Annotated in this window: 63 protein-coding genes and 1 riboswitch (2 of these 64 only partly in view); of the genes, 36 read left to right on the forward strand and 27 right to left on the reverse strand. The window is 44.1% G+C overall.

The window, feature by feature from the left end; translation table 11 throughout:
• Positions 1-178, reverse strand: partial view of an RNA recognition motif domain-containing protein gene (locus ACOSVQ_RS05580; protein WP_165311472.1) — the 5' portion only. The gene continues 59 nt to the left of window position 1, outside the view; the window shows 178 of its 237 coding nt (coding positions 1-178); it begins with the start codon at positions 176-178; the stop codon falls past the left edge of the window.
• Positions 179-327: 149 nt separating this feature from the next.
• Between ACOSVQ_RS05580 and fos the strand changes: the two genes are divergently transcribed.
• The 7 genes from fos to ACOSVQ_RS05615 all read left to right on the forward strand — a co-directional run bounded on the left by fos (position 328) and on the right by ACOSVQ_RS05615 (position 5,345).
• Positions 328-726 (forward strand): FosG/FosC2-related fosfomycin resistance glutathione transferase, encoded by a 399-nt coding sequence (fos, locus tag ACOSVQ_RS05585; RefSeq protein WP_491981570.1) that lies wholly within the window; start codon positions 328-330, stop codon positions 724-726.
• A gap of 119 nt (positions 727-845) precedes the next feature.
• Positions 846-1,343 carry a DUF2867 domain-containing protein gene (locus tag ACOSVQ_RS05590; protein WP_491981571.1) on the forward strand — a complete coding sequence of 166 codons (498 nt, stop codon included), beginning with the start codon at positions 846-848 and terminating at the stop codon, positions 1,341-1,343.
• A gap of 58 nt (positions 1,344-1,401) precedes the next feature.
• Positions 1,402-1,782 carry a nuclear transport factor 2 family protein gene (locus tag ACOSVQ_RS05595; protein WP_491981572.1) on the forward strand — a complete coding sequence of 127 codons (381 nt, stop codon included), beginning with the start codon at positions 1,402-1,404 and terminating at the stop codon, positions 1,780-1,782.
• Between the two features lie 24 nt (positions 1,783-1,806).
• Entirely contained in the window at positions 1,807-2,214 is a 408-nt protein-coding gene (locus tag ACOSVQ_RS05600) for a GFA family protein (protein WP_491981573.1), read from the forward strand.
• A 102-nt stretch (positions 2,215-2,316) separates the two neighbouring features.
• Positions 2,317-2,832, forward strand: a complete 516-nt coding sequence (locus ACOSVQ_RS05605; protein WP_491981574.1) for a lipocalin family protein — start codon at positions 2,317-2,319, stop codon at positions 2,830-2,832.
• 306 nt (positions 2,833-3,138) lie between these two features.
• Positions 3,139-4,749 (forward strand): methyl-accepting chemotaxis protein, encoded by a 1,611-nt coding sequence (locus tag ACOSVQ_RS05610; RefSeq protein WP_491981575.1) that lies wholly within the window; start codon positions 3,139-3,141, stop codon positions 4,747-4,749.
• 137 nt (positions 4,750-4,886) lie between these two features.
• Positions 4,887-5,345 carry an exoribonuclease R gene (locus tag ACOSVQ_RS05615; RefSeq protein WP_165311471.1) on the forward strand — a complete coding sequence of 153 codons (459 nt, stop codon included), beginning with the start codon at positions 4,887-4,889 and terminating at the stop codon, positions 5,343-5,345.
• A gap of 85 nt (positions 5,346-5,430) precedes the next feature.
• Here the strand turns inward: ACOSVQ_RS05615 and ACOSVQ_RS05620 are convergent, their stop codons facing one another.
• Positions 5,431-5,562 carry a hypothetical protein gene (locus ACOSVQ_RS05620; RefSeq protein WP_491981576.1) on the reverse strand — a complete coding sequence of 44 codons (132 nt, stop codon included), beginning with the start codon at positions 5,560-5,562 and terminating at the stop codon, positions 5,431-5,433.
• A 389-nt stretch (positions 5,563-5,951) separates the two neighbouring features.
• Here ACOSVQ_RS05620 and ACOSVQ_RS05625 point away from each other — a divergent pair, with 389 nt between their 5' ends.
• On the forward strand, positions 5,952-6,767 hold the full coding sequence (locus ACOSVQ_RS05625; RefSeq protein ID WP_491981577.1) for a PhzF family phenazine biosynthesis protein: 816 nt from the start codon (positions 5,952-5,954) through the stop codon (positions 6,765-6,767).
• A 50-nt stretch (positions 6,768-6,817) separates the two neighbouring features.
• Here the strand turns inward: ACOSVQ_RS05625 and ACOSVQ_RS05630 are convergent, their stop codons facing one another.
• From ACOSVQ_RS05630 to pduA, 24 genes are all read right to left on the reverse strand, one after another.
• Positions 6,818-7,267, reverse strand: a complete 450-nt coding sequence (locus tag ACOSVQ_RS05630) for a hypothetical protein (RefSeq protein ID WP_491981578.1) — start codon at positions 7,265-7,267, stop codon at positions 6,818-6,820.
• A gap of 10 nt (positions 7,268-7,277) precedes the next feature.
• Positions 7,278-9,233, reverse strand: coding sequence for an alkyl/aryl-sulfatase (locus ACOSVQ_RS05635; RefSeq protein WP_491981579.1), 1,956 nt, complete (start codon positions 9,231-9,233; stop codon positions 7,278-7,280).
• 413 nt (positions 9,234-9,646) lie between these two features.
• Positions 9,647-10,510: a GHMP family kinase ATP-binding protein gene (locus ACOSVQ_RS05640; protein ID WP_102941945.1), complete on the reverse strand. Its 864-nt coding sequence runs from the start codon at positions 10,508-10,510 to the stop codon at positions 9,647-9,649.
• Positions 10,503-11,582 carry a threonine-phosphate decarboxylase CobD gene (gene cobD / locus ACOSVQ_RS05645; RefSeq protein WP_491981580.1) on the reverse strand — a complete coding sequence of 360 codons (1,080 nt, stop codon included), beginning with the start codon at positions 11,580-11,582 and terminating at the stop codon, positions 10,503-10,505. The genes ACOSVQ_RS05640 and cobD overlap by 8 nt, the downstream gene beginning before the upstream one ends.
• An 11-nt stretch (positions 11,583-11,593) precedes the next feature.
• Positions 11,594-12,379, reverse strand: coding sequence for a uroporphyrinogen-III C-methyltransferase (gene cobA / locus ACOSVQ_RS05650; RefSeq protein WP_102941947.1), 786 nt, complete (start codon positions 12,377-12,379; stop codon positions 11,594-11,596).
• Positions 12,376-13,572: an acetate/propionate family kinase gene (locus tag ACOSVQ_RS05655; protein WP_491981581.1), complete on the reverse strand. Its 1,197-nt coding sequence runs from the start codon at positions 13,570-13,572 to the stop codon at positions 12,376-12,378. The genes cobA and ACOSVQ_RS05655 overlap by 4 nt, the downstream gene beginning before the upstream one ends.
• Positions 13,573-13,577: 5 nt before the next feature.
• Complete coding sequence (locus ACOSVQ_RS05660; RefSeq protein WP_102942056.1) at positions 13,578-14,045, reverse strand: EutP/PduV family microcompartment system protein; 468 nt, start codon at positions 14,043-14,045, stop codon at positions 13,578-13,580.
• Between the two features lie 3 nt (positions 14,046-14,048).
• Positions 14,049-14,402, reverse strand: a complete 354-nt coding sequence (gene eutS, locus ACOSVQ_RS05665; protein WP_102941949.1) for an ethanolamine utilization microcompartment protein EutS — start codon at positions 14,400-14,402, stop codon at positions 14,049-14,051.
• A gap of 10 nt (positions 14,403-14,412) precedes the next feature.
• Complete coding sequence (locus tag ACOSVQ_RS05670) at positions 14,413-14,961, reverse strand: BMC domain-containing protein (protein ID WP_165311464.1); 549 nt, start codon at positions 14,959-14,961, stop codon at positions 14,413-14,415.
• A 3-nt stretch (positions 14,962-14,964) separates the two neighbouring features.
• Positions 14,965-16,347 carry an RnfC family protein gene (locus ACOSVQ_RS05675; protein ID WP_491981582.1) on the reverse strand — a complete coding sequence of 461 codons (1,383 nt, stop codon included), beginning with the start codon at positions 16,345-16,347 and terminating at the stop codon, positions 14,965-14,967.
• Positions 16,344-17,456 (reverse strand): 1-propanol dehydrogenase PduQ, encoded by a 1,113-nt coding sequence (locus ACOSVQ_RS05680; protein WP_392480613.1) that lies wholly within the window; start codon positions 17,454-17,456, stop codon positions 16,344-16,346. Before ACOSVQ_RS05680 ends, ACOSVQ_RS05675 begins: the two co-directional genes overlap by 4 nt.
• Before the next feature lie 17 nt (positions 17,457-17,473).
• Positions 17,474-18,880 (reverse strand): aldehyde dehydrogenase family protein, encoded by a 1,407-nt coding sequence (locus ACOSVQ_RS05685; protein WP_491981583.1) that lies wholly within the window; start codon positions 18,878-18,880, stop codon positions 17,474-17,476.
• 9 nt (positions 18,881-18,889) lie between these two features.
• Positions 18,890-19,882 (reverse strand): cob(I)yrinic acid a,c-diamide adenosyltransferase, encoded by a 993-nt coding sequence (locus tag ACOSVQ_RS05690; RefSeq protein ID WP_491981584.1) that lies wholly within the window; start codon positions 19,880-19,882, stop codon positions 18,890-18,892.
• 11 nt (positions 19,883-19,893) lie between these two features.
• Positions 19,894-20,178: a EutN/CcmL family microcompartment protein gene (locus ACOSVQ_RS05695; protein WP_102941954.1), complete on the reverse strand. Its 285-nt coding sequence runs from the start codon at positions 20,176-20,178 to the stop codon at positions 19,894-19,896.
• Positions 20,169-20,684: a PduM family microcompartment protein gene (gene pduM, locus ACOSVQ_RS05700; RefSeq protein ID WP_491981585.1), complete on the reverse strand. Its 516-nt coding sequence runs from the start codon at positions 20,682-20,684 to the stop codon at positions 20,169-20,171. Before pduM ends, ACOSVQ_RS05695 begins: the two co-directional genes overlap by 10 nt.
• On the reverse strand, positions 20,681-21,316 hold the full coding sequence (locus ACOSVQ_RS05705; protein ID WP_392480606.1) for a phosphate propanoyltransferase: 636 nt from the start codon (positions 21,314-21,316) through the stop codon (positions 20,681-20,683). Before ACOSVQ_RS05705 ends, pduM begins: the two co-directional genes overlap by 4 nt.
• 1 nt (position 21,317) lies before the next feature.
• A complete protein-coding gene (locus ACOSVQ_RS05710; protein WP_392480604.1) occupies positions 21,318-21,899 on the reverse strand; it encodes a BMC domain-containing protein in 582 nt (193 codons plus the stop codon).
• A 113-nt stretch (positions 21,900-22,012) separates the two neighbouring features.
• The gene (locus ACOSVQ_RS05715; RefSeq protein WP_491981586.1) at positions 22,013-22,393 is read right to left on the reverse strand and encodes a glycerol dehydratase reactivase beta/small subunit family protein; all 381 of its coding nucleotides are present in this window, start codon (positions 22,391-22,393) and stop codon (positions 22,013-22,015) included.
• Complete coding sequence (locus tag ACOSVQ_RS05720) at positions 22,386-24,218, reverse strand: diol dehydratase reactivase subunit alpha (RefSeq protein WP_491981587.1); 1,833 nt, start codon at positions 24,216-24,218, stop codon at positions 22,386-22,388. Before ACOSVQ_RS05720 ends, ACOSVQ_RS05715 begins: the two co-directional genes overlap by 8 nt.
• A 41-nt stretch (positions 24,219-24,259) precedes the next feature.
• On the reverse strand, positions 24,260-24,775 hold the full coding sequence (pduE, locus tag ACOSVQ_RS05725) for a propanediol dehydratase small subunit PduE (protein WP_102941959.1): 516 nt from the start codon (positions 24,773-24,775) through the stop codon (positions 24,260-24,262).
• 14 nt (positions 24,776-24,789) lie between these two features.
• Positions 24,790-25,446 carry a propanediol/glycerol family dehydratase medium subunit gene (locus ACOSVQ_RS05730; RefSeq protein WP_102941960.1) on the reverse strand — a complete coding sequence of 219 codons (657 nt, stop codon included), beginning with the start codon at positions 25,444-25,446 and terminating at the stop codon, positions 24,790-24,792.
• A gap of 12 nt (positions 25,447-25,458) precedes the next feature.
• Entirely contained in the window at positions 25,459-27,123 is a 1,665-nt protein-coding gene (gene pduC, locus ACOSVQ_RS05735) for a propanediol dehydratase large subunit PduC (RefSeq protein WP_112404360.1), read from the reverse strand.
• Between the two features lie 21 nt (positions 27,124-27,144).
• On the reverse strand, positions 27,145-27,951 hold the full coding sequence (pduB, locus tag ACOSVQ_RS05740; RefSeq protein ID WP_102941962.1) for a propanediol utilization microcompartment protein PduB: 807 nt from the start codon (positions 27,949-27,951) through the stop codon (positions 27,145-27,147).
• A complete protein-coding gene (gene pduA / locus ACOSVQ_RS05745) occupies positions 27,948-28,232 on the reverse strand; it encodes a propanediol utilization microcompartment protein PduA (RefSeq protein WP_102941963.1) in 285 nt (94 codons plus the stop codon). The genes pduB and pduA overlap by 4 nt, the downstream gene beginning before the upstream one ends.
• Before the next feature lie 585 nt (positions 28,233-28,817).
• Between pduA and ACOSVQ_RS05750 the strand changes: the two genes are divergently transcribed.
• The 23 genes from ACOSVQ_RS05750 to ACOSVQ_RS05860 all read left to right on the forward strand — a co-directional run bounded on the left by ACOSVQ_RS05750 (position 28,818) and on the right by ACOSVQ_RS05860 (position 49,985).
• Positions 28,818-29,636, forward strand: coding sequence for an MIP/aquaporin family protein (locus tag ACOSVQ_RS05750; RefSeq protein WP_102941964.1), 819 nt, complete (start codon positions 28,818-28,820; stop codon positions 29,634-29,636).
• A 192-nt stretch (positions 29,637-29,828) separates the two neighbouring features.
• On the forward strand, positions 29,829-30,911 hold the full coding sequence (locus tag ACOSVQ_RS05755; protein ID WP_491981588.1) for a glycerol dehydrogenase: 1,083 nt from the start codon (positions 29,829-29,831) through the stop codon (positions 30,909-30,911).
• A 317-nt stretch (positions 30,912-31,228) separates the two neighbouring features.
• Positions 31,229-32,134, forward strand: a complete 906-nt coding sequence (pocR, locus tag ACOSVQ_RS05760) for a transcriptional regulator PocR (protein ID WP_102941966.1) — start codon at positions 31,229-31,231, stop codon at positions 32,132-32,134.
• Positions 32,135-32,420: 286 nt separating this feature from the next.
• Positions 32,421-32,620: riboswitch (cobalamin riboswitch) on the forward strand.
• Positions 32,621-32,722: 102 nt separating this feature from the next.
• Positions 32,723-34,090: a cobyrinic acid a,c-diamide synthase CobB gene (locus ACOSVQ_RS05765; RefSeq protein WP_491981589.1), complete on the forward strand. Its 1,368-nt coding sequence runs from the start codon at positions 32,723-32,725 to the stop codon at positions 34,088-34,090.
• Complete coding sequence (cbiB, locus tag ACOSVQ_RS05770; RefSeq protein WP_207621568.1) at positions 34,087-35,040, forward strand: adenosylcobinamide-phosphate synthase CbiB; 954 nt, start codon at positions 34,087-34,089, stop codon at positions 35,038-35,040. The genes ACOSVQ_RS05765 and cbiB overlap by 4 nt, the downstream gene beginning before the upstream one ends.
• A 10-nt stretch (positions 35,041-35,050) precedes the next feature.
• Complete coding sequence (locus tag ACOSVQ_RS05775) at positions 35,051-35,686, forward strand: cobalt-precorrin-8 methylmutase (protein ID WP_491981590.1); 636 nt, start codon at positions 35,051-35,053, stop codon at positions 35,684-35,686.
• Positions 35,683-36,819, forward strand: coding sequence for a cobalt-precorrin-5B (C(1))-methyltransferase CbiD (cbiD, locus tag ACOSVQ_RS05780; RefSeq protein ID WP_491981591.1), 1,137 nt, complete (start codon positions 35,683-35,685; stop codon positions 36,817-36,819). Before ACOSVQ_RS05775 ends, cbiD begins: the two co-directional genes overlap by 4 nt.
• A complete protein-coding gene (locus tag ACOSVQ_RS05785) occupies positions 36,816-37,421 on the forward strand; it encodes a cobalt-precorrin-7 (C(5))-methyltransferase (RefSeq protein WP_491981592.1) in 606 nt (201 codons plus the stop codon). Before cbiD ends, ACOSVQ_RS05785 begins: the two co-directional genes overlap by 4 nt.
• Complete coding sequence (locus ACOSVQ_RS05790) at positions 37,408-37,980, forward strand: decarboxylating cobalt-precorrin-6B (C(15))-methyltransferase (RefSeq protein ID WP_491981593.1); 573 nt, start codon at positions 37,408-37,410, stop codon at positions 37,978-37,980. The genes ACOSVQ_RS05785 and ACOSVQ_RS05790 overlap by 14 nt, the downstream gene beginning before the upstream one ends.
• Entirely contained in the window at positions 37,973-38,737 is a 765-nt protein-coding gene (locus ACOSVQ_RS05795; protein WP_491981594.1) for a cobalt-precorrin-4 methyltransferase, read from the forward strand. Before ACOSVQ_RS05790 ends, ACOSVQ_RS05795 begins: the two co-directional genes overlap by 8 nt.
• A complete protein-coding gene (locus tag ACOSVQ_RS05800) occupies positions 38,724-39,794 on the forward strand; it encodes a cobalt-precorrin 5A hydrolase (RefSeq protein ID WP_171137980.1) in 1,071 nt (356 codons plus the stop codon). The genes ACOSVQ_RS05795 and ACOSVQ_RS05800 overlap by 14 nt, the downstream gene beginning before the upstream one ends.
• Complete coding sequence (locus ACOSVQ_RS05805; protein ID WP_102941974.1) at positions 39,794-40,519, forward strand: precorrin-3B C(17)-methyltransferase; 726 nt, start codon at positions 39,794-39,796, stop codon at positions 40,517-40,519. Before ACOSVQ_RS05800 ends, ACOSVQ_RS05805 begins: the two co-directional genes overlap by 1 nt.
• Positions 40,516-41,397 (forward strand): precorrin-6A reductase, encoded by an 882-nt coding sequence (gene cobK / locus ACOSVQ_RS05810; protein WP_491981595.1) that lies wholly within the window; start codon positions 40,516-40,518, stop codon positions 41,395-41,397. The genes ACOSVQ_RS05805 and cobK overlap by 4 nt, the downstream gene beginning before the upstream one ends.
• Positions 41,394-42,200 carry a sirohydrochlorin cobaltochelatase gene (gene cbiK, locus ACOSVQ_RS05815; protein ID WP_491981596.1) on the forward strand — a complete coding sequence of 269 codons (807 nt, stop codon included), beginning with the start codon at positions 41,394-41,396 and terminating at the stop codon, positions 42,198-42,200. The genes cobK and cbiK overlap by 4 nt, the downstream gene beginning before the upstream one ends.
• The gene (locus ACOSVQ_RS05820) at positions 42,197-42,910 is read left to right on the forward strand and encodes a cobalt-factor II C(20)-methyltransferase (RefSeq protein WP_491981597.1); all 714 of its coding nucleotides are present in this window, start codon (positions 42,197-42,199) and stop codon (positions 42,908-42,910) included. The genes cbiK and ACOSVQ_RS05820 overlap by 4 nt, the downstream gene beginning before the upstream one ends.
• A 13-nt stretch (positions 42,911-42,923) precedes the next feature.
• Positions 42,924-43,664, forward strand: coding sequence for an energy-coupling factor ABC transporter permease (locus ACOSVQ_RS05825; protein ID WP_491981598.1), 741 nt, complete (start codon positions 42,924-42,926; stop codon positions 43,662-43,664).
• The gene (locus tag ACOSVQ_RS05830; RefSeq protein ID WP_102941979.1) at positions 43,661-43,945 is read left to right on the forward strand and encodes an energy-coupling factor ABC transporter substrate-binding protein; all 285 of its coding nucleotides are present in this window, start codon (positions 43,661-43,663) and stop codon (positions 43,943-43,945) included. Before ACOSVQ_RS05825 ends, ACOSVQ_RS05830 begins: the two co-directional genes overlap by 4 nt.
• Complete coding sequence (gene cbiQ, locus ACOSVQ_RS05835) at positions 43,929-44,606, forward strand: cobalt ECF transporter T component CbiQ (RefSeq protein ID WP_491981599.1); 678 nt, start codon at positions 43,929-43,931, stop codon at positions 44,604-44,606. The genes ACOSVQ_RS05830 and cbiQ overlap by 17 nt, the downstream gene beginning before the upstream one ends.
• The gene (locus ACOSVQ_RS05840) at positions 44,603-45,418 is read left to right on the forward strand and encodes an ATP-binding cassette domain-containing protein (RefSeq protein ID WP_491981600.1); all 816 of its coding nucleotides are present in this window, start codon (positions 44,603-44,605) and stop codon (positions 45,416-45,418) included. Before cbiQ ends, ACOSVQ_RS05840 begins: the two co-directional genes overlap by 4 nt.
• Positions 45,415-46,989 (forward strand): cobyric acid synthase, encoded by a 1,575-nt coding sequence (locus tag ACOSVQ_RS05845; RefSeq protein ID WP_491981601.1) that lies wholly within the window; start codon positions 45,415-45,417, stop codon positions 46,987-46,989. Before ACOSVQ_RS05840 ends, ACOSVQ_RS05845 begins: the two co-directional genes overlap by 4 nt.
• On the forward strand, positions 46,986-47,753 hold the full coding sequence (gene cobS, locus ACOSVQ_RS05850) for an adenosylcobinamide-GDP ribazoletransferase (protein ID WP_491981602.1): 768 nt from the start codon (positions 46,986-46,988) through the stop codon (positions 47,751-47,753). Before ACOSVQ_RS05845 ends, cobS begins: the two co-directional genes overlap by 4 nt.
• 84 nt (positions 47,754-47,837) lie before the next feature.
• Positions 47,838-48,899, forward strand: coding sequence for a nicotinate-nucleotide--dimethylbenzimidazole phosphoribosyltransferase (gene cobT, locus ACOSVQ_RS05855; RefSeq protein WP_491981603.1), 1,062 nt, complete (start codon positions 47,838-47,840; stop codon positions 48,897-48,899).
• Positions 48,900-49,067: 168 nt separating this feature from the next.
• Positions 49,068-49,985, forward strand: a complete 918-nt coding sequence (locus ACOSVQ_RS05860) for a homocysteine S-methyltransferase family protein (RefSeq protein WP_491981604.1) — start codon at positions 49,068-49,070, stop codon at positions 49,983-49,985.
• A gap of 150 nt (positions 49,986-50,135) precedes the next feature.
• Here ACOSVQ_RS05860 and ACOSVQ_RS05865 read toward each other — a convergent pair whose 3' ends face one another.
• On the reverse strand, positions 50,136-50,333 hold the full coding sequence (locus ACOSVQ_RS05865; protein WP_491981605.1) for a hypothetical protein: 198 nt from the start codon (positions 50,331-50,333) through the stop codon (positions 50,136-50,138).
• Positions 50,334-50,883: 550 nt separating this feature from the next.
• Here ACOSVQ_RS05865 and ACOSVQ_RS05870 point away from each other — a divergent pair.
• From ACOSVQ_RS05870 to prpF, 5 genes are all read left to right on the forward strand, one after another.
• Positions 50,884-51,588 carry a GntR family transcriptional regulator gene (locus ACOSVQ_RS05870; RefSeq protein ID WP_491981606.1) on the forward strand — a complete coding sequence of 235 codons (705 nt, stop codon included), beginning with the start codon at positions 50,884-50,886 and terminating at the stop codon, positions 51,586-51,588.
• Positions 51,589-51,598: 10 nt separating this feature from the next.
• On the forward strand, positions 51,599-52,486 hold the full coding sequence (gene prpB, locus ACOSVQ_RS05875) for a methylisocitrate lyase (protein WP_491981607.1): 888 nt from the start codon (positions 51,599-51,601) through the stop codon (positions 52,484-52,486).
• 252 nt (positions 52,487-52,738) lie between these two features.
• Positions 52,739-53,878 (forward strand): bifunctional 2-methylcitrate synthase/citrate synthase, encoded by a 1,140-nt coding sequence (gene prpC, locus ACOSVQ_RS05880; RefSeq protein ID WP_491981608.1) that lies wholly within the window; start codon positions 52,739-52,741, stop codon positions 53,876-53,878.
• A gap of 193 nt (positions 53,879-54,071) precedes the next feature.
• On the forward strand, positions 54,072-56,651 hold the full coding sequence (acnD, locus tag ACOSVQ_RS05885; RefSeq protein ID WP_491981609.1) for a Fe/S-dependent 2-methylisocitrate dehydratase AcnD: 2,580 nt from the start codon (positions 54,072-54,074) through the stop codon (positions 56,649-56,651).
• Between the two features lie 10 nt (positions 56,652-56,661).
• On the forward strand, positions 56,662-56,713 hold the 5' end (the start) of the coding sequence (gene prpF, locus ACOSVQ_RS05890) for a 2-methylaconitate cis-trans isomerase PrpF (protein ID WP_491981610.1). The gene runs 1,133 nt beyond the window's last position; only the first 52 of its 1,185 coding nucleotides appear in the window; the start codon lies at positions 56,662-56,664; its stop codon lies off the right edge, out of view.

Below are 56,713 nucleotides of genomic sequence, written 5' to 3' on the forward strand. Positions count from 1 at the left end.
CAATCGCCGACTTCGCTTCTGATACGTCAGGCATTTCGACGAAAGCAAAACCTTTCGATAAGCCAGTTTCTTTATCTAACACCAGTGTGCATTGAGCCACTGAACCGTGTTCAGAAAACAGTTTACGAATGTCGTGTTCAGTTGTTGTGCGAGCGAGGTTGCGAACTAAGATTTTCATAGATGTCCGTTGGTATGGAAGTAACGTAGGGCATTGTCTCAATAAAGACTGTAGCGACCAAGCGATAGTTTTGCTTTGCTGGAAAATAGTTGTATTTAAAGTAACGAATATTCGAAAAGTAAGAAGTTAATGGGCTTCATGGAGTAGAGATGATTACAGGAATTAACCATATCACTATCGCTGTCAGTGATTTGGAACGCTCACTTAGCTTTTACCGAGATGTTCTGGGCTTTACCGCTCATGTGAAATGGGATAACGGAGCCTATCTTTCCGTTGGTGAACTATGGTTTTGCCTTTCGTGCGATGAACCTTGTCCAAAAACCGATTACACACACATCGCGTTTAGTATTGAATCCCAAAAGTTTTCTGCGTTTTCAAAACGCGTCATTGGTCTGGGAGTTGAAGTTTGGAAAGAAAACAGTAGTGAAGGTCAGTCTCTTTATATCTCGGATCCTGACGGTCACAAGTTGGAGCTACATTCAGGCTCACTGGTCAGTAGGTTGGATTCACTGAAAACCAATCCATATAGCGGGCTGGTTTGGCTTTAAGAACTAACTGGCAGTTGTAGCAGATTCGCAACTTTATGTTTTTTCATTAAATAAAGGTCACTTGTTGTGTTTTTGGAGGTTAAACTTTAGCCAGTTATTTTGTCTGTTAGGAGATATAGATGGCGATTCCAAAACATTCTCAGTTGTTTGAATACTCTAAAGGTGCATATTTCTGTGATAGCTATAGTCGCGTCATTCCCTATGATAATCAGACTCCAATAGAGATCTATCTTCAAATCGCCAAGCAGACCCCTAGTTGGGTTTCCTTGCTTATGGAAACGAGAAACCGAATCGTATCTATGTTTGGACTAAAGCACTTAGGTCGGTTTCAGGATACTGGTTCAAAAGATGAATCTGTTGAAGCAAAGGTTGGAGAGCGAATTGGCATTTTCACGTTGTTAAGCAACAGCGATAAAGAGATTGTGTTGGAAGACAGTGACAAACACCTTGATGTGAGAGTGTCGTTTCTTTTGGACGTTGAAGGTGACCATCTTACTGTACACGCCACAACCGTTGTACACGTACACAATGGATTTGGTAAAGCTTACATGTTCGTTGTAGCACCCATTCACAAAATCATCGTTCCGAGTTCTTTAAAAAGTTTGGATAAGTCGTAGTATCAGTGTGAATAAATAAACAGTATAAAAGAGCGATTGGTTTACATGAGGTAATGCTTTGAATTCAAAAGATGTTGTAATGGCGTTTTGGGACGCTATGAAAACAAATGATTTTATAAAAGCGAGTGAGTGGTTGAGCCCTGACTTTGAAGGGTTTTGGCCACAGTCTGGTGAGCTTATCCTTGGTAGAGAAAATTTTGCCGCTATCAATTCTTATTATCCCGCTAATGGTTTGTGGGAGTTTGATATTCACTCGATCATTAGTGAAGGGAATATTGTTGTTACAGATGTATCAGTAACTGATAGTGTTCAAAGAGCACGGGTTATAACGTTTCACACCATTGAGAAAGGATTAATCAGCAAGCAAAAAGAGTTTTGGCCAGATCCAATGGAAGCGCAAGCATGGCGATCCGATTGGGTTAAAGTGATTCAAGAGTAAAGCAAACAAACAAGGAGGTTTGAAATGACAAAGGAAATTACTGGTGGCTGTTGTTGTGGCAGCGTTGAATTTAAGCTCAAAGATGAGTTTGCAAAGTTCTTCTTCTGTCACTGCGAACAATGCAGAAAGTTAACTGGTTCGGCACATGCATCAAACTTATTTACCTCACCGACAAACATGGTGTGGACAAAAGGTGAGGAACTGACAAAGCGTTACGACCACCCATCTCGCTCTTTCTCAAAAGTGTTTTGTACACATTGTGGATCTGGTCTTCCATTCTTATCTAAAAGTGGCAAATTTCTCATTGTTCCAGCGGGTTCTTTAAATGATGAGCCAACTAAGTTGTTGGATGCACAGATTTTTTGCGAAGAGCAAACTGAATGGCACAAAGAAGGCTTGAAAGCGGTGAAAATTGAAGGATTCCCAAGCTAATTAGGTGATTAAACGTACGCATGAGAGTTGGAAAATGAGTGTGAAGCCTTATATCTCATACATCTGTTCGTTGGCTTTAAGCTCGGATTATTGGAGGTTTCTGTGAATCGAATTTTGCTTCTCGTAAGCTCGCTTATATTGGGTGGCTGTTTAGGGATGCCTGATGCCGTTAAACCTGTCGGTGATTTTGAATTACAAAACTATCTTGGGAAATGGTACGAAATTGCTCGTTTAGATCATTCCTTTGAGGAAGGGTTGAGCAAGGTTACTGCTGAGTACTCATTAAGAGATGATGGTGGTGTCGCTGTTATAAACAGAGGTTATTCGGTCAGTAATGATGAGTGGAAAGAGGCAGAAGGCAAAGCGTATTTTGTAAATAGCGATTCAGAAGGGTATCTAAAAGTATCATTTTTTGGCCCTTTTTATGGTTCGTATGTGGTTTTCGCCTTAGAGCGGGATAACTATGACTATGCGTTTGTTTCAGGTCCTAACACTGATTACCTCTGGTTGCTGGCGCGAACACCTACAGTCTCACCAGAGGTTATAGATCAGTTCGTTGAAATGGCGAATGAACGCGAATTTGATACAGACAAACTGATTTTTGTTAACCAGAAATAGCTAACTATCTGTTTAATAATCGATAATATGGCTGTTGAATAAACAATATTACTGCTGTGTATACACCATATTCCTTAATTAAGGGATGTGGTGGTGATTTTGCTTATTTATGCATCATGCATACCTATCAACACTTCATAAATGAGAATAATTTCGGTAATAGTGCCAAATTCTAATTGTTCTTAATTTTGATACATACGTTCACTAATTCAAAAGGGATATTGACCCCATATTCCGCTATCGATAGATTTCTTTGTTGTCGGATAATTCTTACAAGTCGGCTGCATTTCAAACGGAATTAATAAAATGAAAATCTCGCATAAAAATACAATAGCGACGAGTGTTCTTTCAGCAGTACTGATTGGTTCTTCCTTTTACAGTAATTTTTTGTTGAAGCAGGTTTCAGAGCAAACTGAATACCAAAAGACTCAAGTAGCCCCCACTTTACAAGCAGTGAACAACCTTAAAGTCGATGTTATCCAAATACAGCAATGGTTAACGGACATCAGTGCTACCCGTGGTTTAGATGGATTGAATGATGGCTTCGACTTAGCCAAAAAATACGCCGCTGACGCTGAGCATGAAATTGATGCACTCACCGTTCTACTTCCAGCAAAGAAAGCGGAGTTAGCGAGTTTTCGCAAAACGTTGGAAACCTACTATAAGCAAGGGCAGAAGATGGCTCAGGCTTATATTGATGGTGGCCCTGAGCAAGGCAATAAAATCATGGCGCAGTTTGACACTGCAGCGTCTAACATGGTTGATGCTATGTCCAGCATTGCTCAGCACGTAGAAATACTGTCTGCCAACTCTGATGAACAAAGCAGCGCTTTGACGCAACGAGCGATGTTCATTTCAAATATAAACACGGCGGTATTTGTTTTGTTATTGCTTGGATTTGTTTTGTTCTTACGCAATACGCTGATTAAACCTCTAAATCATTTAGAAACGCTGTTTAAATCATTGAACGCGGGCGAAGCGAACCTGAAATTTAGATTTGATGAAGGTCGTGATGACGAAATTGGTTCAATCCAACAATCTATGAATGGATTTATGTCCAAAATTCAGCGCATGGTTGATGAGCTATCTGGCATTTCACGCACTATTCATTCCAATGTTGGAAATTTGCAGCAGGTTGGCCGTGACACCAACAAAGGCGTGCAACAACAGTTGGTGCAAGTGGATGCCCTGTCTGTGGCACTTAACCAGATGAACGCAACGTCACAAGAAGTCGCTGAGAATACGGCTGTTCTATCCAATAATGCGCAAGATATCAGCCAGCTTTTGAATATATCAGCTAAGTCTGCAAAGCAAGCTCAAGAGACTACTCAAGATGTGGCTAAAATTCTAGAGCAAGCTTCGCTAAGTATTGCTTCTTTGGAAACCAACGTTAATGCAATCACCAGTATGGTTGATAGCATTCAAGGCATTGCGGAACAAACAAACTTACTTGCACTTAATGCGGCTATCGAAGCTGCGAGAGCAGGGGAACAAGGCCGTGGTTTTGCTGTGGTTGCTGACGAAGTTCGAGCGTTGGCATCGAGCACACAACGTTCGACAATGGAAATTAAGTCTCTTATCGACAATCTACAAAGCACGTCTTCTGTGGTTGTGGGCGAAATGAATCAATCCTTGTCTGGTGTTGAAAAATGCGTCGAGCACAGTAGCCAGAGTTTAAGTTCAACATTGAATATTTCTGAATTGTTGAGCGAAATTAACGGAATGACTTCTTACATCGCCAGCGCAATGGAAGAGTTATCAAGCACTTGTCAGCTTCACACCGACAGCATTGGCGCTATCCACCAAGTGACTGAACAATCGCAACGAAGCGTTTCTAATATTGAAACGAGTATTGCGAATATTCAGAAAGATACTGTCAGATTGAATACTCTCTCCAATACATTCAGTCAGCAATAATTGAAAAGCGCCATTAAGGCGCTTTTTTCTTGTGTGTGCACTTCAGTTAAAACGCAAATAGAGTGCATTAAAGGTGGTAAAGCAAATCTTTGTGACTAAAATACGGGCTCAGTTTAACCACCTAATCAGTGACTATTATGCTTCGTGACTATACTTTTGACTGCCTTGTAACCATGCCTCGCCACGAATTGGAAGAATTCGCCGTTCGAATGATCAGTAAAATGGTTCCAGAAGACGTGATGAGCGAAATTTTTACTTTCGAACAGGAAGAGGTCGACAGTGAAGAGCGCATGATGTCTGCACGACTAGACGCAATGCTTCGCATGACTGCAATCGCACTGAGTGAAATTCAGCAAGCGTTTGATGATTCAGACAACGCGAAACAAAACAGTGAAAGAATGACCCGCTTAGTGCTTTGGCATTTCTACGCTATCTCTTTCAATTTGGAGCAAGCTATTACGCTTGAAACTCATTGTGAATTGGTTGAAAAGCTGCTGGTAAATGCGCCCGTAGATGCATTCGGTTGGGTGAATGCGTTAACCGAGCTGCTGCACACCTATGCTGATATCAATGCTAAAGAGAACTCACAAGAATAGAGTTTATTTAGGGGCAAGCGAGTTTCTGAGTTCGCTTGCCTTTCTGTCGATGAATAATCCAACGAAGCGAGTGACTGTTTTAGAGCTATTCCGTTGTCAAAGTCACTAGGGCAACCGTAATGGTTTCCAAAAGTTCGGTGGAGCACAGTAACGCAGCGATGATGGTACTTTGAATCACCAAAACATACGTCATAAAAGCAGTGGCATTTATTTTCATAATCTCACTCTGTTCCTGAAGGAAATGAACGCTACTTAATTTTCCTGCTACGGCGGGGTGTGTAAGTCATTCACTTGTCCTTATCTGATTTTAAAATTTCCTTAACCCAGCGATTCTGCTTGTTCTAAGGCATATCAATCAGCTCTAGCGCTATTGTGGGTAATGCGAAATCTGACGATTATCTGAATTCTACTTTCTGTATAGGTCGCTAAATGTAGTGATGTTTATTCACTGAAAAATCAGTTGTTTGTAAACGTTTGGTTAAACGTTTTTGTTTGAGTAGATGTCGTTGACATTGGTCTAGTCTCTCACTGAAAAGTGTGGGTTTGAAAACTCACGCAATCTGTTAGCATGCTAGCAACTCACTGTCGCGAATTAAGGGAATGCTTGTGGAAGTTAACGTATATCAAGTCGATTCATTCACATCTGAAGTGTTCAAAGGGAATCCTGCTGGTGTATGTATTACAGACTCTGCTCTTGATGAATCCCAAATGTATGCAATTGCCGCAGAAATGGCGGTATCAGAAACCGCTTTTCTAGCCATGGATACGATGCAGCTTCGCTGGTTTACGCCTGAAGTGGAGGTCAAACTTTGTGGACATGGCACGTTGGCGGTTGCGCATATCTTAAAACAACTGGCTTTATATAAGACGGGTGACACTATTGCCTTTCATACCTTGTCAGGTTTGCTAACCGCTGAGTTGGATACTGATGAAATTCATCTTTCCTTTCCTGCACCAATTATAGAATTCGATGCTGAAATCAACGTGGAGCTGATTGAAAGAATCGGACTTCATAAATCTAACATCTTGGATTATGGAATTTTCGATACTAAACAGTTCATTGTGATTAGCGATGAAGCACTTCTTTATCAACTTGAGCCTGATTTTAGCTCAATGGCAAAATTGCAAGGACGAGGTGTGTTGGTTACAGCTCAAAAGAGTCAGACTAACGAAATTAAGGGTGTTGATTTTGTTTCACGCTACTTTGCACCTTGGGTAGGCGTTAACGAAGATCCAGTAACAGGTTCAGCGCATTGTGCATTGAGTGTCTATTGGTCAAAAGCTCTCAATAAAACAAAGTTAAAAGCGTATCAAGCATCGCGTCGAGGCGGTTATGTTGACGTAGAGCAGCTTGACGCAAACACCGTCAAACTTTCAGGAAAAGCAGTCACTGTTCTACAAGGGCAGATGCGGATTGCATGAGGAAGTATTAATACATAGTTATCAGTTCAACATAAATACAGAGTAGCTTTTTAAGTTTCCAATATTAATCCAAGATCCAATGCTTGCTTATAGGTTAATCTTTTATTAATAAGGTTGTGCAATGTTGCTTCTGTGAGCTGCACAACTTTTGATTTGTCTTTTGGTGGCTGAACGTGGATGGCAATGTGGTTAGGAGTTTCATATTGTGACCAAAGTTGACTATCCACTAAGTAGATATAGGTTCCTTTGGGTAAATTTAGAGACATTTTTTCCAATAAATTAAGCCACCAAGTTACACGTCTTAACCCTTTACTTCCCTCTAAAGGTGGAGGTGCAACAATACTCTGTTGCTCAATGGCTTGTTGTGTTGCAATAGCCACATCCAATGCTCCCGGATAGCTTTCAGTGAATGGATTATTGAATTGTCCATCATACGAGCAAGCCCAACTCATTGGGCTTGCTAGCGTAGCTATCATTAGAAACTTGAATGGTTGGTTCATCTTTATCACTTTAAGGTGTAACGATGTTAAACCAGAAGTTAAACGTATCGAGCATACCAACAAACAGTTTGAATACCTCTTTGTCGCCTTTTAATTTAATGTTTCCATCGGCTATGGCTTTTTCTAAGGTGACATTTCCAAGTTGAACGTCATCCAATACGGATTTCGTTAACGTTAGCGATACGTCCGGAGAATCGGCAAGCTTACGAGTGTGGTTCAACACTGAGTTCTCTATATATAAAGTGTATTTCTCGTCCAAATCTGTAAAGTTTAAGTTGATGGAGAATTTTTTGCCCGCAGCTTTGTCTGGAAGAATTCTTACTGCCAAGTAGTCAAACAACATCTCAGGGGGCATGTTCTTGATAATATCTGGAGAGGCTGTGTTTGTACCTCCAGCAGAAGGTGTACCATTTCTTAACTCGTATGCACCTTGTAGATAGACTGAACGCCATGGTCCTGATTCCGCTTGGTATCCTAGCTGTTCATAGGCATCAGCGAGTAGCGCTTTGCCTTTTTTGCTTTGAGGATTTGCAAATACTACGTGTTTAAGCACCTCTGCAACCCAACGATATTTACCAGAATCAAAATCTGCTTGGGCTTTTTCGATTACCGCTTGTTCTCCTCCCATGTATTCAACATACATTACCGCAGCATTCGTTGGTGGTAAGTCGTTCAAGTCTGATGGATTACCGTCATACCAGCCCATGTATCGTTGATACACAGCGCGGCTATTATGGCGTAGTGTCCCATAGTAGCCGCGTGAGCTCCATTTGTTGCCAATAGCATCGGGGAATTGAATGATCTCTGAAATTTCTGAACCAACATAGCCTTGGTTCATTAAACGCACGGTTTGGTCGTGAGTGTATTTGTACATGTCTCGCTGAGTCTTAAAGTATTCAACGATCTCTTTGTTACCCCATTTAGGCCAATGGTGGCTTTGAAATTTAACCTGAACTTCGTCTCCCCATAGTTCGATAGTTTCTTGCAAATAGCTAGACCACTTTAATGCGTCCCTTACTTGTGCACCGCGAAGCGTCAAGATGTTATGCATAGTATTGGTGGTGTTTTCAGCCATCCAAAGTGCTTTTTTATCGGGAAACCAAACGTTCATTTCAGTGGGTGCTTCAGTACCTGGAGTGTATTGGAAAACCATTTTCACACCATCTATGGTTCGCTCTTCACCCGTTTTCTCGATAATATCTGTGGGTTTGATCATAGTTGCTAAACCAGTAGATGTGGTTTGACCTAACCCACCATTGACGCCGCCTTTTTCGTTTCTTGGAAGTAACGCTCCATACATATAAACAGCGCGTCTGCCCATTGCATTACCGGCAATAACGTTTTCAGAGACCGCATGCTCTGTAAAACCTAGAGATGCAACAATCGGAACCTTACCTGAAATAACATCTTTTTCGTCAACGATTCCCCGAACACCTCCGAAATGATCAATGTGGCTGTGGCTATAAAAGACGCCAGTTACTGGTCTTTCGCCCAACTGGTTATTGATAAAATCTAAAGCAGCTTTGGCGGTTTCTTGAGAGATGAGTGGATCAAATACTAACCAACCTGTATCACCCTTAATAAAAGTGATATTGGAAAGGTCATAACCTCTAACTTGATAGATTCCATCGGTAACTTCAAATAGACCGTTGATCATGTTGAGCTGAGCGTTGCGCCATAAACTGGGATTGACAGTTTTGGGGGCTGGACTTTCTAAGGTGATGTACTTTTTATACTGTTCTAAGTCCCAGACAACATCGCCATTTGTGTTTTTAATTGTGACGACATCTTGTTTGGCAATGAAACCTTTTTGTGCTTCTTCAAAATCCTTTTTGTCATTGAATGGAAGGGCTTGTTTTACTGCATTATTTGCATCAATCGTTGACTGCGTAGCATCTTTGGAATCTGATGCCGTTACAAGTGTTGAAAATAATACAGTGATCATTAACGTCGAAACTGATTTCATGTATTTATCCTTTCGCGTCCTTGTTAAATTATTTAAAGGTTAGTACACATTGATGAAAAAGAGATATTTAAGGCGGGATATAAAATTTGGTGTGCTTATAGTGAAATAAGATGGGGTTTTGATATTTAAATGCTTAGTTAAGTTGAAGTTGTGTCCTTCAATAAAATAATTATTAACATGTTGTTTATAAAGGAATAATTATTGCTTATCATTCAATTGTATTAGGTGTGTTAGCTTGGGATTCATATGTATGTATTAGTTTATTTGGAATTTTATATATATTAACCATTATTTTGATATGGATAATGTTGTTCGGGTTAAATATTTTTACACCTAGAGAATATGAGTGCAAATAGAGTTTTGAATATTAATGATATTTTAAATAAAGGACAAAATTTGTGTGCTGAATATTTCTAGCGAACACCCCCGTCAACCATCTTGCATTGATGAAAATGGGGATAACAATCTCTTATTCCCAGATTTTCCATATCGAAAATAGCGTGTTCAATATCGTGTATTTTCGCGTCAAAAAGTAGCCCAACCACACTACCACTGTGAGCAACATTCAACCCGTACAGGTCGTGTTTTTCGACAATGTTGAGTAGTTGTTCAAAGCGAGGTTTAGGCAAAATGATCTGACTTTCAATAGCGCTTGCAGTTGCTGCTCTGCCAAGTTGACTCGGGTTGTGCAGTTTAATGGCATCTGCCAAAACAGTGTTCGCCGTATCTAATCTCAATGAAGAACTCATCAATGAATGGCGGTGATCGACTTTGTGGTATGCCGCCGTGTCGAGCTGTATTGGGCTTTCCAACACCAACACATCAAGATTTGTCATCGAACCGTATTGCGCTGCCACAACTCCTTGGTTGTGATCAAATAAGGTTAGGGCGTTGAACATGGTGCTGTCGGTGGGTTCGAGTTGAGCACAAAGGGAAGCAAGGTGTTCTGCTGTGTAGTCACACTGAAAGTAGCGATAGGTTGCAGCAACTGTGGCTGCGATATCGGCGGTGCTGCTTGCCATCCCTTTTGCTACGGGAATAGTAGAGTGAAAGTCGATCTTTAATTGCTGAGATTCTGCGCTTGGTATATTGAGCTGCTTTAGGGTTAATTCCAGCGCTTTGCGCATCATCGGTCTTTGATTACTTAGCGTAGCCAAACCAGAGCTGACTTCGACAGTACTGAACCAATCAATAGGGCAAGACACCAGCTTTTCACCGCCGGAAATCCACCCTTGAATTAGCTCTCCGCACGAAGCTGGGCAGCTCGCTTCAGCCATGATTAAACACCTTCTTAAGGGCTGACACTAGACGCTCATTGTCTGCTCTTGATTTGATTGCCACACGGTAAAAGCTATTATCCAGACCTATGTAGTTAGCGCAGCTACGAATCAAAATACCGTGTTTCATTAGCTGTGATTGCAGCGCTGACTGACTATCCAAGTGTTTAAAAAAAATGTAGTTCGCTGAAGGTTTATAGAGTTTGATTTTTTCAAACTGTTGCAATTCACCTAATAGATAAGTTTGCTCTTTGGCAAGCCAGTTGTAGGTTGCTTGGTGATAGGTGATAAAATCAAACAGCACTTCTCCTGCTAATGCAGCAAGGGCATTGATAGTCCAAGGTTCTCTTTGCTCGCGGATCTGTTGTAAAAGTTCTGCGTCGGAAGAGAGCATGTAGCCTAAACGTAAACCGGGCAGGGCATAAAACTTGGTCAGTGAACGCAAGATGTAAAGATTGTCGTGGCAGGGCAGATACCTGCAAAGACTCTTCGTCTCGGGCATAAAGTCGAGAAACGACTCATCAACGAACAGCTTGATGCCCATAACATCACAACGATTTAAGATTTCAGTCAACAAGTCTGGGTCGGGTTGCAGACCTGTCGGGTTATTAGGTGTACACAAGAACAAGCAATCAAGATCGGGCGAAAGAGCAGTAAGAATACGTTTGGTAACGCGAAACTCTTCCTCTTCACACAGCAAGTAGTTGGTGATTTTGCAACCAACGCGTGTAAGTGCGCGGCGATACTCGCCAAAACTTGGTTCTACCAGTAGTGCTTTCTTGGGTTTTACGTATTGCGCCCAAAGGAAGATCAGCTCAGTTGCGCCATTGCCAGCAATCACATGGCTTTGTGAACACTGATGGTGACGAGCCAACTGACGATGCAGCAGGTGGTAATCAATATCGGGATATTGTTCTAAGCGAGATAAGTTTTCTACGAGCAGATGCTTTAATCCTCCGGGCATACCCAGAGGATTGATGTTTGCACTGAAATCAATGACATCGCTGGGAGCGAGACCAAATTGATTTGCCATTTGCAGGACATTACCACCGTGTTGTCCACTTATCGCCATATTGACTGCCTTTAAGCTAAATCGAGTTGAAGTTGTGCTAACTCGCTAATTTGACGACATGTGGCTTTAAACGAAAGTGTTGCGTGTTTTTGAGCAACGCCGCCAATCACTATTAAGGCTGGCGAAGTAATGCCTTCTTCTTTCACGCGCTGTGCTATATCAGTAACGGTTCCAGTAACCACTTGTTGGTTATCACGGCTAGCATAACGAACCACCGCTGCGGGAGTATCCGTAGCTTTACCGCCGTCGACCAATTGCTGACAGATGTTTTCGATTTGACTCATACCCATCAAAATAACGAGAGTGCCATCTAGTTTAGAATACAAAGACCAATCGAGTGGATCTTTACCTTGCTTTAGATGTCCTGTTACTACGTGAAAGGAGGAGGCATGGTCTCTGTGAGTGACAGGGATACCCGCATAAGCTAAACCACCAATGGCAGAACTAATTCCCGGAACGACTTCAAATTCAATTCCGTGTTCTACCAAAGCATCGGCTTCTTCACCACCACGACCAAACACGTAGGGGTCACCACCTTTCAAACGCACGACATTGTAGCCCTGTTGGGCGAAATTCACTAAGGTTTCATTGATGTCATCTTGAGGAATTGGGTGAAAATTCGGTAACTTACCCACATTGACCATTTGGCAACTGCTTGGTGCTTGCTGCAATATCTCTTTGCTTACCAGCCTATCGTAAACAATGACGTCAGCCTCACGGATACAATACAGCGCCTTTACTGTTAATAGTGTTGGGTCGCCTGGACCTGCACCCACTAACCAAACTTTCCCTTTCATAGTGATACCCTCATGACGTCTTTAGCAATCATTAGTTCTTCATTAGTCTCAATTACCGCTAAAGAAATTGAACTCTCTTGCGTAGAAAAAATCGTTGATTTAGAGCGGTTTTTGTTCACATCGACGCATATTCCTAATGGTTCTAGCGAACAACAAACACTTTCTCGGATATCGGTAGAGTTTTCTCCGATACCTCCAGTAAATAAAATGGCGTCTACGCGACCTAGCTTAACCAGATACTGACCAACATAAGCTCGGACGCGTTCGACAAACATATCCAACGCTAACTTGGCTTGTTGATTGGTTTTTGATGCTTGCTGTATATCGCGGCAGTCGTGAGATAGTTCTGATACTCCCAGAAAACCTGAGCGGCTATTCATCATCTCGTTCAACTGAGACAAGGTTAGCGATTCTTTTTCAGCTAGGAACGGCAGAATAGAAGGATCGATGTCTCCACAACGTGTCCCCATCATTACCCCAGCAAGCGGTGTAAATCCCATCGAAGTATGAACCGATTCACCGCCTTTAATGGCACAAATACTGGAGCCGTTTCCTAAATGGCAGGTGATGAGATTCAAATCAGCAATGGGTTTGCCAATCATTTCAGCATAATGGTTCGCCACGTACTTGTGGCTAGTGCCATGAAACCCATAGCGACGAATACCGTGCTTACGGTAATACTCATACGGAATAGAGTAGATGTAATCCGGTTTTGCCATGGTCTGATGAAAAGAGGTGTCAAATACGGCGACTGCTTTTGCATCGGGTAACGCTTGTTTAAACGCGTGTATTCCGGTTAAGTTGACAGGGTTATGTAACGGTGCCAAGTCACTTAATCGAGTGATTTTCTCAATCGTGTCATCATTGATGATGGCGCTATCAGGGAAGTATTCTCCTCCGTGTGCTACTCGATGACCCACTCCTTGTATCTCTTTTAAATCAGCAACAATTCGGTACTCAATTAAACTGGTAAGCAGCATATCCACCGCTTGCTGGTGGTTGGCTATGCTGATGGTCTTACTCACTTTTTGTCCTTTGAACTTCATGGTAAAAATCGCATCGGCTAAACCAATACGTTCAACCAAACCTTGGCATAGAGAAACTTCATCAGGCATTGAAAACAACTGAAATTTAAGAGAAGAGCTGCCAGCGTTAATGGCGATAATTTTCTGAGATGTTTCGTTAAGTGACATCGTGCTTAATTCCTTTCTGTAACAAGTGCTAAAGCTTGTTGATCCTTAGCTTCACTGAGGTACTCCACCAAATCGTCAATACCATCGCCATTGAATGAGGAGGTAACAAAAATTGGGTCTGCACCTGCATTGGCTAAATGGGCGATGGCTTCTCCAATACTGGCATCAGGGGCGTCGGCTTTAGTGACAATACCGATCACAGGCTTGGTGAAAGCACTGGAAAATAAAGGGGAGAACATTTGTTGAATGGCTGTTGCGCTATGAACTAACCCTATGATGTCGGCATCGTAGGATGTGGTGATCAGAGCGCTGTTGAGACAGCGATTTTCCAAGTATTCCCCAGGGGTATCAATGGATAGATCTTCACATTCCAACGACTGAGTTTTTTGATAACGCAATGGTAAGCCGCGTAGTTTTTGCAGCAACGTGGTTTTGCCACTCAGTGTTTGACCTACCAACATCAGACGTTTCATTGCTTAGGTCCTAGTAATATCGCATGGGGTGAACTTGAGTTGATTGCTCAGCACATGAATCACTTGTTTAAGCGCATATTCCACCGCAGATACGTCACCGGTGATCACTACCGCACCGGTGAAACGGTCAATAAAGCCGATTTCGACATTGCCGGATTTGGTCGTTACATCACTGGCGATGATTGCACCTTCACTAGGCGTTATCGTCATAATACCGATAGCATTTGCGGCTTCATTCAGTCCAAGTTTCTTGTAAACCGCTTTATTCGGATTGGCGATAAGATGCGCCAGTGTCACCTGTTTACCCGGTACGTATTCCTGAATAACGCGCTCTTTTTTTTCTAAGTTATCGAACATAGCAACCTCGTTACATTAACTGACGCCATAACTCAGGGTGTGGTTTTGCAATCACAGAGCCGTGAACCAGTAAGCCTTTGTCGCTTGCTCGGTTACTGCCGACAGTGACGGCGGTTTGCACATCAGAAACATCACCATTTACGACGAAATAGCATTTACCACCTATACCAAACGCCATATGAATTCTGAGCAATTCGATGTTGGAGGCTTTAATAGCAGCGTCTGCGGCTTCAATACAAGTTGCTACGCTGTAGGTTTCCACTACGCCAATAGACTGCTTATGGTCGGTGACTGTGACACCGCTTAAAGCGGGCAGAATAGAGGCGTGAACGTTGGGCAACACAAAGCTATCAATTGCCATGTGTTCACCTTGTCGTTCTCCATTTTCTACCGACTGTTTTACAGCTGCGATTTCTCCGCCAACCATAATGATGTATTTACCCGGACAGATGGTTTTCGCTGTCAATAGTTCTACATTGGCGCTTTTTAGCATCGTATCGGTAACTTCGATTCCTTTGGCGATACTGTTGAGTTCAACTAATCCAATTGCATGATGCATACATTACCCCCGACGCATTGTGATAACTTTGGTGCCAACTTCTGTAATGGTGCCTGTGATACTTGCATGCTGAGCAACGCTGAGCGCATCAGGTGCTGCTTTTGCAATACAATCTCCGGCTTCAACATGATCACCAACACTGACAACAGGAACAGAAGGAGCACCGATATGCTGTTGCAGTGGGATGGAAACAAACTCTGGTTGCCATAAAGGTTCAACCATTGGTGCTTCATGGTAGTAAGGCAGTAAATTGAGACGTTTAACCAGACGTCCGATAGGGACTAAACGATGTTCAGCCATCGGATCTTGTGGCTCTATTTCACCTTCGTATTTTGCTTTTTGAGCGCGTAGTTCACCTTTTAAGATCTGGTTAATACGCATAGGCGAAATCTCAACAGGGCATGCGTAGCTTTCACAAACACTGCATTCCGAGCAGGTTAGCGCCGATAGCAAGGTTGAAGGTTTAGCAAACTGTTTGTAACTCATCGACTTAACCAGTTCATGCGGTGATAGTTCATGACCGATGATGTGTCTTGGGCATAAGTCGGTACAAAGGCGGCATTGCTCGCACACGGTTTTCGCCATCGCGATGATTTGTTGATCTGTTTTAAGACGACGCTGAATAAGCAGATGTTCTCTAGGAAATACCAAAATTCCCCCTGTGGTTTTCGTAACAGGAGCATCGATATCAGAGATGTATTTGCCCATCATTGGACCACCATTAATGAACTCTGGATGGTCTACAGTGCAACCTCCAGCTAGCTCAATCAACTCACTCATTTTTGTACCGATAGGTACAGTAAGTGTCATTGGTTTGTTTACTGCACCGTTGATGGTAAGCGTTCTGTGGGTGACAGGCTTCTCTTCATCAATCGCTTTGGCTAGGTTAATTAGGGTTTGAACATTGTTTACTACTACGCCAATGCTGATCGGAATTTGTGCCGGTGGCACGCGTCGACCTGTAGCAAGCCAAATAGTGATGACTTCGTCTCCCGCAGGGTACACATCTGGCAGAATGTGGATTCGGATGTTGGCGGTAAGCAGAGGGGTAAGTGTGGAAATTGCTTTTTTGTATTTAGCTTTGAGAGCAATGATGCCTTCTTTCGCTCCAGTTGCTTTCATTCCATAACGAATGCCTTGAATCAGCTCACGGGCGTGGCTCACCATCAGCTGTTGGTCGACTTTCAGCATCGGTTCACATTCAGCGGCATTGACCAGAAATATTTCAGCTTTCGATTGCAGCTTCACATAGGTCGGAAAACCCGCGCCTCCCGCTCCGACGATGCCAGATTCACGCGCAATATCCGCGATTTTTTCAGCGGATAGTGATTTCATTTCACGTAACGGTGCTTCCTTCGTTTCCGTCATACTATTAGTTAGGGTCATAGGATTGCCTCTATGATTTGTTTCACCTGCAGCGGGTTCGCTTTATACGGAGTCGTTGTCATGGTGGAATCTTGTAATGTGGATTCCACTAACGCATCCATTTGGGCGAGAACGTCTCTGCGGGTAATTTTTAATACGTGTAATGAAGTGGCTATCTTCACTTCTTTTTGTAATCTGACGATGTTGTGGATCAGTTGATTCACAGCGGCTTCAGCGGACGCATCTGGATGACAGAAGCGGCACGCTTTCGCGATGCGTGCGTAACGTTTGCGAGCGCGAATATCGTTTTTGGCGTTGAAACGAATCACGTGGGGCAACAAAATTGCGTTCGCCAACCCATGAGCAACGTGGAACTTACCACCTAACTGATGCGCGATAGCGTGGTTTATTCCTAAGCCTGACTGGCTAAATGCCATGCCTGCCATGCACGATGCGTTGTGCATTTTTTCCCGTGTTTTCTCACAACTGCCTTTGACACAAGCGGTAGGTAGATACTCAAACACTAAAGATATGGTCTTCTCTGCTAAAGCATCGCTAAAGTCATTAGCTGTGGTCGATACATAAGCTTCGATGGCGTGTGTTAGTACATCCATCCCCGTATTGGCAGTGATATGGGGAGGCACAGTAACGACAAACGAAGGATCCAATATCGCTTCATCAGGGTAGATAGTGGCATCAAATATTGGGTATTTAATGCCTTTGTTTTCATCGGTGATCACGGTTGCATTAGTGACTTCCGAGCCTGTACCGCTGGTGGTTGGTATGGCGATGCAACGTTCAAGCTTAATATCGAATTTGGTGGCAAAGAAGACCATCGCTTTAGCCGCATCAATGGCAGATCCTCCGCCAAAACCGATGACTACATCAGGTTTAAATGCGATGAGGTCTTTCATGCCTGAAACAACCGTTAACACATTCGGGTCAGGCTGAATATCGGTATAGACTCTGATTTCGTTGCCTTTGAGTTCCCCTTTGACACGCTCAATAGGCGTGCCTTTAGCGAGAAACTCATCGCAGACAATCCAAACGCGCTTGTTTTGATATTTGTTCAAGCGCTTCAGGCTGTTTTCACCACTAAATATGGCGGTTGATATAGAAAAACGTTTCATGGTATTCGCCACCAAAATCAACGGATTGAAAAGCCGTTAGTTAACGTGCAACGTCTTAGTCGGCAGAAGGTTCTGGCAGACGTTGTTCCTTCACCCGTTGGCGTTGCAATCGTAAAGGTGTTAAACCCTTCAGCTCCGAAACCGATACCTGCGTAAGAAGGTCCGTTTTTAACAAATATCGATGTTTGCATCAGCTGTGCGACTTTGTTTAAGCGCGACACGTTCTGTGAATGCATGACCGCAGTGTGGTGCAGTCCGTTTTCGACTCTGAGCGATATTGCTAAGGCTTCTTCAAAATCTTTTGCTCGAACTATTGGCAACACCGGCATGAGCTGCTCATGAACCACAAGTGGATCATCTTTTGCGGTTTCGACAATGATCAGTTTTGGCTCTTTTAATGGAACTGGCAGACCTGCTGCTTCAAGAATGGTTGTGGTGCTTTTACCAATCAGTTTTTTATTGATTCCACCGTCAATAATGCAGGCTGCTTTAAGCGCTTTGACATCTTCTGCACTGCGAATCAAAAGGGCTCCGTAATCCACCATTTGCGTGATGAGTTCGTCAGCGACTTGATTGACCACCACAACTGCTTTTTCTGCAATACATGGGATGTTGTTATCAAGGGAAGCGCCAGAAACGATGTCCTGCGCGGCTTTAGTAATCTCGGCAGTTTCGTCAACTAAGCACGGCGGGTTACCCGCTCCGGCGCCAATAGTTTTCTTACCGCTTTTTAGACCCATGGTTACAATTGCAGGTCCACCGGTAATGGCTAATACAGCAATATCGGGGTGCTGCATCATTAACTGGGTGTTCTCAAAACTTGGCGTAGAAACCGTTACGACTAAGTTATGAACACCGCAGGTTTTATAGATTAGGTTCTCAATACGTTTGATTAACCAGATTGAAAGATTTTTCGCACCCGGATGAGGGCTGAAGTAAATCGCATTACCCGCTGCAAGCATACTGATACTGTTGTTGATGATCGTTTCCGTTGGGTTGGTACTTGGTGTGATTGAACCAATCACGCCAAAGGGCGAATATTCAAACAACACCATACCGTCATCGCCAGTCAACGCTGTGGTTTTGAGATCTTCAATGCCCGGTGTTTTTTCCAGAGCCAGTTTGTTTTTTAAGATCTTATGACCAACATTACCCATACCAGTCTCTTTGACTGCTTCTTCTGCAAGATAAGGAATATCAGCTTCTAACTCTGCGCGTAGCGTTGCGATGATTGCGCTACGGCATTTCAATGGCAGTTCATGGTAACGACGATAGGCATCGTTAGCCGCTTTGATTGCGCTGTCGACATCGTCAAAGATAGCGATGCTTTTAGGCGCTTCACTGTTTGATACTTTCCCTGTTTCACTGGCAAGCTTTTCAGTCAGGATGGTACGAATGATTCCTTCGAGTTCTGTGCTATTCATAATGATTCCTTAGAGTCCTTTTAATGCGGCTTGCGCTATTTGCATATCTTCTTCAACTGAGCCGCCACTAATACCAATCCCGCCTATGATTTTTCCATCAGCGAAAATAGGGTAGCCGCCACCGAAAGAGACCAGTTGATCACTGCAACTGGCTTCGATTTGGAACAGAGGTTGACCCGGTTGAACAAGGTTATGTAATTCGTGAGTTGCCATTTTTAGAGCCACGGCGGTATAGGCTTTTTTGTGCGCCAATTCGCTGCTGACTAACAGAGCGTGTGGCATGCGATAACTTAAAATGGTGTTGCCATGGGCATCGACCAGCGCAAAAACAATAGGAATGCCGATCTGTTTGGCTTCTGCTATTGCGAGCTGTAACAGTTTCAACGCAGTCTGTGTTGCCTTGTCCTGAGCCGAAGAGTGGTGTACGCCGTTTGCTGTGAGCGTTTGGTAACGCTGAGCAACTTTGCTAATCACGCATTTAATTTGATTCTCGTGGTCTTCAAGTCGCGCTAAGGCATAGAGTGCATCAGAGAGTCGATTGAGATATTTCATTAGCTCTGGGCGAACCGGTTTGATTTCGTTCACTGCCAGTACTCTTCTTTCTGCACGGCGTGATACTGCGCGAGCAAGATGCATTTGGCTCCCTGGAACCGAACTTCCCGGTAACACAAAGCTGTGCAGTGCTGGCACTTGAGCCATAGCAGCATCAATTGCGTCTTCTAACGCTTTGATCTCTTGTTCACCCACTTGCTGCTGATTGTCTGATTTAACGTTGAGATCTGGGGATGCTAGCTCAGCGCCGATATAGAACAGTTGATATTGAATGCTATCAAGCAGCTGTTTTGTGCTTTCAACGGTCGCCAATTTCTGAGCAACACTGATGTTGGCATTGAGTTCATCGACGGTTCCGTAAGCTTCAACTTGTATGTCGGTTTTTGCTATGCGAACGCCACTTACAAGAGAAGTAGTGCCTTTGTCTCCGGTTTTGGTGTAAATGCCCACGAGACTTCTCCTTACTTATCCGACACAGACAAAGAGTCTAAGATAGCAACCACACATAAATCGGCTGCGGAGCGATCGTTATTCAGGCAAGCTCTGGCTGATGATCCTCTGGTGAGCAGCACAAATTCACCGTCACCTGCGCCCACACAATCAACGGCTACTTCAGGTGGAAAACCGGGCATTTTAGGGCTCTGACCGTCTGTTCCAACTGGCTGAACAAGCAGCAATTTGCGTCCAACTAAGCTTTCTGATTTTTGAGTCGAAACCACTGAGCCCACTACTTTTGCTAAATCCATAATGTGTCCTCCGAGCAGGACCAAATGATGTGATTTTTGGTCATTACGTCTTTTGCCATTGCTGTAACTATGGTGTTTGGTCTGGTTACCACGACGGAATGGGTAAGTTGGCAGACATCGCCGTAAGCCAGAACAGAACGTCCCCATAAAACAACGGGCTGACCATCTTTGGTTTGCCAAATAAATGGCAAGTTAGTCAAAGCCTTAACAGGCAGCATTGAACAAAGAGAAGGGTGGATGACTAAAGTAACCTCAACACCAAAACTGACGACTTTCAGTAAGTGTTTCACTTCTGGTGACTCTGTTTGGCAACGAGCCAGTGCCACAATGCTATTGGCATCAACAGACTCGACCATCATCTTACCATGACGAGCGAGAACACCGAGTTCAACAGGAGAAGCCAGCGCTGGAAGTGTAGTGGTGTAGACAGCATGCTCACGCTCGCTTAGTAGGATTGCGATACGTTCAACAATGGCTGCAATAACTTTGTCATCCAGTTTCATCATGATGACACCTTCAATATTTTGGCGAACGCTTTCGGATTGTCTGCGTCCGCAGCGTTGGCTTCATCAGTATCGAGGTGCATCTCTAACACCATATCTGGAGACACGCGAATCGATACTTCTTCAAACACCGTTCCTCTTGGTGTGCCTTCAATAGCAACCGATACAGAATCACCGTGTTTTACCCCAAATAACAAAGCATCAAGAGGCGACATGTGAATATGTCTTAGCGCGACAATGACGCCTTTAGTCAGGTTTACTTCACCCATTTCGCTGACCAGCTTGATTCCAGGAGTATCGTTAAGGTCACCAGACAAACGGATCGGAGCAGGAATACCTAAGGTTCGAGCATCGGTTTTGGATATTTCTACCTGAGTAGAGCTACGCACAGGGCCAAGAATACGAACCTTTTCCAATTTTCCCTTTGGACCAACGAGCGTTACGGTTTGATCCGCAGCGTATTGCCCAGGTTGCTTTAACTCATTGCGAACCGACATCGCTTGATTTGGAAACAAGCAGTCGTAATCGCGTTGAGACAGATGCAAATGGCGATTAGAAATACCCACGGGGATCGGTCTTTCTCGCATCTGGGTCAACACGTTGCAAACTGCTTGTTTAACTTCAACAATATTCACGTTATTTCACCTTGGTATTGTGGATGCACTTGGTGTGAGGTTCGCCTTTCACGCGTTCACAAAGCGGGTCTCCACATAAATTACAAGTCGCTTCTACACTTGCTGGTGGTTGATTTTCAGCAATAACTTCTTCGACAACGATGTCATATTCCGAAACGGGTTCGTTTTCAGAAACTGGTTCGTTTTTGGAAACAGGTTCTTTTTCAAAAGCAGGTTCGATGCTTTCAGTCTTTTGCGCATTCGTAGGTTCTGCGGCTTGCTCAACTTTAGGAGGCGTAGTTTTTGGCTTTTTCAACTCAGCTTTTTTTACTGGCGTGCCCCACGTATCCATAATGGTTTGATCAGGTCTGGAGAGCGTTTTCATTGCTACGAATGCGTTGTGACGTTTTGCCAGTTCACAACCAGAAGAGAGTGATGCTTGAACCGCTGCCACATCACCCACCACCTTGATGGTTTGCCAACCGCCACCTTTACAGGTTTCGATCCCCACAATTGTGACAGATGCGGTTTTAGCCATTGCATCTGCTACTAAAATAGCGCTAGCTAACCCTCTGATTTCTAATAGTCCTAATGACTTTCTCACACGTGCCTCCTTGGTTTGAATGTCACGTTATTGGTTGCTAGGGAAGAGGGTTTCAAAATGCTTAAATATGTTGTTCATCTCGTTCTCCTAGAGCGCTCTTAACTTAAATAGCTTCACTGGTTTGCATCGTTCACAGGTTTAAAAGGCAGACCTTTCACTAAGCGGGCAGCATTACAGCCTAGATTGCGTAACTGGTTGTAAAGCTCGCCTTGCGCGCCGAGTGTGTGCAGTGAAACTTGAAATAGCGGGTTTTCAGGAGCGAGGTTGCGCGAGTGCACCACGATCTCCTGATGCGTACATGCAATCCCAACCGCTAGTGGTGAGAGTGATGCCGCGTTATGTGCTTCTTTTCTTATGTCGGTTATCTGTTTTTCAGTTGTCTTGAAGGGAATGCCTTCTTCTTCTATTCCCCAAAGCATCTGATGAAGTTGTTTGTTGTCTACTTGTTCCAGATAAACCCAAATGGCAGGAACTTCTTGTAATTGGCTATGCATGGGCTCCTCCTTTGCTAGTGTGATAGGAAAGGATCAACCCAGTCGCTACAGCGTTACGTGGACCTTCAGTTCCACGAACGTTGCCTCGACCAGCAACAAGGTTGTAGTGCGATAATGCATCTGTGACTAATTGTGGAACTTCAAAGTCGAGTGAAGAACCACCGACAAGGACAACAAAAGGTATATCTCGAATATTTCCTGTTGGACTGACTGCGCGAAGCGCGCGTATAGCGTTAGTAACGAAGACTCGTTGTTTCGCCGTGCGTCTAATCATGCGCACTTTTTCAATCGATTCTTCGCCTGCTAATGGAATAAATCCGGTTTCTTTTACGACAACAACGCGTGCGAAAATTTCGCTTGGTAAAGGTTTATCAAAGAATTGCACCGTGCCGTCTTCATGGCGTAAATGGAACAAGCTTTCTACTTTAGCCAGTGGGTATTTTTTTATGTCTTCAGCTAAGTAGGTATCATCTAATCCCAGCTCGGAAGCTATGATCATCGTCACCATGTCACCTGCACCTGCTAGGTGTATTGCTGTCATTCTGCCTTGTCCGTCAATGATGGAAGCGTCTGTCGAACCTGCGCCTAAATCGAGAATCGCTAACGGCGTTTGTGTACCGGGAGTGGTGAGTGCACCGAGGATAGCCGCTTCTGCTTCAGCACCGCCTATTTGAACTTTGACGTTTAGAGTGCCGTGTATTTCTTCAGCGATACGTGCCATTTGCAAGTGATCCGATTTCACCATTGAGGCGATACCGACCGCGTGCTCAAGAGAAAACTCGCCGGCTAAACCACCAGTGACATTAATAGGCACTAAAGTATCTACAGCTAACAAGTCTTGGATGTAGATTTCATTACTTGGCTTGTTGGTCAGTTCGGCCATGGTTTGGCGAACGTTTTCCAGCATACCGCCAATGTTACTGCCAGCTTCACCAGTCACGTTGTCCAATGTTTTGCAGGCAGAAACTCCTTGCATGATTTTTTCGCTGCCTTGAGCAACGTCGATGGTTGTTGTTCTACCTTCTGAATAAAGAGTGATGTGGCCCGCGGGAATCGTGCGGGCTTTCACATCACCTTCAGGCGTTTTGACAACAACGGCTGAACGAGTACCGATAAGTGCTCTTGCCACTGGCACTACGTTTTTGGTTTCGTCTGCGTCGAGTTCGAACACAGTTGCAATGCCGTAGGGGTTGGATAGGGTAGAGATCACTTGTCCAGGCATGGCGACTTCAACAGCAGCGGGCATGCCCATCGGAATTCTGTCGATGTATTTCACTTCATCGACAATAGGAATAATTTTATTGAGGCGGTTACTGACCAGTACGCCGTCGTCTTTTTGCAAAATTGCAGCTTCGATTTTGTAGCCTGCTTGTGTTGCGGCATTGATCATGGCAGCAATGTCTGCGAAATCTAGCTCGCCGGGTGCGACGAGTATGTAAGCCTTACTTTTGTCGCAATGCAGTAATTCGTTAAAGGTGATGGTGATGCCAACCCCAAGTCCTAAACCACCGGGTGTTTTGGGGTTGTGTCCGATCATTGTTGATTCAGTAATGATGGTTTCCGTAATGGTTTCCATCGCTACATCACCAATTACGGGCGTGGCTTCATTGATGCGGATTATGTCAATGTCTTCACGTGTTAAATTGGCTTTTTTAACCACGAGATCCAGCGCAGTATAGATACCAAACAAATTACGCTTGGTGCCTTTGATACCAGTTGTTTCTGTAATTGCACTTGCCACAAAGCGAGTTTCCCCGGCTTGCTGAACTGCTAATGCAACTTCGGTCGTAGAGTTACCGATATCAATGCCCACTATATACGCCATCACCATACTCCTTTAACGTCAACTTCTTATGCGCTTTCAGATTAATCATCGCCTTTGAGTTTTTTACGCTCGACGTACAAATCAGCCGCTTCACGAACGTACTGCGAACAGATCGTCGCGTGGTATTTGGATTTGAGTTCGTCAGAGATTGCAATCAGCTCTTCTTTGGTGGAGCGATAAGGGCGGAGTGCGTTGTAAATCTCAAGAACACGATCATCAGGTACAGCAGTCAGTTCTGCCGCGCGTTCAAAGTTAATCGCCAAGCGTTCACGTCCAGCACTGCGTGCGATGTCTGCCTGAATTCTCAGAATTTCAGGAGTGATACGCATGTCTGCTGATTTCACGCTGCCGTTTAACACGTTCGCGAGAGTGATATCGTCTAGTGTTTTACCTGTGCTGGTTTTGACCCAGTCAGGGTGTTTGTTCGCTAGAGGATAATCTTTAACAGTCACTGAACTGTTAGATTGAGCTGTGCTTGACGAAACCGGCGCATCGCTTGTGTTGCTCATCTTGTACAACACGTCGCGAACTAAGGATTCGATAGATTCAGAATTCATAGCATTTCCTTTCGTTAATCTAAGACCTCAAGTTCCACAGCACCTTTGCCTTGCACAACGTGTTTGGTTTCTTTGATGTGCAATACCGCAGATTTTGCTTGGTACTTAGGACGAGCCATTTGGTCGTTCAGTGTTGGAACAGGTTGTGGCGATTCACCTTTTGCATACTTAGCGGCGTTTTTCCCGATTTGACGGTAAGTTTCTAGCGTCAATAGTGGTGCTTGTGGGAAAAGCTCTAAGTTAGAAAGCGGTGGAAGACCGTTTTGGTGAATTACCGTAGTACCTTTTGACTGGATACCGATACAAATACCGGAACCACTCAAACGGTCACCTTCAACGGCAATAAACGCAACGTCTGAAGATTTGAAGCAGCGAATAACACGTGCTTTTAAACCTTCTTCTTCGATGCCTGCTTTGAGCTCACGAATGATTGCTTTATGCGGTGTGCCAACCATGTTGGTTGTTTGGCTTAAACCAAATGCTGGGCCAACTGCGATAATCACTTCATCCTTGCTGCTACCGTTTTTGGCTGGTGCTAACTCACGTAGGAATGAGTCTTCATTGCCAGCTGGAGCTGATTTAGCAAAAGAAACTGGCTTATCAGCGCCTGCCATTTCTCTTAGTACGTCTTCAACAATCTGACGCAACAGTGTTTCATTGATATCAACCATCTTTCGCCTTCCTTATCCAAGATCTTGAGGATCAAGGGCATTTGGAATGTTCTTAATTTCTTCCCAACGTTCACCCTGTAAACGATATCCCGTAGCGGGACCTGCGTAGTCGTTGACATCGTTAATGGCGGATAGCACTTGACCGTCACCTACGATGATGGCTGAGGTGTGCAAGTAGTCGCCTGAGATCTTCGCTTTCTGAATGTTTAGCATGTCAGTTGCCACATCTTCGAAACCGCCTTTCGCTAACGCTTTCACTACGTCTAGACCACTCAAGCTCTTCTCAATCACTTCTTGAGCTGCTTTTAAGTCTTCAACGATGTTTCGTTCTGGCATGTCTTTCGAACCGTGAGCGTAAGTCGCTGCTGTGACTTCTTCATCGGTGATCACTGGGAAACCAAGACCGGCGAATACAGCTTGCATTGCACGTGCTGCTTTATTACGAACCGCAACGACTTCCTCTTCGCGAACTGGGCGTAAGCCACCATCGACTTTAAGGTCACGTTGGATAACGTTGTAATCGTCAAAGTCTTCAGCGTCTTCGTTCGAACCTGCGAACATGTTGTCGTAGTTAGGAACAGCAGAGTAACCAGAAGAAATGAAGTCAGTACCTGGCAAGAACTGCATCAACAAACGTGCGGTACGACGCATGTCCGAGTGCGTAAATGTTTGGTCGTTACTGGATGCACATTCAAGATCGAGAGCTGCACAGATAAGGTTCTCTGCAAGTACTGCACGAATACCTGATGGCACCGCTGATGGTACACCGATACAGCTTACTGAGCCGTTTTGCAGACCTTGTACGCCAGCACCTTTAGTGATGTAGATACAGCGAGCTTCTAGGTAGAGCATGGATTTGCCTTCCGCATAACCCATTTGTACTTCTGAACCTGAGCCCGAAGTGAAGCGCATTTTCAAGCCGCGTGATGCGTAAGATGATGCCAAGAAACCTTTAGACCAAGGCGTGTCATCACCGTCGGTAAATACAGGTTCAGTACCGTAAACAGAGATAGTTTCTGCATAACAGGTATGACCCAACATACCCAGTTTTAGCTCAGTTGCTTCTTCCAATGAACACTGAGTTAGTACTCCTGGGCGACCGACTTGAGAGCCGATAAGTAGCGCAATAGCGTTAAATGGTGCATAACGCGCAACGGCTACTGTGGTCTCTTGTTCATCAAAACCACGCAACGCACCTTCTGCAGCATCGGCAGCGATCTGCACAGGGTTGTCGCGCACGTTGGTAACGTGAGCTTGTTGAGACGGAGTACGGCGAGCACGCATTTTTTGCATGGCCATCATCATCTCTACCACGTTCATGTGCGACATGACTTCAACAATTTTTGCTGGTGTCATTGCGGTAGTGAGCGGAATGATGTCTGCGCGCTTAACGTTAGGATCGCAAAGCATGTTCGCGACTTTAACGGAGTCCATCGCCATTGCTTTTTCTGCATTGGCAAGGTTAATACCGTAACGTGCAATATAGTGATCGATTAAATCGAATTTAGATTCGGGTTTACCATCCAGTTCAACAACCTTTCCGTTGACTATTTTTATGGACGGCGTTGGATCATTCGGGCTTTCCATTGCAATAAAGCCTTCTTCGACCCAATCTTTTACAAATCCATCTTGGTTAACTGGGCGTTTTGCCAGTGCTTCAAATCTTTTTGAACGCATGAACCAACCTCGTTAATTTGATTAGATGTAAGAAGGACGATCGTTAGTTGGCTCGTCACCCAACGCACCTAGTAGTGTTTTACCGATTTCACGAGCAGAGATAACTGCTTGGCGAACTGCGCCTGAATCACCGGAAACTACTAAGATGGCTTCGTTACTGAAACTTGTGCCGTTTGCTGGAGTGCTGTACGCGATTACGTCAACATTTGCAGATTTCACTGCAGTATCTGCCATCAAAACACCTACAGAAGCAGGAGCACCCACGATGACACCACAAGATTTACCTAGCGGTGCGCCGAATGCTTTTTCTAGTGCGTAGCTTGCGCGAGCGGTGTATTGAAGTTCGATGTGACCAGCAGCGTTTGCATATACGTCACCGAATGTGCGATCCAATTCTTTAAGTGCAACTTCAACAGCGCGACGAACGTCAGAAACATCATCACCACCAAACACAATTAAAGAACCATGACCTGCGCCGCCTTTGGTGTCGCGAGGAAGTTCAATACAAACCACTTCAGTGTTTGTACCTTTAACTGCTTCGTCTGCTGCCATGATGTGGGGACCAGCACCAGTACGAGCACCCATGATGCCGATAGAGCGGTAGCGTTTTTCCAGTTTCATAGCATCCAAAAGAGCCGTGTCGACGTTTGCTATGACTAACCCGATGGTATCGCCAATAGCAGTACCGACAAACTCAGTAAGACTGCATGTTTTTTTATCCATTGTTTCACCTCGATTTTTTTTCGCTGAGGAGACATCAGGTGAACCATTCTGAACCCGAGCGATCACCTGATTCATGATTTGTTCAACTAATGGGTTGTCACTCATTCGTTAAGTCCTTTTGGAAGAATTTTTTCAACGTCCGTATGAGGGCGAGGAATAACGTGTGTTGCGACAACTTCACCAACATTGGCAGCAGAAGATGCGCCTGCGTCAGTTGCAGCTTTAACCGCACCCACATCGCCACGAACAACCACTGTTACCAAGCCAGAGCCGATTTTTTCGTATCCGACAAGGACTACGTTTGCCGATTTGACCATTGTGTCTGCAGCTTCAATTGCAGCGGTTAGACCACGGGTCTCGACCATTCCTAGTGCTTCTTGTTGCATATTTATACCTCGTAGTATTTTCATAATGTTGCGCAGAGATATTAGAAAAGTCGGACGAAAAATAATGGTTTAGTTTGTGGGATTTAATTGCGACTAATTAGTGCTATATGTGAAAAAATTGCACTTTAAAAATGGAGGTATAAGTAATTTCAGGGTTCATGAGGAATAGGCTATTGGTAAAAAATTGCTATTTAGCTATTTTTTTATTGTTTATTTTTGTGACATTTAGCAAAGTTACAAATAATTTGAAGTTAGTCATAAATAACGGATTTATGGGACTTCCGTATCAATAATTGAAATTTAATCTAAGCAATATTTTACCTTTCGTGATGTTGTATAAGTTGTTGTAAATAAACATCATTTAATCTAATTTTGTGCATTTTTATTAATGGGTATTTAAAAAATACCTATAAAGTGTGAATTGATGGCAAAAAAGTAACAAATTAAAAAAATATACTTTATGTCGAAGTTTTTCATTTCATGAACCGTAAGTTGGCTTCGTGGAATAGGGGTTATATTTATATTTAATTAAATAAACACCTTATATAAGGCAGCGTTTATTTCTATAAAAAGGAACATAATGTCATGAGTAACCTACGAAACGAATGTATATCTGAGTTCTTCGGAACAGGGCTATTTTTATTTTTTGGTGCAAGTTGTTTGTCTGCTATCAAAGTCGCTGGAGCGTCTTATGGTTTGTGGGAAATTTGTATTGTGTGGGGCTTGGGGATCTCTCTAGCCGTTTATCTAACTGCAGGCGTCTCTGGTGCACACTTGAATCCAGCGGTAACCATTGGCCTTTGGCTGTTTGCGAACTTTGACAAACGTAAAGTGATTCCTTACAGCTTGTCTCAAACTGCGGGCGCTTTCTTTGGTGTTGCAATGTGTTACCTAATTTACAAAGACCTTTTCACCGCATATGAAACGGCCAACAATATGGTGCGTGGTTCTGAAGAGAGTCTCTACTTGGCCGGTATTTTTAGTACCTATCCTCATCCTGCCATTTCCGTTTTCCAAGCAGCCTTTGTAGAAATCATTATTACCGCAACACTTATGTCATTGATCCTTGCTTTGACCGACGATGGTAACGGTGTTCCTAGAGGTGCTTTGGCTCCGCTATTAATCGGTATTCTTGTTGCAGTTATCGGTGCATCAACAGCCCCATTAACAGGATTTGCAATGAACCCTGCACGTGATTTCGGACCAAAACTATTCGCTTATTTAGCAGGATGGGGAAATGTTGCCATGACTGGCGCACGCGATATTCCTTATTTCTTGGTGCCAATCATTGCTCCGATCATCGGCGCATGCGTAGGTGGTGCAGGCTACAAATTCTTTATTGGTAAAGGTTTAGAAGCGGAGAAACCTTCAGCAAAGGAGGTTGAGGGCCAGACACAACTTTAACGTGTACAGAAGTCGTTCTGGATTCACCGTTTTGCTAATGAGTAGAACCAACAAAATATAATCCTATGCACAGGTATTTAAAGCTGCGAGTTGTAAAAGGTGAGGCATCATTTTTTACAACAGCAGCTTTAAGTATGACGTTGAGATTACGTTTAACGTGAAACTAGGGTCTTAAAGCCCCAAGGAGCAACAATGGATAACATTATTATTTGCCCAAGTAAGTACGTACAAGGACCAAACGTGATGGATAACTTAGGGGCGTACGTTAAGCCGCTAGGGAGTTCTGTTATTGTGCTTGCCGATAACTTCGTTACTCAGTTAGTAGAAAAAAGAGTGAGCGTAAGTTTCAGTGAGCAAAATATTGAAGGGTACTTTGCACTTTTTGGTGGTGAATGTTCACAGCCAGAAATTGAACGTTTAACTGCCGTTGCAAAAGATCAGCGAGTTGAAGCTGTGGTGGGTATTGGTGGCGGCAAAACACTGGATACTGCGAAAGCCGTTGGTGCGGAGCTTAGTATTCCTGTGGTAATTGTGCCGACGATAGCGTCAACTGATGCACCCACCAGCGCATTGTCAGTAATTTATACGCCAGAAGGCGAGTTCAGCGAATATCGCTTCTACACCAAAAACCCTGACGTTGTGATTATGGATACTCAGATCGTAGCGCAAGCGCCGACACGTCTACTTGTTTCTGGTATGGGGGATGCACTCTCTACCTATTTTGAAGCAAGGGCAAACGAGCGTTCCGGTAAAGGAACTATGGCTGGCGGCGCACCAACAAAAGCGGCGCAAGCGTTAGCAAAACTCTGCTTCCAAATTCTGATGAGCGATGGGTTGAAAGCTAAAGTGGCGTGTGACAACAACCTTTCAAGCCGTGCTCTGGAAAATGTTGTTGAAGCCAATACCTATCTTTCCGGAATCGGATTTGAAAGCTCTGGCTTGGCTGCTGCACATGCGATTCATAATGGTTTGACACTTCTAGAAGAGTGCCATCATTTGTACCATGGTGAAAAAGTGGCGTTTGGTACCATTACTCAGTTGGTTTTAGAAAATGCACCAATGGAAGAAATCAATGAAGTGATCGAATTCTGCTGCAATGTTGGGCTACCAACCAATCTAACCGATATGGGTGTTCTGCACATAGACAAAGATAAGCTACTCAACGTGGCGAAAGCAGCATGTGCAGAAGGGGAAACTATCCACAACATGCCATTTAAAGTGACCCCAGAATTAGTCCTTTCTGCGATTCTCACTGCTCATGAATTAGGTAGTTAAAATATTGGAATAAACGTCTATTTTATTTCTTGTCTGAGTGATATGAATAAATTTTTTCACATTTATGTCACTTAGACAGGTTTTTTAATTTCGTTATATGAATAAATTAAAGTGTTTCCTTTCTCTAAGTAAATTAGTTGTATGTAACAATTAATTATCAAAATATTAACCATCAAAGTTTCTTTACATAAATCTGACGAAATAAATTGGTTAATTTAGTTACTGATCACTTATTTGTTTCCATCTTGGTGCTACATATAAACTCGAATTTCGGGACGAAGTATTTTGTATCGTATCAATGGACTAAGAAGGTGGTTATGTCTTCTGTTACCTCATTAGACTCAGCATTAATAAGAAAGATCGCTTCAGATTTTGCACAAGCGACAGAATTAGCCGTGGTCGTCGTAAATATACATGGAGAGGAAATATCAGAACGATTTAACTTTTCAGATTTCTGTCAGAAGATCAGACAGAACCCCGAACTCTACAATCAATGCATGCTCAGTGATAAAAGAGGTGGTCTCAAAGCCTCTGTTGATAACAAACCATGTGTGTACCAATGCCATGCTGGGCTTACGGATTTCTCAATTCCTTTGATCGTTGAAGGACACTTGGTTGGCTTTGTGTTGTGCGGGCAGGTAAGACTTATCGGCCATGAAGATGAGTCCATTGAAGGGATGGCACACACCCAAAATATGTGGGAAAAAGACGAGGAGCTTCGTCATTGTTTTGAAGATATTCCAGTTGTTGATTACCAAAAAGTCCTGGCTTCTGCCGAGTTGCTGCAACTAATTGTTGAGAACTGTATTCGTAAGCACATTAACCTTGTAGTGATTGACGATACTGGCATTAACGACCAACAAAAGCTCTCTATCAATAACAATGATCATAAGATCAAAAAGGCGTTGCGCTTTATTGAGCACCATTTTAGTGACGACATTAAATTGGAAGATGTCGCTGCCCATATCTATCTGAGCCCTTACTACTTTTCGAAGTTATTCAAGAAACATCTTGGCATTGGTTTCAATGCGTACTTGAATAATTGCCGTATTATGCACGCCAAGAAAATGTTAAAAAGCAGTGGTATCCCTGTGGCGACAATTGCGAAAAATTTGGGATTTTCTCAGACTAGTTATTTCTGCAAGGTATTTAGAAAAAATTGCAGTATGAGTCCACAAGAATATAGAGATAAACATTATCAAGATGCGGTAATTCACGATTAGTTGATCTAGAAAATAAGTGATTTAATTTTTAAGTGGCACTTGAGTTTAATAACCGGTGCCACTTAACATATTTGAATATTGCACAATGACAATAAATTACCATTTGTATGTTTTAATTAACTCTGTAAGATACTGTTTTAAATGGTTGTTTAGGTTAGCATGACAATTTATTACCATTGAAGGTGATAATTTGGCAGAAATTCATCATCATGGTAGCCAGAATTTATTAACTAGAAGCCTATAGTGAGATTTAGGAACAAGATATGTAGTTAGTTTTAGTTGTCGAAACACGATATTTCAATTTGGTTATGCCCCAGACTGGGCATATATCCCGCAAGGGATTACGGAAGTGAGGTGAGAATCCTCCGCAGCCCCCGCTGCTGTAATGCTGACGACTTGGTTATACCACTGTTTCATAGGTGAAACGGGAAGGAATCAAGAAGGATGAAGCTAAGCCAGAAGACGAATCAAGTTGAACTCAATAACTCCTTCGGTGGGAAGAGAGTGAGAGAAGTAGGTTCCTCTCTTAAGACCCTACGACTTTTCACCTGCCCACCGTCCGTTCAGAAACGTAACTGAAAGTGGACTATGAAAGCATTACTTATAGCGGGCACAAACAGCGGAAGCGGCAAAACAACATTCACATTAGGTTTACTAAGAACCTTGTGTCGCCGTGAGCTAAAAGTTCAGCCATTTAAGGTTGGCCCGGACTACATTGATACCGCTTGGCACAGCAAAGTTGCCAACGTTCCATCCCATAATTTAGATTCCTTTATGCTCGATGAGCAGACTGTTAACGCCTTATTCCATCAACAAACACAAAATGCCGACATCGCAGTGATAGAAGGTGTTATGGGGTTATTCGATGGCTATGGCACCGATCCATACTATTGCAGCAGCGCAGGTACAGCCAAAGCACTCAAATGCCCAGTGATTTTAGTTGTAGACGGTAAAGCTATGTCGACATCAGCTGCCGCGATTGTTATGGGCTTTCAGCAGTTCGGCAAAGAGATAAACATTGCAGGTGTTGTATTTAATAACGTCAATTCAGATAAGCACTACCAGCTTCTTAAACAGGCTGTAGAAACCTATTGCCACATTCCAGCTTTTGGTCGATTACCTAAGTTACCCAATATTGAACTTCCTTCTCGTCACTTAGGTTTGATGACTGCTCAAGAATCACAAGATATGGATTCTCAATGGGATGAACTGGCTGACGCTATTGAACAGTATGTTGATGTTGATCGCTTGCTTAGTGTTGCTTGCTCTCAACTTTACCAAGGTACAACGCAGACGATTTATCAAGCGATGGAAGGTAAGGGTAAAGGCTTAGTTGTGGCAGTCGCAATGGATAAGGCATTTAATTTCTATTACCAAGCGAATCTTGATCTCCTAACCAGCTGCGGTGTTGAAATTCGATATTTTAGCCCTCTAACGGACTCACAATTACCTGAATGCGATTTGCTGTATATCGGTGGCGGATACCCTGAGCTATATGCTGAGAAGCTGTCGAAAAACCGTTCGATGTTGCAATCAATCCTTGCGGCTCATCAAGCCAATTTGCCCATTTATGCAGAGTGTGGCGGATTGATGTATTTAGGGAGTTCACTTTCTGACAGTGAAGAAAACATCTATCCCATGGTCGGTATCTTGTCAGGTCAAAGCGTTATGTCTAACAAGCTGAATCGCTTTGGTTACTGCAATGCAAAAGCAAACGTAGACACTTTGTTGTGCCTGTCTGGAAATGAGTTACGTGGTCACGAATTTCATTATTCCGATTTTGTTACGGATATGGAGCCGGCATTCACACTGAGTAAAGTCCATGAAGGCGAAGTGCTTGCAACCTGGCGAGGTGGTTATCAAGTAGGTAATACGTTAGCGATGTATCTCCATGTGCATTTTGCGCAGTCTCCGGAGATGTTGCTTGAGTGGTTTAAGAGGGCGCGAAGCCTATGATGACCTTAACTCTATATTTCACCGCGTTCTTTATGGATCTGTTGATTGGTGATCCTCACAGTTGGCCCCATCCTGTACGTTTGATCGGGATTTCAATTTCCAATATGGAGAAACGAATCCGACAAATCTTTAGCAGCAAAGTATGGCTCTATATCGCTGGCGGCATTTTGTGGCTCTGGATTGTTGGCACTGCAGGTTTAATTACTTGGGCAGTGATTCATTTGAGTTATGACATCCACTGGCTACTTGGGACAGTTGTCGAGCTTTGGCTTGCATTCACTGTGCTTGCGACAGGCTGCTTAAAAGATGCGGCTTATGAAGTGCTAATCCCGCTGCGTTCTCATAACCTTGAAGAAGCACGCCTCAAAGTCTCTTACATCGTTGGACGTGATACCAGCCAACTGGATGAAAAACAGATCACCAGAGCGACAGTCGAAACTGTGGCTGAAAACACGGTAGATGGTGTGATTGCACCGATGCTCTATCTGTTTATAGGCGGTGTACCACTTGCGATGGCATACAAAGCGATCAATACCCTTGATTCTATGGTTGGTTACAAAAACGATCGCTATAGAGAGTTGGGTTTTGTCTCTGCGCGTTTGGATGACGTGGCGAATTTTATTCCTGCTCGTATTTCTTGGCTGCTGTTTTCATTGTCTGCCTTCCTAATGGGGTGCAATGGTAAATCTGCATTTACCGTTGGTTGGCGAGACCGATATCAACATAAAAGCCCTAACAGCGCTTGGTCTGAAGCGACGGTCGCGGGAGCGCTTGGTGTGCAACTTGGTGGTCCAAGTAACTACTTTGGTCAATTGGTAGAAAAGCCTTGGATTGGAGATTTCCTTAGAGAAATCGAGCCAGAGGACATAGGTCAATCAACGCGCTTAATGTACTTAACGTCAACCTTAGCTCTACTTCTATTTTCACTCGCTTACATCATTGTTATTTAGGGATAGCCGTATGAACTTTATTCAGCAGCCACAACGAATTGAATCGACGAGTTTTGAAATCATCGACGAGATCATTGCCACTGAATTTCCTGATTATCAGTTTGCTAATGAACTTGAAAAGAAAGTCATTACTCGTGCAGTGCATACTACTGCCGATTTCGACTGGCTGGAGATATTGAAGTTCTCACCGGATGCTTTAGCGACGTTGCAAACGGGTATTTATGAAGGCTGCACATTCTACACCGATACAACAATGGCTCTCTCTGGCATCAATAAGAGTCTTTTGAAGCAGTTTGACTGTGACATTAAATGCTACATCGCTGACCCTTGGGTGGCAGAACAGGCGAAAGCGCAATCCAAAACACGCTCAATGATTGCGGTAGAAAAGGCCTTAAAAGATGAAGGTAACAAAGTGTTTGTGTTCGGCAATGCACCCACTGCTTTGTTTCAACTGCTAGAAAGTGCGGTCAATAAACCTGTCATGACCATAGGTGTCCCCGTTGGTTTTGTTGGCGCGGCAGAATCCAAACAAGCGCTTTACGAGAGCAATTTCCCCTTCATCACTGCTCTGGGCAGAAAAGGTGGAAGCAATGTTGCAGCTGCCATCGTCAACGCTGTACTTTACCACATGCGGGAGGCTTTATGAGTCAAACAGCTGAAGCGGATATTGTTTGGCACAGAGGTAAATCTTATCGCAAGGGTTATACCACAGGCTCTTGTGCGACTGCCGCAGCCAAAGTGGCAGCACTAATGGTGATGCGTCAGCAACTCATTCATCAAGTTTCCATTGTGACACCATCAGGTGTGGCGCTAAATCTGAATGTCGAAGATGCTTCCGTGGAATTGCAGAGTGCGGTCGCCGCGATACGTAAAGATGGCGGTGATGATGTGGATGCTACCCATGGAATGTTGATCTACGCCCAAGTAACGGTGAACGATACTCAATCCATTGAAATACTGGGTGGTGAAGGTGTGGGCGTGGTGACACGCAAAGGCGTGGGTTTACCTGTAGGTGTTGCCGCGATTAACAAAACGCCGCGTCACACTATAGAGCAAGAAGTGCGTGATGTTATTGGCCCTAACAAAGGCGCGGTTGTCACCATTTTTGCTCCTGAAGGAAAAGAACGCGCTGAGAGAACCTACAACTCACGATTGGGGATTGAAAACGGCATCTCGATCATCGGAACTTCAGGTATTGTTACTCCAATGTCGGAAGAAAGCTGGAAACGCTCCCTTGCGATTGAACTCGAACAAAAACGCGCATTAGGACACAGTAAAATCGTCTTAGTCCCAGGCAACCACGGCGAGCGTTTTGTACAGCAACAACTCAATATCGAACAAGACATTGTGGTGACCATGAGCAATTTCGTGGGCTACATGTTGCAAGAAGCGAATCGCTTGAACTTCGAACAAGTTCTTATCGTGGGACACTTGGGTAAGCTTATCAAAATTGCGGCAGGGGTTTTTCACACCCATTCCCATATTGCTGATGCACGTTTAGAAACTTTAGTCACCCACTTGGCGTTACTGAATGCGCCCCATGATTTACTACGCCAAATCTATCACTGCTTAACCACCGAAGAAGCGCTTGAGCTGATTGAAGAACATGGCTATCAGGCGGTTTACCAAAATATCGCTCAAGAGATAGAACGCAGAGTTGCGGCAATGTTGAAGTATGCCAAGCATCAGTTCAAGTGTGACGTAGTGTTGTTTTCTTTTGAAAACCAAGTGTTAGGTAGTAATCGTCCTGTTGAACAAATCGTGGAGGATTTCCAATGATTTACGTAGTAGGAACTGGGCCAGGATGCAGAGATCTTATGACTGTCGCTGGAGAAAACTTAATAGCGAAGGCCGATATCCTCGTAGGTTGGCCTCGCTTATTAAGTGCTTTTAGCGATTTCAAAGGGAAACGAATTGAATTGTCGGGAAGCATTGAGAACACGTTAGCCACATTAGAAGAATTCAAATCTCAACTGGTGGTTGTATTGGCGTCCGGCGATCCAATGTTATTTGGTATCGGTAAGCGTATTAGCGAGCATTTTGCGCCAGACCAACGCAGATGTGTTCCAGGCATAAGCTCTATTCAAATGCTGTTTTCGGAAATAGGGATTGATATGAACGATCTTTACATTACCAGCAGCCATGGCAAACAGCCTGACTTCGACTTTCTCTTCTTACATAAAAAGATTGCTCTGGTGACAGACAAGATTCTCGGTCCTTATGAAATTGCTCAGGAAGCGATAAAACGCAATCTCAAATGCAGCGTCATCGTTGGTGAAAACTTGGGGTATGAAAATCAGAAAATTTCAGTACTTAAACCTGAGCAAGTACAGCGTGAGTATGACATGAACGTGGTGGTGTTGATGAATGAAAGACAGTGAATTTCTGAGAGTAGAAAAAGTGCCGATGACAAAGCAAGAAGTACGTACCATCGTGCTTGATAAGTTGCAGTTAGGTTCTGCAAGCCGTTTTGTCGATGTGGGGGCGGGAACAGGAAGCATCGCTTTAGAAGCAGCATTAAGCTTTGAACGCTTACACGTGTATGCCATTGAAAAGAATGAGCATGCTGTAGAAATCATGCACAAAAACATGGAGCGCTTTGGCTGTAACCATATTCACCTCATCAACAAAATGGCGCCCTGTGAACTAACCGGAAAATTCGATGCGGTGTTTATTGGCGGCTCTGGCGGCAATTTAGAACAGATTATTGACTGGGCGTTAGACCATTTATTAGAGGGCGGCCGCCTTGTGATGAACTTCATTTTGCACGGCAGTCTTAACCAAGCACTAGACCATTTAAAAACGTGCGCTATCGACGAATTTGAGTGTAGCCAAATCCAAGTCTCTTCTATGACTTCTCTCGGCACTAGCTACTACTTCAAGCCAAATAATCCAACATTTATCGTTTCATGTATTAAGGGGAATCAACGTCATGGATAACTTTGATCATTCTAAAGTCTACTTTGTTGGCGCAGGTCCAGGTGATCCAGAGCTGATCACTTTGAAAGGTTACAACTTGTTAAAACAGGCTGATATCGTCATCTATGCGGGTTCGTTGATTAATCCTGAGTTGCTCAATTACTGCAAACCAACTGCCCAATGCCACGACAGTGCGTATATGCATTTGGAGCAGATCATCACCATGATGGCAGAGGGAGTAAACGCAGGGAAATTGGTGATACGTCTTCAAACCGGCGATCTCTCTTTATATGGTTCTATCCGTGAACAGGGTGAAGAGTTGGAAAAACTGGGCATTGGTTTTCGTTCAGTGGCGGGTGTTTCTTCTTTCCTTGGTGCAGCGTCTGAACTTGGTGTGGAATACACCGTTCCAGAAGTCTCTCAAAGTCTCATCATCACCCGTATGGCTGGCAGAACACCAACGCCAGAACTGGAGTCATTAGAAAGTTTTGCTCAGCATCAAACCTCTATGGCGATTTTCTTATCAGTGAAAGGGATTGGGGAAGTCGTCGATAAGCTGATGACGGGCGGTTATCCTTCAGATACTCCGGTTTCTATCGTTTACAAAGCCACGTGGAAAGATTGCCAAATTTTGAGAGGCACACTGGCCGATATCGCACAAAAGGTAACGGAAGCGGGCATCTATAAAACAGCATTGATTCTGGTTGGGCGTTTCCTCGGTGAAGAGTATCACTACTCCAAACTGTATGACGCGGAGTTCTGCCATGAATACCGTTAGGTGCGAATCGGTCTCTTTATTCACGTTAACACCGGGTGGTCAGCAGGTGGCGAATAAGCTGCGCGAACACCTGCCGATGGAGTGCTACTGCTCTGAAAAATATCTGCAGGATGGGTTCAAACCGTTTGTCGATAGCTTCAAAAACACCCTGAGTCAGGCATTCCTGCGCGACAGTGCCATCATAGTGATTGGAGCGTGTGGCATCGTCGTTCGAACTATTGCACCGCTACTTCAGGATAAGTTTACCGATCCCGCGGTGTTAGTTATTGATGAAAAAGGTAAGCATGTCATCAGCCTATTATCTGGTCATGTCGGTGGTGCGAATGAGTTAGCCCGTTATCTGTCTCACCTGATTGACGGTACGGCTGTGATTACCACATCAACGGATGTTAATCAGACATGCTCGTTTGATTTGCTAGCTAAGCAGATGTGTGCCGACACCATCGATTTTCGTGTCGCTACCAAAACCATTAACCAGATGTTGGTCAGTGGTAAGCAGGTGGGCATCATTGTTGATCCGTTTCTTGTTAACCAACTGGATTTCGATATTCACAGCTTTGATATACGTGGTTTGACGATTGTTGATGACGAGACAATTTCTCAGCATTCACTGGATGCTTTGATTGACGTGTCTATGCAATCAACACGTCCAAATTGGTCTGTACCTACATTCCAATTAATTCCTAAACGCTTAGTGGCAGGTATCGGTTGCCGCAAAGGTGTTGAACCAGACCTCTTGAAGTCGCTTTTCAATAGCCAGTTGCAGGCTTTGAATATTCATCCTAAAGCGTTGAGCATCATTGGCAGCATTGATGTTAAACGCAATGAAGATGCCATCGTTAATTTGGCGAAATCTTATGATGTGCCTTTTGAAGTGTTTAGCGCCGATGAGTTAAATCAGTGCGCAGACCGTTTTCCTCATTCTGATTTTGTTGCCAAAACCGTGGGCGTAGGTGCTGTATCACAGCCTGCAGCGTGGTTATTGAGCAACGGCTCTCTGCTGGGTGACACCATTAAACAGCAAGGAATCACTATTACCTATGGAGTATTGAACTGATGTTATACGTGGTAGGAATTGGTCCGGGTGGACTCGACATGATGACTTACCAAGCTCGAGAAGCCATAGAAGCGGCTGAAGTGATTGTGGGTTACAAAACATACACCCATTTAGTCAAAGAGTTGGTGGGCGATAAGCCGGTAATTAAAACCGGAATGTGTAAAGAAATTGAGCGTTGTCAGACCGCATTGGAATTGGCTCAATCTGGAAAAACGGTCGCCATTATTAGCAGTGGCGATTCCGGCGTGTACGGTATGGCTGGATTAATTCTTGAAATGGTCACTAAGCAAAAATGGGACGTTGAAGTCAAAGTGATACCGGGAATGACTGCGAGTATTGCAGCAGGTTCCGTACTTGGCGCACCACTGATGCACGACTTCTGTCACATCAGCTTGAGTGACTTATTAACGCCTTGGGAGCTAATTGAAAAACGCATCATTAATGCAGCAGAAGCCGATTTCGTTATCTGTTTCTACAACCCGAGAAGTCGCGGTAGAGAAGGTCATCTAAAACGTGCTTTTGAGCTGATGGCTCCGTTCAAAAATCCCAATACGCCTGTTGGCATCGTAAAAGAAGCGGGCAGACGTAAAGAAGAAAAATGGATTATGCCTTTCGAAGAGATGGATTTTGAATTGGTCGACATGCGTACTTTGGTTGTTGTGGGTAATCAGTCTACTTATTTCGATCAGGGCATGATGATTACGCCGAGAGGGTATTCATTGTGAAACCAAACCATGTGCTTGTTTTCGGAGGAACTTCTGACGCTTTGATGTTGTGCGAAGCATTGGCTGCGCGTGGCATTCACTTTACGTTGTCAGTTGCAACCGAAGAAGGTAAACACAGTGCAAAACAATTTGAATCCAACGTTATCTTAGGGCGTATGGACAGCTCCGCCATGCGCGAATTTATTCAACGCAATCACGTGGATTACGTTATTGATGCAGCTCACCCCTACGCGCAGGTTCTTCGACTCACGATAGTGGTGGCCTGTGAAGGTATTCAGTGTCCGGTCATGCGTTATGAGCGCCCCAGCTACGAGCTTCCTAGTTACAAGCGAACCAGTTACGAGCCACAAGTAACACACTCCACAATTGAGAGCGCTACAAACGAAAAGTCACAATCTATTCATGATTCGCCTCTGGTTATCAAGGCAACCAATGTGATGGACGCGTGCAGAAAAATCACAGACAGCCAGCAACGGGTTTTACTCACCACTGGCAGTAAAGATTTGGAAACGTTCAAGCGAATGCTGAGAGACAAAGTGCTGTTTGCACGAGTGTTGCCAGTTGCAGAAGTGATCAGTGAGTGCAACGCATTAGGACTTGGTATTGAAAATATCATCGCGATGAAAGGTCCTTTTACTCGAAACATGAACCGCGCGCTGTATGAAATGCTTCAGCCGGATGTCGTGATTACAAAGGAATCGGGCAGCGTTGGTGGCTTTGGGGAAAAAGTAGAGCCGTGTATCGAGCTGGGTATCCCTTGCATTGTGATCGAACGGCCAAAGACAACAACGATTAACCAATACGTGAGTTATCAGACCAACTTATCCGGCTGTGAAGAGCTGTTTGACAGTTGGCAACAAGAGGCATGTTTAGTATGAAAAAAGCATTAGTTGTAATCAGCTTTGGCACCAGCTATCACCATGCGATGAAGAAAAACATCGAAGCATGTGAAGCCGAACTTGCACGGGCTTATCCTAATCGAGACTTCTTCCGAGCATTTACGTCATCGATGATCATCAGGAAACTCGAGAAGCGCGATGGGATTCATATCGATAACCCACAAGAGGTTCTGCAACGTCTGAAAGACGCAGGCTATCGTGATGTGGTTATTCAGTCTTTACACATCATCAATGGTGACGAATACGAAAAGATCTCTCAGCAAGTGGAATCTTATCGCGATGACTTTGACAACTTGCAGCTAGGTCTGCCTCTGTTGAGTTGTATGGATGACTATGATCAGCTTGTTGAAGCCATTCAACATCAAGCACCACAACTGAAACACGATGAACGTTTGGTGCTTATGGGGCACGGAGCAACACACCATGCCTTTTCTGCATACGCTTGTCTTGACCACATGATGATGGCGAGAAATTTGCCCTATGTTGTTGGCGCGGTTGAGAGCTATCCAGAGATCGAGAGCGTGATTTCTAGGTTGGAAAATGAGTGCGTTAACAAAGTGTATCTTATGCCGCTGATGCTGGTTGCCGGTGATCACGCAATCAATGACATGGCTTCTGATGAACCTGACTCATGGAAAACACTGATTCAAAAATCGGGCATCGTTGCCGAACCGATCGTTCAGGGATTGGGAGAAAATCCGCTTATCAGACAGATGTTTGTCGATCACTTAGCTGCTACTGAATTAGCAAATAAGCCATTGGTTAAGGAGAAAGTCGCGTGAATAAAGGAAAACTCTATGCGATTGGAACGGGACCGGGCGCAAGCGACCTTATTACTGTAAGGGCAGCTCGACTTCTTGATAAGTTGGATGTTTTGTATGCACCTGCAGGTCGCAAAGGCGGCGATAGCCTTGCACTGTCGATTGTTCGTGAATACATCGGAAAACAAGTTCTGATCAAAGAGCGCCATTTCCCCATGACCAATGATGAGCAAGAAAAGCAGCAAGCGTGGGATGACGTTGCATTCGAAATTGAAGCAGATGTGAATCACGGGAAACAAGTGGGATTCATTACCTTAGGTGACAGCATGTTGTTTAGCACCTGGGTATTTCTGCTCGAACGTCTCGAAAGCAAAATTGATATAGACATCATTCCCGGAATTACCTCTTTCTCTTGTATCGCATCACAAGCGCACTTCCCACTGTGTATGGAACAACAGTCATTGGCGGTGATGTCATGTACTGCAGAGATAGAAGTACTTCGCCGTGCTTTGATAGACCACGAAGCTGTGGTGCTGATGAAAGTCTACGGGCGTTTTGACAAAGTGCGTCAGTTGTTGATTGAGCAGGGTTTGCTTGAACATGCTGTGTTGATGGCAAACGCCTCAATGGAGAATGAGATCTTTTATCCGGATTTGTCACAAGTAGAAGAGGGTGAAGCTCTGCCTTACTTCTCAACCATAGTGGTAAACCGTAGCTGGAAACATCACTAGAAGGAGTTCGTGTATGTCACTGAAGTTCAATACCAAACGCATGGCGCTCATGGCATGGGTAGGCGCTATTGCAATGTCACCACTCAATGCCAATGCAATGCACATTATGGAAGGTTTTTTACCGCCAACATGGGCTTTAACTTGGTGGGCTTTGTTCATTCCGTTTGTGATCATGAGCGTTAGGAATCTAAAACAGATCGTTACTGATGATGCCAATAAGAAAGTACTGCTAGCCCTTTGCGGCGCGTTTATTTTTGTACTTTCAGCGCTCAAGCTTCCTTCAGTTACGGGCAGTTGCTCCCATCCAACCGGAGTTGGTTTAGCTGTTATTTTATTTGGCTTTATGGTTGTGCCTGTACTTGGCGGTATTGCTCTACTGTTCCAAGCGTTGTTGCTTGCTCATGGCGGCATTTCAACGCTAGGTGCAAACGGTATGTCGATGGCGGTCATCGGTCCGATGACCGGTTACTTCGTCTGGGTTGCCGCTAACCGTTTGAATCTGCGCAAAGATATCGCTGTATTCTTAGTGGCGTTTGTCGCAGACATCTCTACTTATGCGGTCACCTCTTTGCAGCTTGGCGCAGCATTCCCAGACCCTGAGTTTGGTGTCATGGCTTCTATGAGTAAGTTCATGGGCATATTCCTGTTCACTCAGTTACCAATCGCGATCGCAGAAGGTTTGCTCACTGTTCTTATCTATGAACAACTGACCAAACGTTCGCTCGTTTCGTTTCAAGAGAGGGTATTACGATGAAAAAGAATCTAATTCTGATGGCTATGCTGTGTGCCTTAGTCGTTGTTCCATTACTAATGAATCCGAGCGCTGAGTTTTCTGGCTCTGATGGTCAAGCAGAGTCCTTGATAACTCAAGTAGCACCTAACTATAAACCATGGATTGAACCTTTAATTGAACCTGCGAGCGGAGAGATAGAAAGTTTACTGTTTACGCTGCAAGGCTCATTGGGTGCGGCTGTGATCTTTTACATTTTAGGCTTCTACCACGGCAGAAGAAGAACTGATGCTGATCATCGATAAGTACGCATATCAAAACCGTTGGGTTGATGTTTCGCCGAGCTATAAATGGTGGTCATATCTTGCGGTTTTGGTGACAGCCATGATGACACCGATAGCGTGGCAATTCGCTCTGTTCATTTTGCTCAGTGTCGTCACTTGTTACGCAGGCAGGTTAACTTCGAAGCAGTATCTGCAATGGCTGAGTTTACCTTTTGGCTTTTTAGCCATGAGTCTTATCGCGATGCTTCTCACATACAGCGATAACTCAGCACACTTGATTGCAAGTTTGCCAATGTTCGATGGCTATGTTGGGGTAAGTGCTCAAACAGTTGATACTGCGCTGACAACACTGTTTCGGTGTTTATGTTCTATTGCCGCGACATTGTGTTTCGTGATTATCACGCCCTTTAATCAGTGCGTGACGTTACTAAAAAAAGCGCGTTTACCCTCGGTTTTGGTTGAGCAAGTGTTATTAACCTACCGATTCATTTTTATCTTTATTGAAGAAGCTCACGCCATTTTTACCGCCCAAACACTGAGGTTTGGATATATCAAACGTGGGTTATGGTTGAAATCATTAGCAATGTTGGTGGGTGTGTTACTGCAAAGAGTGATGATTCGTCACCAGCATATGCAAAGTGCTCTGGCAGTTAAGTTGTATCAAGGAGAATTTCATCAATGACGTTATCAGTGAGCTCAATGAGTTTTGCTTATGAAAAAGATGAACGGGTGCTGAGGAATCTCAATATGGATTTTTCCACTCATCCGGTCATTGGTGTTGTTGGTGCAAACGGATGTGGTAAATCCACTTTATTCAAACTACTACTTGGTCTGCATACGCCAACAGAAGGCAGTGTCAATTGGTCGCAGCAACCTATTGACTACAGTAAGAAAGCACTCATCGAACATCGTAAAAATGTCACTTTGTTATTTCAGGAGCCCGACCAGCAAATCTTCTATACCGATGTTTATAACGACATTGCGTTCAGTCTGAGAAATCTTGGAATAGCGGAACATGAAATCGAACAAAGAATTCAACGAGCGTTAGAGCTGGTGGATGGCAAGAGTTTCTCCCATAAGCCTATTCAATATCTCAGTTATGGTCAGAAAAAGCGTGTCGCGCTGGCAGGTTCACTGGTCATGGATTCCGATTATTTGCTGTTAGATGAACCTACAGCGGGTTTGGATCCAAATGGAACTAAGCAGATGAAAGCCCTCATACGTTCTATTTCTGATCTCGGTAAGAACGTTGTGATGTCCAGTCACGACATCAATTTGATTTACGACGTATGTGATTACGTCTACGTCATGAGTCAGGGAGAGATGGTTTCTCAAGGTGAACCACAGAACGTTTTCCTTGATAAACGCTTTATTGAGCAAGTCGGTCTGGAACAGCCTTGGTTAGTAAAAATGCACCAAGAGTTTGGTATGCCATTGTTTCGCCACGAACATGAAATGGTCGCTGGGAGTAGTCTAATTAAGGAGTCGATATGAGTCGTGCAATCATGTTTCAAGGAACCGCTTCTGACGTTGGCAAAAGTGTGTTGGTGGCGGGTATTTGTCGAATTCTGGCACAAAATGGATATCGCTGTGTGCCATTCAAAGCACAAAACATGGCGCTGAATTCAGGGATCACACGCTGCGGTGATGAAATGGGCAGAGCGCAAATCTTTCAGGCTGAAGCAGCAGGCGTAGAGCCTGATGTAAGAATGAATCCTGTCTTACTTAAACCTACTGGCGATCGTCATTCGCAAGTGATTGTGATGGGAAAAGTTCTGACCAACATGGATGCGGTGACTTATCACGAATTCAAACCCCAACTGCAACAAAAGATTTTCCGTGCATTTACAGAGCTTGCCGAGCAAAACGACATCGTAGTTCTGGAGGGAGCAGGTAGCCCAGCTGAGATTAACTTACGCGACCGTGATATCGTCAACATGGGCATGGCTGAGCTGATCAATGCGCCTGTGATCCTTATTGCTGATATTGACCGAGGTGGTGTGTTTGCTTCCATTTACGGCACGTTGATGTTGTTGTCAGAACAAGAACGGCAGCGTGTTCGAGGTGTGATTATTAACAAGTTTCGCGGCGATGTAGAACTGCTCAAACCGGGAATAAAGCAAATTGAAGCACTGACACAAGTTCCGGTTATCGGAGTCGTTCCTTATCTTGATGTGGACTTGGAAGAAGAAGATGGTGTGGCATTACAACCCGAAAAGTTACGCCATCAACTAGGAATAGAAAGTGACGCGGATAAACTTGATATCGCCGTGATCAAAGTTCCTCGTATTTCCAATTTCACAGACTTCAATGCGTTAGCTGCTCAGCCCGACGTGAATTTACGTTACGTTGCTAAAGTGTCTCAACTTGGCAATCCAGACTTGATAATCCTGCCCGGAAGCAAAAATACCTTAGCTGATCTCACTCATCTGAATGAGTGCGGTTTGTCATCTGCCATTGTCAACAAAGCGAAAAAGGGCTGTGCGGTATTGGGTGTCTGCGGTGGCTATCAGATGCTTGGTAAGACACTAATTGATGGTGTTGAATCAGGCATTGATCAGATGGATGGACTTGGTTTGCTTGATACAGTGACCAAGTTCGCGCAATCCAAACACACTACGCAAGTAAAAGGGAAGATCCTCAGCCATAGTCGTGGTTTGTTCTGCGATGTTGATGGAATGGAGCTAAGTGGGTACGAGATCCACATGGGTGAAACTGAGGTGATCGGTGACATGAAACCGTTCGTTGAAATACGGTCTCGTAATCAGCAAAACGTAAGCATTTTGGATGGCGCAGTGACAGCGGATGGTTTGATTGCGGGTACGTACATTCACGGTTTATTTGACCATGGTATTTTCACTCGACACTTCTTAAATCAACTGCGGTTAAGAAAAGGTCTAACTCCATTAGCGGAGGATGCTTTCGATTATGCAAGTTACAAGAGTGCGCAGTTTGATCTTCTGGCGGATGGTTTAAGAGAAGTCTTAGATATCGACCAGCTAGAGAGAATTATGGATGAGTTTCCGCTAACACTGGCTAATAAAGAGCAGGAATGCTTGGTATGAAGCCATTTTTAGTTACTCTGCAATTTATTACACGGATTCCTGTTCCCCAAAGCTGGACCAGCGATTACGATTTTGATCAGACTTATCGTGGTGTGGTGACATTCCCGATTGTCGGCGCCATTTTGGGTATTATCGCTGCAGCTATATCGGTCACCCTGTATATGTGTCTTGGCTGGAATAGCCCCCTCAGTGCAGCGACTTACGTGTTCTCACTGGCACTGTTAACTGGTGGTTTTCATCTGGACGGACTTGCGGATACTTGTGATGGAATATTTTCTGCCAGAACCCCAGAACGGATGTTAGAAATCATGAAAGACAGCCGTTTGGGAACGCATGGAGCGCTGGCACTGTTTTTTGTTCTTACGTTAAAGATTCTCACCGTCACACAGATTCTAGATACTGAGCCCGAAGAAGCGCTACTTATTTTAGTGATTGCGCCGTGCATTAGTCGCGCTTGGATGTCACTTCTTATGTATAAGCAAAACTATGCTCGTGAATCTGGGTTAGGACATATCTACATCAACAGAATTTCGTCCCATCAATTTTATTTCACCCTCGCTATTGGCGCTGCTATTGCGTCTTGGATGCTAGGCTGGCAAAGCCTGATTGCATTTTGTGTAACAGGGGGATTTGCTTTGATTTATCGCCGCTATATCAATAACACCATCGGTGGGCAAACTGGGGACACGCTTGGTGCTGGTAACGAATTGTTTGAATTATGTTTTTTAATGGCTATGACCAGTGTATGGACGCTTAGTATCTAGACCTTTTTATCACTAGAACGATGTTCACATACTGATGTTCAGGATCGCTATGCCCAGCCAGCATACATGGAAGGAGAATAGCTTGTGAGTGCGTTATTAAATGATTTGAAAGAATCGATTATCCCTGTCGATGAAAAGGTTCGGAAACGAGCACAACATCATATTGATCAACTGTTTAAGCCAATTGGCAGTTTAGGGCAATTAGAGGAACTGGCTTGTCAGTTATCTGCGATTTATCGCACCATGAAGTGGCAGACCGGAAAGAAAAAAATCTTCGTCATGGCAGGTGATCACGGTGTCTTTGAAGAAGGTGTAGCGGTGACGCCTAAAGAAGTCACAACCATGCAAGCAGTGAACACGGTTAAAGGTTTAACGGGGGTTGCTGCGCTGAGTTATACCACGGGTGTTGATGTTGAAATGGTGGATGTTGGGATTGATTGTGACCCAATTGATGGCATCACCAATATGAAAGTGGCGCGTGGTTGTGGAAACATAGCTAAAGGTCCGGCAATGAGCTACGACCAAGCAGAGCAGCTTATTCTTGATACGGCAAACTATGTAAAACAAGTTATCGACCGTGAACAGTTAAGCGTAATTGGTGTAGGGGAGTTGGGCATTGCCAATACTACGCCAGCGGCTGCTATTGTCAGTATTGTGACTAATCAGTTACCAATGCATGTGGTTGGTCTTGGAGCAAACTTGCCGAGTAGCCAACTTCAACACAAAGTCGATGTTGTTTCCGTTGCGATTGCACTTAATCACCCAGACCCTACCGATCCTATCGATATCGTGGCGAAAGTGGGCGGATTTGATTTAGCGGGTATGACAGGTGCGATTCTAGGTGCAGCTGCCATGCGTATTCCTGTAGTGTTAGATGGCTTTTTATCTTACTCGTCGGCAATGATTGCCTGCATGATTGAACCGAATGTCTGGGATTATTTGATTCCATCACATCAATCTGCAGAAAAAGGAGCAGTGGTTGCGTTAGAGCATTTACGCTTAAAACCGTTTATTCATATGGAATTGCGGCTAGGGGAAGGCAGTGGTGCTACGCTTGCAATGCCTTTTATTGATGCCGCGCACGCGATGATGAATCGCATGGGCATGATGCAAGATGATGGTGTTGAACTGCCGAGCCCTGCTTAATACCTATCCACATTTTCAAATCAAAGATCTACGTTGGTGAGGCTAATAATTGGTGATTATTAGCCTTTGCTATTTGTTTCGCTTATACAAAAGTATTGCTGTTATTGATAAATCAATTTAGTCTGCAGACGTCTACACATCTAAATAAAGAATATAAGGGAGTTTCGAATGTCAGGTCAGCAGGCAGTAACCATATTAGATGGCGGTATGGGAAGAGAGTTGAAGCGTCGTGGAGCTCCATTTCGTCAGCCCGAGTGGTCAGCATTGGCTATGATGGAAGCACCTGAAGTCGTGGGTGAAGTTCACCGTTCGTTCATCCAAAATGGTGCTCAGGTTATTACAACAAACAGTTATGCGTTGGTTCCATTTCATATTGGGCAAGAGTGTTTTGATGCTCAGGCTCAGCTGTTAGCAGACAGAGCTGGCGCTGTGGCGCGTGAGGCAGCGAGTATAGAAGGAAAACAAACCTTAGTTGCAGGTTCAATTCCTCCACTATTTGGTTCTTACCGTGCGGATCTTTACCAGCCAGAGAATGCTGAAAAAATTGCTTCTCCACTCATTAAGGGTTTAGACCAACATATTGATGTGTGGTTAGCTGAAACTCAAAGCTTGATTGCAGAATCGACTGCTATTTATCAGCAAGTTAGAGCACTAGGTACTGAGAATAAGCCTTTCTGGGTTTCGTTTACGCTTGAAGACAGCGAACAAACCGAAGTACCAAAGCTTCGATCTGGAGAAACAGTAAAAGATGCGGTAAAGGCAATGGCGGTACTAAACGTAAACGCTATTTTGTTTAACTGTAGTCAACCAGAAGTGATGGAAGAAGCCCTAATCGCAGCGCGTACGACACTCGAATCGTTGAATGTCACAGGGATTCAGTTGGGTGTTTATGCTAATGCCTTCCCTCCAACGACAAAAGAAGCGACCGCTAATGATGGTTTAGATGAGCTTCGTGACGATTTAAACTTTGATGTTTATACCCAGTTGGCTGAGAGATGGCGTAATCAAGGTGCGACGTTAATTGGTGGCTGTTGTGGTATTGGTCCAGAACACATCAATGCAATCAGCAAGCATTTCCACAAATAAAAAAATCCGCGCAATTAATTGCGCGGATTATCGATTCTTTTCTACAACGTCAATTCATTTTATTGAAATGGGTAATTTACGTCATTTCCTTAATTTTCCGCTGTATTTTAATCAGTTAAGCGATGGTAATAGATACTAATTATTAATCGCTTAAGAGATGTAGTTAAAGTGTGACATGTCACAACCGATACGTTGTGCAGTTGTCATCACAGATGAGAACGACTCACCTTTATAGCTTGTTTTAGGCGCTTTGCTTTTGTTTTCAGATGTGAAAAATGAAGCAATGAAGTTAGCAAATTTAGTAGCTAGACGGTTTGATGCTTGGGTTTCAATATTTAAAGTGTTCATTACGCAACCTCGACTTAGTATCTATTTCTATTTTTTGAACTAGACAATGAAGCGAAACTTATTTGATGTCTTCATTGTGACTGTGCTCACACTTTATTCCTAAACATGATCGAGATCAATAGTCTAAAAGCTGTTTTTTTTGAAGTAAAACAGCTTTTCATTTAATTAACTAATAAATACAAATAGTTATGTATTAAAAATATTTTTAATATACTCAAAAATAGTTGATTGAAAGCGAGTTGCTTTCACGACGACTTCTGTGTCCACTCTCATATTTTCCTAAGAGATAAAATCTAGTTCTACTTGAACTGTCGACATTTGGATTATTTTCTACACGATGCCTAACTTGGTTATTTTAAAGGGCATTTATGTATATTCGTTTAAATACAAAAGGTTATACTGAGTTCGTTAAATTATTGAAACGATGCAGGGTATATACCTTAGTCTAACTTGTCGACAATTGCCTTGATTGTCGACAATCTGTACATCTATAGTGTGTTCATTCCTTAGTGAGCTTCCTAAAAGAACTCGCAAGTACGATTAAGAAGACATGATGAACAGTGAATTGAGAAAACCGCTTGTTGGTGAAAAAGAAAATACCAAATCTGAAAACCTGACTGAGTATTTGATTGAAGCGATTGTAGAAGGACAGATTGCTCCCGGTAGCAAAATATCTGAGCCTGAGCTAGCCAAGCGTTTTGAAGTAAGCCGTGGTCCTTTACGAGAAGCATTAATGCGTATCGAAGGATTAGGGTTAATCGAGCGTATTCCGCACGTTGGCGCACGCGTCATTCAATTCTCATCTGAAAAGCTGGTCGAGTTATACGCGGTGCGTGAAGCATTAGAGGGTATGGCGGCACGCCTTGCTGCCCGTAATATTACCGAAATAGAAATTGCTGGATTAGAAACTCTATTGTCGACACATTCCGCGCATATCGATCAAGTAGACGGTGCATCTTACTTTCATCAACAAGGCGATTTTGACTTTCACTATCGCATCATAAAGGCAAGCCGTAACAGCCAATTGATTTCATTGTTGTGTGATGAGCTGTATCACTTGCTGCGTATGTATCGATACCAGTCACCACGTTCGCAGTCTCGTCCGGTAGAAGCGTTGGACGAACACAAATTTATTTTGCAAGCCATTCGTAACAGAGACGAAGAGCTGGCAGAAATGCTGATGCGTCGCCATATATCAAGAAGCCGACGTTTAATAGAACAACAGATTCTAAGCGAAGCTAAAGATCTAGATTAAGGAGAATCACATGTTAAGCCCAGGAGCAAAGTTTCGACTTGCAGTTAAAACCAACAACCCACTGCAAATTGTAGGCACCATAAACCCATACTGCGCCATGATGGCGAAGAAATTAGGTCACCAAGCGATATATCTTTCCGGTGGCGGCATTGCTAATGCGTCGTACGGATTACCTGATCTGGGCATTACAACCTTGAACGATGTTCTTGTCGATGTTGACCGCATTACCAACGCGTGTGATTTGCCACTTCTTGTAGATATTGATACGGGTTTTGGTGGTGCATTCAATATTGGTCGTACGATAAAAGTGATGGAAAAAGCGGGAGCCGCGGCTGTTCACATGGAAGATCAAGTGGCGCAAAAACGTTGTGGTCACCGCCCTAACAAAGCGATTGTTAGTTTGGAAGAGATGGTCGATCGAGTTAAAGCAGCAGTGGATGCTCGTGATAATCCAGAATTTGTGATTATGGCTCGTACCGATGCGCTTGCGGTTGAAGGTATGGATAGTGCGATTGAAAGAGCAATTGCCTGTGTTGAAGCTGGTGCGGATATGATTTTCCCAGAAGCTATGACGGAACTTCAGCAATATGAACGTTTCTCAACGGCTCTGCATTCTGCAACGGGCAAGCATGTGCCAATTCTTGCCAATATTACCGAGTTTGGTCAGACGCCTTTGTATAACTGCGAAGAGTTGGCTAAATCCAAGGTCGATATGGTGCTTTATCCACTGAGTGCATTCCGTGCGATGAACAAAGCTGCTGAGATGGTGTATAGCCACATTTTAGAAAATGGTAATCAGGAAGCCATGCTCGATAATATGCAGACCCGCAAAGAGCTGTATGAATATCTCAACTATCACAGTTACGAAGACAAATTAGATCAACTGTTTAGCAAATAATTATTAGAAATTTATTAATAAAAGAATCCCACTTATACATCTGCCATACGGTGCGTACGCAGAAGTAGGGAAGCCCAAGAAAATTGAAAATAGTGTGTAAAAACAATTTTTAAGAAATAAACAAGAAAACGTAAAGCCTGCGTTTTCAAAAATAATCCAATAACGTGAAACCGCTGAGCTACAGCACCCAAGAGGTGGACCCAATGAGGTCGGCTTTTATAGCCCGAAGCAACGCGACAAAAGGAGTTCAACATGCCTCATTCCCCTAAAGGAGAGCTAGGCGGAGCTGGCCTACGTGGTCAAAGTGCTGGAAGCACCGCTTTATGTACTGTTGGTAAAACAGGTACAGGTCTAACTTATCGTGGTTACGACATCACAGATCTAGCCAACAATGCTCAGTTTGAAGAGGTTGCCCACTTACTATTAGTTGGGCATCTACCAAACCAAGCTGAATTAGACCAATACAAAACGCGCTTGATTGGTTTGCGCGGTCTGCCTAAACCTCTTAAGGATGTACTTGAATTGATTCCAGCCGACGCTCATCCAATGGATGTAATGCGTACCGGATGTTCAATGTTGGGCAATCTAGAAACTGAGCAAGATTTCTCACAACAAGTGGCTGCTACAGAACGCATGTTAGCTTTGTTCCCTGCCATTATCTGTTATTGGTATAGATTCAGCCATGATGGCGTATGCATCGATACAGAAGATCGCAGCGAAGATTCTATCGGCGGTTATTTCTTAAAAATGCTGACTGATAAAGCGCCAAGTGATTTGTTCAAACAGGTAATGCATACCTCTCTAATCGTTTACGCAGAGCACGAATTTAATGCTTCAACCTTTGCTGCTCGTGTTTGCGCTTCTACTTTATCTGATTTGCATTCCTGTGTGACTGCTGCAATCGGCACTTTACGTGGACCACTTCACGGTGGTGCTAATGAAGCGGCAATGGAGATGATCGAGAACTGGCAGACACCTGATGAAGCGGAACAAAACATTCTGCGCATGCTTGAAAATAAAGACAAAATCATGGGATTTGGTCATGCCATCTATCGTGAAAGCGACCCGCGTAACGCATTGATCAAACGTTGGTCAAAAGAGCTTTCTGAATTCGTTGGTGATAAACAACTTTACGCAGTTTCAGAACGTGTTGAAGCGGTGATGAAGCGTGAAAAAGACTTGTTCTGTAACGCGGACTTCTTCCACGCGTCCGCTTATCACTTTATGGGTATTCCAACCAAGCTGTTCACACCTATTTTTGTGATGAGTCGATTAACAGGCTGGGCTGCACATGTGTACGAGCAACGTGCGAATAACCGAATTATTCGCCCAAGTGCCGATTACACAGGTCCTGAGCATCAAGATTGGGTTCCAATCGAAAAACGCAGTTAACAGCATAAAAGGCGCTGCGTAAAAATGTGGTGCCTATTTATAGGTCATGATGAAACACTCCTAACTATTTGGATTTGTAGGTAGGCAGCAAGTGAGCGAGACCCATGAGCATAGTTTAGCTATGTGATTGGGCGAGTGAACGCGGCTAACACCCCTACAAATTTAAATAGGACGGAGTGAGAAGGAAGAAGCGATGAACAATACTTATAAAAAAACGCTTCCGGGAAGCCAGATTAGTTATTTTGACACTCGTGAAGCCGTTAATCAGATATCACCCAATGCTTACGAAAAGCTGCCTTATACTTCGCGCGTGCTTGCGGAAAACTTAGTACGCCGCTGCGACCCTGAAACACTGGTCGATTCTCTGAAACAGATTATTGAACGTAAACGCGATATGGATTTCCCTTGGTATCCAGCGCGTGTTGTTTGCCACGATATCTTAGGACAAACAGCATTAGTTGACCTTGCAGGACTGCGCGATGCAATTGCCGATCAAGGCGGTGATCCAGCCAAAGTTAACCCTGTCGTCGAAACACAGCTAATTGTTGATCACTCTCTTGCTGTTGAACACGCGGGCTTCGATCCTGAAGCGTTCGATAAAAACCGTGAGATTGAAGAGCGTCGTAACGAAGACAGATTCCACTTTATCGAATGGTGTAAGACCGCATTTGAGAATGTCAGTGTTATCCCCGCGGGTAACGGCATCATGCACCAAATCAATCTGGAAAAGATGTCGCCTGTCATTCAAGTCAAAGATGGTGTCGCATTTCCTGATACTTGCGTAGGTACTGACAGCCATACACCACACGTGGATTCACTGGGTGTTATTGCAATCGGTGTTGGCGGTTTAGAAGCTGAAACTGTGATGCTCGGTCGTCCTTCAATGATGCGCTTACCTGACATCGTGGGTGTGAAACTGACAGGTAAGCGTAATCCGGGGATTACCGCTACGGATATCGTACTGGCTATTACCGAATTTCTGCGTAATCAAAAAGTGGTCTCATGCTACTTGGAGTTCTATGGTGAAGGCGCCAAAGATCTTACCATCGGCGACCGTGCAACTATCTCTAACATGACGCCAGAATATGGTGCGAGTGCGGGTATGTTCTACATCGATGAGCAGACCATCAACTACCTTAAACTGACTGGTCGTGATGCTGAGCAGGTTGCTTTGGTAGAGCAATACGCAAAAGAAACCGGCTTATGGGCTGATAGTCTTACAAACGCGGAGTATGAACGTGTACTTGAATTTGACTTGTCGAGTGTAGAACGTAACTTAGCAGGTCCTTCCAACCCACATCGTCGTCTACCTACCTCTCAACTAGCCGCTCGTGGTATTGCCGGAAAATGGGAAGAAAAAGAAGGTGAGATGCCAGATGGCGCGGTGATCATCGCTGCAATAACTTCCTGCACTAACACCAGTAACCCTCGTAACGTGGTAGCTGCCGGTTTGTTAGCGAAAAAAGCCAATCAACTTGGGTTGGTTCGCAAACCTTGGGTGAAAACTTCGTTTGCACCAGGCTCTAGAGTGGCAAAACTCTATCTAGAAGAAGCGGGATTATTACCAGAATTAGAACAGCTTGGTTTTGGCATTGTCGGCTACGCATGTACCACGTGTAATGGTATGAGCGGCGCGTTAGATCCAGTTATTCAGCAAGAGATCATTGACCGTGACTTATACGCTACCGCGGTATTGTCTGGTAACCGTAACTTCGATGGTCGTATCCATCCTTATGCAAAACAAGCATTCCTAGCTTCGCCACCGCTTGTGGTTGCTTATGCTTTAGCTGGCACCATTCGTTTTGATATTGAACGCGATGCCTTAGGTCATGACGTAAACGGTAACCCAATCTACCTTAATGACGTTTGGCCAAGTGATGAAGAGATTGACCAAGTTGTCAGTCAACACGTTAAGCCAGAACAATTTAACCAAGTATACATTCAGATGTTTAAACTGGATGACGCACAAAAGAGCAGCAGTCCACTGTATGACTGGCGCCCAATGAGCACTTATATTCGTCGTCCGCCTTATTGGGAAGGTGCACTCGCGGGTGAGCGTACTTTGAAAGGTATGCGTCCTTTAGCTGTGCTCGGTGACAACATCACCACTGACCATTTGTCGCCTTCAAATGCGATTCTTGCATCCAGCGCGGCAGGGGAATACCTGACAAAGATGAAAGTGCCGGAAGAAGACTTTAACTCTTACGCGACACACCGCGGCGATCACTTGACTGCACAGCGTGCAACATTCGCGAACCCGAAACTGTTTAATGAAATGGTTAAGGAAAATGGTGAAGTGGTGCAGGGCTCACTGGCTCGTATTGAACCTGAAGGCAAAGTAACTCGCATGTGGGAAGCGATAGAAACCTACATGGAGCGTAAACAACCACTGATTATTGTGGCGGGAGCTGACTATGGGCAAGGTTCTTCACGAGATTGGGCTGCAAAAGGGGTTCGTCTTGCGGGCGTTGAAGCGATTGTCGCAGAGGGCTTCGAGCGTATTCACCGTACTAACTTAGTCGGCATGGGCGTATTACCGCTGCAGTTTAAAGATGGCGTTAATCGCAACACTTTAGCCTTAGATGGTACTGAACTCTACGATGTAGCGGGCGTAATAAAGCCGAGTGTGGATTTGGCATTAGTGATTACCCGTAGCAACGGTGAAAAATTGGATGTTGCAGTCACGTGTCGCCTAGATACCGCCGATGAAGTGAATGTGTACAACGCAGGTGGTGTGTTGCAGCGCTTTGCGCAAGACTTCTTAGCGCAGTAGGAGATAAAGAATGACTTCTCAAATCAAAGTTCCTGCTACCTACATGCGTGGTGGAACCAGTA

This window comes from Vibrio sp. HM8-C (genome assembly GCF_058630515.1).

Excerpts from the sequence above, each read along its gene's own strand:
- ACOSVQ_RS05675 (WP_491981582.1), bottom strand. The coding sequence starts at position 16,347 with ATGACCCTAACTAATAGTATGACGGAAACGAAGGAAGCACCGTTACGT.
- ACOSVQ_RS05715 (WP_491981586.1), bottom strand. The coding sequence starts at position 22,393 with ATGCATAGCCAATTACAAGAAGTTCCTGCCATTTGGGTTTATCTGGAA.
- cobS (WP_491981602.1), top strand. The coding sequence starts at position 46,986 with ATGAAGCCATTTTTAGTTACTCTGCAATTTATTACACGGATTCCTGTT.
- ACOSVQ_RS05615 (WP_165311471.1), top strand. The coding sequence starts at position 4,887 with ATGCTTCGTGACTATACTTTTGACTGCCTTGTAACCATGCCTCGCCAC.
- ACOSVQ_RS05730 (WP_102941960.1), bottom strand. The coding sequence starts at position 25,446 with ATGGTTGATATCAATGAAACACTGTTGCGTCAGATTGTTGAAGACGTA.
- ACOSVQ_RS05840 (WP_491981600.1), top strand. The coding sequence starts at position 44,603 with ATGACGTTATCAGTGAGCTCAATGAGTTTTGCTTATGAAAAAGATGAA.
- ACOSVQ_RS05755 (WP_491981588.1), top strand. The coding sequence starts at position 29,829 with ATGGATAACATTATTATTTGCCCAAGTAAGTACGTACAAGGACCAAAC.
- prpB (WP_491981607.1), top strand. The coding sequence starts at position 51,599 with ATGTTAAGCCCAGGAGCAAAGTTTCGACTTGCAGTTAAAACCAACAAC.
- cobA (WP_102941947.1), bottom strand. The coding sequence starts at position 12,379 with ATGAAAGGGAAAGTTTGGTTAGTGGGTGCAGGTCCAGGCGACCCAACA.
- ACOSVQ_RS05720 (WP_491981587.1), bottom strand. The coding sequence starts at position 24,218 with ATGGCGTATATAGTGGGCATTGATATCGGTAACTCTACGACCGAAGTT.
- ACOSVQ_RS05865 (WP_491981605.1), bottom strand. The coding sequence starts at position 50,333 with ATGAACACTTTAAATATTGAAACCCAAGCATCAAACCGTCTAGCTACT.
- pduC (WP_112404360.1), bottom strand. The coding sequence starts at position 27,123 with ATGCGTTCAAAAAGATTTGAAGCACTGGCAAAACGCCCAGTTAACCAA.
- pduB (WP_102941962.1), bottom strand. The coding sequence starts at position 27,951 with ATGAGTGACAACCCATTAGTTGAACAAATCATGAATCAGGTGATCGCT.
- ACOSVQ_RS05785 (WP_491981592.1), top strand. The coding sequence starts at position 36,816 with ATGATTTACGTAGTAGGAACTGGGCCAGGATGCAGAGATCTTATGACT.
- ACOSVQ_RS05790 (WP_491981593.1), top strand. The coding sequence starts at position 37,408 with ATGAAAGACAGTGAATTTCTGAGAGTAGAAAAAGTGCCGATGACAAAG.
- pocR (WP_102941966.1), top strand. The coding sequence starts at position 31,229 with ATGTCTTCTGTTACCTCATTAGACTCAGCATTAATAAGAAAGATCGCT.
- ACOSVQ_RS05660 (WP_102942056.1), bottom strand. The coding sequence starts at position 14,045 with ATGAAACGTCTGATGTTGGTAGGTCAAACACTGAGTGGCAAAACCACG.
- cobD (WP_491981580.1), bottom strand. The coding sequence starts at position 11,582 with ATGGCGATAAGTGGACAACACGGTGGTAATGTCCTGCAAATGGCAAAT.
- ACOSVQ_RS05805 (WP_102941974.1), top strand. The coding sequence starts at position 39,794 with ATGTTATACGTGGTAGGAATTGGTCCGGGTGGACTCGACATGATGACT.
- acnD (WP_491981609.1), top strand. The coding sequence starts at position 54,072 with ATGAACAATACTTATAAAAAAACGCTTCCGGGAAGCCAGATTAGTTAT.
- ACOSVQ_RS05640 (WP_102941945.1), bottom strand. The coding sequence starts at position 10,510 with ATGGCTGAAGCGAGCTGCCCAGCTTCGTGCGGAGAGCTAATTCAAGGG.
- ACOSVQ_RS05795 (WP_491981594.1), top strand. The coding sequence starts at position 37,973 with ATGGATAACTTTGATCATTCTAAAGTCTACTTTGTTGGCGCAGGTCCA.
- ACOSVQ_RS05825 (WP_491981598.1), top strand. The coding sequence starts at position 42,924 with ATGTCACTGAAGTTCAATACCAAACGCATGGCGCTCATGGCATGGGTA.
- ACOSVQ_RS05670 (WP_165311464.1), bottom strand. The coding sequence starts at position 14,961 with ATGCATCATGCAATTGGATTAGTTGAACTCAACAGTATCGCCAAAGGA.
- cbiK (WP_491981596.1), top strand. The coding sequence starts at position 41,394 with ATGAAAAAAGCATTAGTTGTAATCAGCTTTGGCACCAGCTATCACCAT.
- ACOSVQ_RS05620 (WP_491981576.1), bottom strand. The coding sequence starts at position 5,562 with ATGAAAATAAATGCCACTGCTTTTATGACGTATGTTTTGGTGATTCAA.
- eutS (WP_102941949.1), bottom strand. The coding sequence starts at position 14,402 with ATGTTCGATAACTTAGAAAAAAAAGAGCGCGTTATTCAGGAATACGTA.
- ACOSVQ_RS05775 (WP_491981590.1), top strand. The coding sequence starts at position 35,051 with ATGAACTTTATTCAGCAGCCACAACGAATTGAATCGACGAGTTTTGAA.
- cbiB (WP_207621568.1), top strand. The coding sequence starts at position 34,087 with ATGATGACCTTAACTCTATATTTCACCGCGTTCTTTATGGATCTGTTG.
- ACOSVQ_RS05845 (WP_491981601.1), top strand. The coding sequence starts at position 45,415 with ATGAGTCGTGCAATCATGTTTCAAGGAACCGCTTCTGACGTTGGCAAA.
- ACOSVQ_RS05695 (WP_102941954.1), bottom strand. The coding sequence starts at position 20,178 with ATGGATTTAGCAAAAGTAGTGGGCTCAGTGGTTTCGACTCAAAAATCA.
- ACOSVQ_RS05680 (WP_392480613.1), bottom strand. The coding sequence starts at position 17,456 with ATGAAACGTTTTTCTATATCAACCGCCATATTTAGTGGTGAAAACAGC.
- prpC (WP_491981608.1), top strand. The coding sequence starts at position 52,739 with ATGCCTCATTCCCCTAAAGGAGAGCTAGGCGGAGCTGGCCTACGTGGT.
- pduM (WP_491981585.1), bottom strand. The coding sequence starts at position 20,684 with ATGATGAAACTGGATGACAAAGTTATTGCAGCCATTGTTGAACGTATC.
- ACOSVQ_RS05870 (WP_491981606.1), top strand. The coding sequence starts at position 50,884 with ATGATGAACAGTGAATTGAGAAAACCGCTTGTTGGTGAAAAAGAAAAT.
- ACOSVQ_RS05630 (WP_491981578.1), bottom strand. The coding sequence starts at position 7,267 with ATGAACCAACCATTCAAGTTTCTAATGATAGCTACGCTAGCAAGCCCA.
- ACOSVQ_RS05635 (WP_491981579.1), bottom strand. The coding sequence starts at position 9,233 with ATGAAATCAGTTTCGACGTTAATGATCACTGTATTATTTTCAACACTT.
- ACOSVQ_RS05600 (WP_491981573.1), top strand. The coding sequence starts at position 1,807 with ATGACAAAGGAAATTACTGGTGGCTGTTGTTGTGGCAGCGTTGAATTT.
- pduA (WP_102941963.1), bottom strand. The coding sequence starts at position 28,232 with ATGCAACAAGAAGCACTAGGAATGGTCGAGACCCGTGGTCTAACCGCT.
- cbiD (WP_491981591.1), top strand. The coding sequence starts at position 35,683 with ATGAGTCAAACAGCTGAAGCGGATATTGTTTGGCACAGAGGTAAATCT.
- ACOSVQ_RS05830 (WP_102941979.1), top strand. The coding sequence starts at position 43,661 with ATGAAAAAGAATCTAATTCTGATGGCTATGCTGTGTGCCTTAGTCGTT.
- ACOSVQ_RS05860 (WP_491981604.1), top strand. The coding sequence starts at position 49,068 with ATGTCAGGTCAGCAGGCAGTAACCATATTAGATGGCGGTATGGGAAGA.
- ACOSVQ_RS05750 (WP_102941964.1), top strand. The coding sequence starts at position 28,818 with ATGAGTAACCTACGAAACGAATGTATATCTGAGTTCTTCGGAACAGGG.
- ACOSVQ_RS05590 (WP_491981571.1), top strand. The coding sequence starts at position 846 with ATGGCGATTCCAAAACATTCTCAGTTGTTTGAATACTCTAAAGGTGCA.
- cbiQ (WP_491981599.1), top strand. The coding sequence starts at position 43,929 with ATGCTGATCATCGATAAGTACGCATATCAAAACCGTTGGGTTGATGTT.
- ACOSVQ_RS05685 (WP_491981583.1), bottom strand. The coding sequence starts at position 18,880 with ATGAATAGCACAGAACTCGAAGGAATCATTCGTACCATCCTGACTGAA.
- ACOSVQ_RS05765 (WP_491981589.1), top strand. The coding sequence starts at position 32,723 with ATGAAAGCATTACTTATAGCGGGCACAAACAGCGGAAGCGGCAAAACA.
- ACOSVQ_RS05800 (WP_171137980.1), top strand. The coding sequence starts at position 38,724 with ATGAATACCGTTAGGTGCGAATCGGTCTCTTTATTCACGTTAACACCG.
- pduE (WP_102941959.1), bottom strand. The coding sequence starts at position 24,775 with ATGAATTCTGAATCTATCGAATCCTTAGTTCGCGACGTGTTGTACAAG.
- ACOSVQ_RS05655 (WP_491981581.1), bottom strand. The coding sequence starts at position 13,572 with ATGTCACTTAACGAAACATCTCAGAAAATTATCGCCATTAACGCTGGC.
- fos (WP_491981570.1), top strand. The coding sequence starts at position 328 with ATGATTACAGGAATTAACCATATCACTATCGCTGTCAGTGATTTGGAA.
- ACOSVQ_RS05610 (WP_491981575.1), top strand. The coding sequence starts at position 3,139 with ATGAAAATCTCGCATAAAAATACAATAGCGACGAGTGTTCTTTCAGCA.